General features: G+C 72.8%; 56 protein-coding genes and 2 pseudogenes (1 of these 58 cut by a window edge). 25 read left to right on the top strand and 33 right to left on the bottom strand.

Annotation, left to right across the window (positions count from 1 at the left end; all coding sequences use genetic code 11):
• Positions 1-223 precede the first annotated feature (223 nt).
• Positions 224-1,015, bottom strand: coding sequence for an ABC transporter ATP-binding protein (locus ACFE7W_RS17390; RefSeq protein WP_375426087.1), 792 nt, complete (start codon positions 1,013-1,015; stop codon positions 224-226).
• The gene (locus ACFE7W_RS17395; RefSeq protein ID WP_375426088.1) at positions 1,012-2,313 is read right to left on the bottom strand and encodes an amidohydrolase family protein; all 1,302 of its coding nucleotides are present in this window, start codon (positions 2,311-2,313) and stop codon (positions 1,012-1,014) included. Before ACFE7W_RS17395 ends, ACFE7W_RS17390 begins: the two co-directional genes overlap by 4 nt.
• A 186-nt stretch (positions 2,314-2,499) precedes the next feature.
• Here ACFE7W_RS17395 and ACFE7W_RS17400 point away from each other — a divergent pair, with 186 nt between their 5' ends.
• Positions 2,500-3,135, top strand: coding sequence for a helix-turn-helix domain-containing protein (locus ACFE7W_RS17400; protein ID WP_375426089.1), 636 nt, complete (start codon positions 2,500-2,502; stop codon positions 3,133-3,135).
• Positions 3,135-4,142: a PDR/VanB family oxidoreductase gene (locus tag ACFE7W_RS17405; RefSeq protein WP_375426090.1), complete on the top strand. Its 1,008-nt coding sequence runs from the start codon at positions 3,135-3,137 to the stop codon at positions 4,140-4,142. The genes ACFE7W_RS17400 and ACFE7W_RS17405 overlap by 1 nt, the downstream gene beginning before the upstream one ends.
• A gap of 69 nt (positions 4,143-4,211) precedes the next feature.
• Here the strand turns inward: ACFE7W_RS17405 and ACFE7W_RS17410 are convergent, their stop codons facing one another.
• A complete protein-coding gene (locus ACFE7W_RS17410) occupies positions 4,212-5,507 on the bottom strand; it encodes an amidohydrolase family protein (RefSeq protein ID WP_375426091.1) in 1,296 nt (431 codons plus the stop codon).
• 29 nt (positions 5,508-5,536) lie between these two features.
• Positions 5,537-8,560, bottom strand: a complete 3,024-nt coding sequence (locus tag ACFE7W_RS17415) for a fibronectin type III domain-containing protein (protein WP_375426092.1) — start codon at positions 8,558-8,560, stop codon at positions 5,537-5,539.
• Between the two features lie 144 nt (positions 8,561-8,704).
• Here ACFE7W_RS17415 and ACFE7W_RS17420 point away from each other — a divergent pair, with 144 nt between their 5' ends.
• The 12 genes from ACFE7W_RS17420 (at position 8,705) to ACFE7W_RS17475 (ending at position 18,833) form a co-directional block, all read left to right on the top strand.
• Positions 8,705-9,562, top strand: a complete 858-nt coding sequence (locus tag ACFE7W_RS17420) for an ABC transporter ATP-binding protein (protein ID WP_375426093.1) — start codon at positions 8,705-8,707, stop codon at positions 9,560-9,562.
• Positions 9,559-10,281 carry an ABC transporter permease gene (locus ACFE7W_RS17425; RefSeq protein ID WP_375426094.1) on the top strand — a complete coding sequence of 241 codons (723 nt, stop codon included), beginning with the start codon at positions 9,559-9,561 and terminating at the stop codon, positions 10,279-10,281. The genes ACFE7W_RS17420 and ACFE7W_RS17425 overlap by 4 nt, the downstream gene beginning before the upstream one ends.
• On the top strand, positions 10,278-11,036 hold the full coding sequence (locus ACFE7W_RS17430) for an ABC transporter permease (RefSeq protein ID WP_375426095.1): 759 nt from the start codon (positions 10,278-10,280) through the stop codon (positions 11,034-11,036). Before ACFE7W_RS17425 ends, ACFE7W_RS17430 begins: the two co-directional genes overlap by 4 nt.
• 16 nt (positions 11,037-11,052) lie before the next feature.
• Positions 11,053-11,994, top strand: a complete 942-nt coding sequence (locus ACFE7W_RS17435; RefSeq protein WP_375426096.1) for an ABC transporter substrate-binding protein — start codon at positions 11,053-11,055, stop codon at positions 11,992-11,994.
• 81 nt (positions 11,995-12,075) lie between these two features.
• Positions 12,076-12,960, top strand: a complete 885-nt coding sequence (locus tag ACFE7W_RS17440; RefSeq protein WP_375426097.1) for an aldo/keto reductase — start codon at positions 12,076-12,078, stop codon at positions 12,958-12,960.
• A 12-nt stretch (positions 12,961-12,972) separates the two neighbouring features.
• Positions 12,973-14,346: an MFS transporter gene (locus ACFE7W_RS17445; RefSeq protein WP_375426098.1), complete on the top strand. Its 1,374-nt coding sequence runs from the start codon at positions 12,973-12,975 to the stop codon at positions 14,344-14,346.
• 49 nt (positions 14,347-14,395) lie between these two features.
• Positions 14,396-14,593, top strand: coding sequence for a ribbon-helix-helix protein, CopG family (locus ACFE7W_RS17450; RefSeq protein ID WP_375426147.1), 198 nt, complete (start codon positions 14,396-14,398; stop codon positions 14,591-14,593).
• The gene (locus tag ACFE7W_RS17455; protein WP_375426099.1) at positions 14,590-14,973 is read left to right on the top strand and encodes a type II toxin-antitoxin system death-on-curing family toxin; all 384 of its coding nucleotides are present in this window, start codon (positions 14,590-14,592) and stop codon (positions 14,971-14,973) included. The genes ACFE7W_RS17450 and ACFE7W_RS17455 overlap by 4 nt, the downstream gene beginning before the upstream one ends.
• Positions 14,974-15,067: 94 nt before the next feature.
• Entirely contained in the window at positions 15,068-15,808 is a 741-nt protein-coding gene (locus tag ACFE7W_RS17460; RefSeq protein ID WP_375426100.1) for an ANTAR domain-containing protein, read from the top strand.
• 80 nt (positions 15,809-15,888) lie between these two features.
• Positions 15,889-16,611: a hypothetical protein gene (locus ACFE7W_RS17465; protein ID WP_375426101.1), complete on the top strand. Its 723-nt coding sequence runs from the start codon at positions 15,889-15,891 to the stop codon at positions 16,609-16,611.
• 88 nt (positions 16,612-16,699) lie between these two features.
• Positions 16,700-17,524 (top strand): cyclase family protein, encoded by an 825-nt coding sequence (locus ACFE7W_RS17470; RefSeq protein WP_375426102.1) that lies wholly within the window; start codon positions 16,700-16,702, stop codon positions 17,522-17,524.
• Between the two features lie 58 nt (positions 17,525-17,582).
• Positions 17,583-18,833 (top strand): MFS transporter, encoded by a 1,251-nt coding sequence (locus ACFE7W_RS17475; RefSeq protein WP_375426103.1) that lies wholly within the window; start codon positions 17,583-17,585, stop codon positions 18,831-18,833.
• A gap of 83 nt (positions 18,834-18,916) precedes the next feature.
• Here ACFE7W_RS17475 and ACFE7W_RS17480 read toward each other — a convergent pair whose 3' ends face one another.
• The 6 genes from ACFE7W_RS17480 to ACFE7W_RS17505 form a co-directional block, all read right to left on the bottom strand.
• Positions 18,917-19,303, bottom strand: coding sequence for a MauE/DoxX family redox-associated membrane protein (locus ACFE7W_RS17480; protein WP_375426104.1), 387 nt, complete (start codon positions 19,301-19,303; stop codon positions 18,917-18,919).
• A gap of 14 nt (positions 19,304-19,317) precedes the next feature.
• Entirely contained in the window at positions 19,318-19,788 is a 471-nt protein-coding gene (locus tag ACFE7W_RS17485) for a GNAT family N-acetyltransferase (RefSeq protein WP_375426105.1), read from the bottom strand.
• On the bottom strand, positions 19,785-21,311 hold the full coding sequence (locus ACFE7W_RS17490) for a hypothetical protein (protein ID WP_375426106.1): 1,527 nt from the start codon (positions 21,309-21,311) through the stop codon (positions 19,785-19,787). The genes ACFE7W_RS17485 and ACFE7W_RS17490 overlap by 4 nt, the downstream gene beginning before the upstream one ends.
• A gap of 33 nt (positions 21,312-21,344) precedes the next feature.
• Entirely contained in the window at positions 21,345-22,061 is a 717-nt protein-coding gene (locus ACFE7W_RS17495; RefSeq protein ID WP_375426107.1) for an esterase/lipase family protein, read from the bottom strand.
• 10 nt (positions 22,062-22,071) lie between these two features.
• A complete protein-coding gene (locus ACFE7W_RS17500; RefSeq protein WP_375426108.1) occupies positions 22,072-22,899 on the bottom strand; it encodes an NlpC/P60 family protein in 828 nt (275 codons plus the stop codon).
• A gap of 254 nt (positions 22,900-23,153) precedes the next feature.
• A complete protein-coding gene (locus ACFE7W_RS17505; RefSeq protein ID WP_375426109.1) occupies positions 23,154-23,966 on the bottom strand; it encodes an SDR family NAD(P)-dependent oxidoreductase in 813 nt (270 codons plus the stop codon).
• Between the two features lie 106 nt (positions 23,967-24,072).
• Here ACFE7W_RS17505 and ACFE7W_RS17510 point away from each other — a divergent pair, with 106 nt between their 5' ends.
• Entirely contained in the window at positions 24,073-24,921 is an 849-nt protein-coding gene (locus tag ACFE7W_RS17510; protein ID WP_375426110.1) for an SMP-30/gluconolactonase/LRE family protein, read from the top strand.
• Between the two features lie 19 nt (positions 24,922-24,940).
• On the opposite strand, the gene ACFE7W_RS17515 is transcribed toward ACFE7W_RS17510, so the two are convergent.
• Positions 24,941-25,921 (bottom strand): NAD-dependent epimerase/dehydratase family protein, encoded by a 981-nt coding sequence (locus tag ACFE7W_RS17515; protein WP_375426111.1) that lies wholly within the window; start codon positions 25,919-25,921, stop codon positions 24,941-24,943.
• A gap of 29 nt (positions 25,922-25,950) precedes the next feature.
• Between ACFE7W_RS17515 and ACFE7W_RS17520 the strand changes: the two genes are divergently transcribed.
• Both ACFE7W_RS17520 and ACFE7W_RS17525 read left to right on the top strand, forming a co-directional pair.
• Positions 25,951-27,330, top strand: coding sequence for a hypothetical protein (locus ACFE7W_RS17520; RefSeq protein ID WP_375426112.1), 1,380 nt, complete (start codon positions 25,951-25,953; stop codon positions 27,328-27,330).
• Between the two features lie 63 nt (positions 27,331-27,393).
• Positions 27,394-28,614 carry an MFS transporter gene (locus tag ACFE7W_RS17525; RefSeq protein WP_375426113.1) on the top strand — a complete coding sequence of 407 codons (1,221 nt, stop codon included), beginning with the start codon at positions 27,394-27,396 and terminating at the stop codon, positions 28,612-28,614.
• On the opposite strand, the gene ACFE7W_RS17530 is transcribed toward ACFE7W_RS17525, so the two are convergent.
• The 3 genes from ACFE7W_RS17530 to ACFE7W_RS17540 form a co-directional block, all read right to left on the bottom strand.
• Complete coding sequence (locus ACFE7W_RS17530) at positions 28,601-28,888, bottom strand: hypothetical protein (protein ID WP_375426114.1); 288 nt, start codon at positions 28,886-28,888, stop codon at positions 28,601-28,603. The two genes, ACFE7W_RS17525 and ACFE7W_RS17530, sit on opposite strands and share 14 nt — an antisense overlap.
• Complete coding sequence (locus tag ACFE7W_RS17535) at positions 28,889-29,458, bottom strand: NAD-dependent epimerase/dehydratase family protein (protein ID WP_375426115.1); 570 nt, start codon at positions 29,456-29,458, stop codon at positions 28,889-28,891. It lies immediately after the preceding gene.
• A 109-nt stretch (positions 29,459-29,567) separates the two neighbouring features.
• A complete protein-coding gene (locus ACFE7W_RS17540; protein WP_375426116.1) occupies positions 29,568-29,957 on the bottom strand; it encodes a VOC family protein in 390 nt (129 codons plus the stop codon).
• A 90-nt stretch (positions 29,958-30,047) separates the two neighbouring features.
• Here ACFE7W_RS17540 and ACFE7W_RS17545 point away from each other — a divergent pair, with 90 nt between their 5' ends.
• A complete protein-coding gene (locus ACFE7W_RS17545) occupies positions 30,048-30,518 on the top strand; it encodes a MarR family winged helix-turn-helix transcriptional regulator (protein WP_375426117.1) in 471 nt (156 codons plus the stop codon).
• Positions 30,519-30,541: 23 nt separating this feature from the next.
• Here ACFE7W_RS17545 and ACFE7W_RS17550 read toward each other — a convergent pair whose 3' ends face one another.
• From ACFE7W_RS17550 to ACFE7W_RS17565, 4 genes are read right to left on the bottom strand one after another with little or no spacing between them, the layout of a single operon-like run.
• Positions 30,542-30,997: a hypothetical protein gene (locus ACFE7W_RS17550; RefSeq protein ID WP_375426118.1), complete on the bottom strand. Its 456-nt coding sequence runs from the start codon at positions 30,995-30,997 to the stop codon at positions 30,542-30,544.
• Positions 30,994-32,244 carry a molybdopterin-dependent oxidoreductase gene (locus ACFE7W_RS17555; RefSeq protein WP_375426119.1) on the bottom strand — a complete coding sequence of 417 codons (1,251 nt, stop codon included), beginning with the start codon at positions 32,242-32,244 and terminating at the stop codon, positions 30,994-30,996. Before ACFE7W_RS17555 ends, ACFE7W_RS17550 begins: the two co-directional genes overlap by 4 nt.
• Before the next feature lie 47 nt (positions 32,245-32,291).
• A complete protein-coding gene (locus ACFE7W_RS17560) occupies positions 32,292-33,527 on the bottom strand; it encodes a sensor histidine kinase (protein ID WP_375426120.1) in 1,236 nt (411 codons plus the stop codon).
• Positions 33,487-34,215: a response regulator transcription factor gene (locus ACFE7W_RS17565; RefSeq protein ID WP_375426121.1), complete on the bottom strand. Its 729-nt coding sequence runs from the start codon at positions 34,213-34,215 to the stop codon at positions 33,487-33,489. The genes ACFE7W_RS17560 and ACFE7W_RS17565 overlap by 41 nt, the downstream gene beginning before the upstream one ends.
• 101 nt (positions 34,216-34,316) lie before the next feature.
• Here ACFE7W_RS17565 and ACFE7W_RS17570 point away from each other — a divergent pair, with 101 nt between their 5' ends.
• Both ACFE7W_RS17570 and ACFE7W_RS17575 read left to right on the top strand, forming a co-directional pair.
• The gene (locus ACFE7W_RS17570; protein ID WP_375426122.1) at positions 34,317-34,988 is read left to right on the top strand and encodes a glycosyltransferase family 2 protein; all 672 of its coding nucleotides are present in this window, start codon (positions 34,317-34,319) and stop codon (positions 34,986-34,988) included.
• A 140-nt stretch (positions 34,989-35,128) separates the two neighbouring features.
• Positions 35,129-36,052: pseudogene (locus tag ACFE7W_RS17575) on the top strand (DUF2064 domain-containing protein); the annotation flags it as partial.
• A 291-nt stretch (positions 36,053-36,343) separates the two neighbouring features.
• On the opposite strand, the gene xylB reads toward ACFE7W_RS17575, so the two are convergent.
• From xylB to ACFE7W_RS17605, 6 genes are read right to left on the bottom strand one after another with little or no spacing between them, the layout of a single operon-like run.
• Entirely contained in the window at positions 36,344-37,831 is a 1,488-nt protein-coding gene (gene xylB, locus ACFE7W_RS17580; protein ID WP_375426123.1) for a xylulokinase, read from the bottom strand.
• Positions 37,828-38,433: a glucose-6-phosphate isomerase family protein gene (locus ACFE7W_RS17585; RefSeq protein ID WP_375426124.1), complete on the bottom strand. Its 606-nt coding sequence runs from the start codon at positions 38,431-38,433 to the stop codon at positions 37,828-37,830. Before ACFE7W_RS17585 ends, xylB begins: the two co-directional genes overlap by 4 nt.
• Positions 38,430-39,410 (bottom strand): phosphotriesterase, encoded by a 981-nt coding sequence (locus ACFE7W_RS17590; RefSeq protein ID WP_375426125.1) that lies wholly within the window; start codon positions 39,408-39,410, stop codon positions 38,430-38,432. The genes ACFE7W_RS17585 and ACFE7W_RS17590 overlap by 4 nt, the downstream gene beginning before the upstream one ends.
• A 10-nt stretch (positions 39,411-39,420) precedes the next feature.
• Positions 39,421-40,347 (bottom strand): hypothetical protein, encoded by a 927-nt coding sequence (locus ACFE7W_RS17595; RefSeq protein ID WP_375426126.1) that lies wholly within the window; start codon positions 40,345-40,347, stop codon positions 39,421-39,423.
• Complete coding sequence (locus tag ACFE7W_RS17600; RefSeq protein WP_375426127.1) at positions 40,344-40,997, bottom strand: bifunctional 4-hydroxy-2-oxoglutarate aldolase/2-dehydro-3-deoxy-phosphogluconate aldolase; 654 nt, start codon at positions 40,995-40,997, stop codon at positions 40,344-40,346. The genes ACFE7W_RS17595 and ACFE7W_RS17600 overlap by 4 nt, the downstream gene beginning before the upstream one ends.
• A complete protein-coding gene (locus ACFE7W_RS17605) occupies positions 40,994-41,977 on the bottom strand; it encodes an NAD(P)-dependent oxidoreductase (protein ID WP_375426128.1) in 984 nt (327 codons plus the stop codon). The genes ACFE7W_RS17600 and ACFE7W_RS17605 overlap by 4 nt, the downstream gene beginning before the upstream one ends.
• Positions 41,978-42,028: 51 nt before the next feature.
• Between ACFE7W_RS17605 and ACFE7W_RS17610 the strand changes: the two genes are divergently transcribed.
• Complete coding sequence (locus ACFE7W_RS17610) at positions 42,029-42,820, top strand: GntR family transcriptional regulator (RefSeq protein ID WP_375426129.1); 792 nt, start codon at positions 42,029-42,031, stop codon at positions 42,818-42,820.
• Between the two features lie 61 nt (positions 42,821-42,881).
• On the opposite strand, the gene ACFE7W_RS17615 is transcribed toward ACFE7W_RS17610, so the two are convergent.
• The 8 genes from ACFE7W_RS17615 to ACFE7W_RS17650 form a co-directional block, all read right to left on the bottom strand.
• Complete coding sequence (locus ACFE7W_RS17615; protein WP_375426130.1) at positions 42,882-43,907, bottom strand: zinc-dependent alcohol dehydrogenase family protein; 1,026 nt, start codon at positions 43,905-43,907, stop codon at positions 42,882-42,884.
• 28 nt (positions 43,908-43,935) lie between these two features.
• Positions 43,936-44,658, bottom strand: coding sequence for an SDR family oxidoreductase (locus ACFE7W_RS17620; protein ID WP_375426131.1), 723 nt, complete (start codon positions 44,656-44,658; stop codon positions 43,936-43,938).
• On the bottom strand, positions 44,655-44,879 hold the full coding sequence (locus ACFE7W_RS17625; protein WP_375426132.1) for a hypothetical protein: 225 nt from the start codon (positions 44,877-44,879) through the stop codon (positions 44,655-44,657). The genes ACFE7W_RS17620 and ACFE7W_RS17625 overlap by 4 nt, the downstream gene beginning before the upstream one ends.
• Before the next feature lie 117 nt (positions 44,880-44,996).
• The gene (locus ACFE7W_RS17630; RefSeq protein ID WP_375426133.1) at positions 44,997-46,214 is read right to left on the bottom strand and encodes a Gfo/Idh/MocA family protein; all 1,218 of its coding nucleotides are present in this window, start codon (positions 46,212-46,214) and stop codon (positions 44,997-44,999) included.
• 191 nt (positions 46,215-46,405) lie between these two features.
• Positions 46,406-47,185, bottom strand: coding sequence for an FAD:protein FMN transferase (locus ACFE7W_RS17635; protein ID WP_375426134.1), 780 nt, complete (start codon positions 47,183-47,185; stop codon positions 46,406-46,408).
• The gene (locus ACFE7W_RS17640; RefSeq protein WP_375426135.1) at positions 47,185-47,601 is read right to left on the bottom strand and encodes an FMN-binding protein; all 417 of its coding nucleotides are present in this window, start codon (positions 47,599-47,601) and stop codon (positions 47,185-47,187) included. Before ACFE7W_RS17640 ends, ACFE7W_RS17635 begins: the two co-directional genes overlap by 1 nt.
• On the bottom strand, positions 47,598-49,052 hold the full coding sequence (locus ACFE7W_RS17645) for a ferric reductase-like transmembrane domain-containing protein (RefSeq protein ID WP_375426136.1): 1,455 nt from the start codon (positions 49,050-49,052) through the stop codon (positions 47,598-47,600). Before ACFE7W_RS17645 ends, ACFE7W_RS17640 begins: the two co-directional genes overlap by 4 nt.
• 115 nt (positions 49,053-49,167) lie before the next feature.
• Positions 49,168-49,902, bottom strand: coding sequence for an SDR family NAD(P)-dependent oxidoreductase (locus ACFE7W_RS17650; protein WP_375426137.1), 735 nt, complete (start codon positions 49,900-49,902; stop codon positions 49,168-49,170).
• A gap of 129 nt (positions 49,903-50,031) precedes the next feature.
• Between ACFE7W_RS17650 and ACFE7W_RS17655 the strand changes: the two genes are divergently transcribed.
• The 4 genes and pseudogenes from ACFE7W_RS17655 to ACFE7W_RS17670 all read left to right on the top strand — a co-directional run bounded on the left by ACFE7W_RS17655 (position 50,032) and on the right by ACFE7W_RS17670 (position 53,843).
• Entirely contained in the window at positions 50,032-50,931 is a 900-nt protein-coding gene (locus tag ACFE7W_RS17655) for a sugar phosphate isomerase/epimerase family protein (protein WP_375426138.1), read from the top strand.
• Between the two features lie 191 nt (positions 50,932-51,122).
• Positions 51,123-51,788 (top strand): annotated as a pseudogene (locus ACFE7W_RS17660) (DUF969 domain-containing protein); the annotation flags it as partial.
• A gap of 40 nt (positions 51,789-51,828) precedes the next feature.
• Positions 51,829-52,803: a DUF979 domain-containing protein gene (locus ACFE7W_RS17665; protein ID WP_375426139.1), complete on the top strand. Its 975-nt coding sequence runs from the start codon at positions 51,829-51,831 to the stop codon at positions 52,801-52,803.
• Positions 52,800-53,843, top strand: a complete 1,044-nt coding sequence (locus ACFE7W_RS17670) for a DUF2891 family protein (protein WP_375426140.1) — start codon at positions 52,800-52,802, stop codon at positions 53,841-53,843. Before ACFE7W_RS17665 ends, ACFE7W_RS17670 begins: the two co-directional genes overlap by 4 nt.
• A 423-nt stretch (positions 53,844-54,266) precedes the next feature.
• On the opposite strand, the gene ACFE7W_RS17675 is transcribed toward ACFE7W_RS17670, so the two are convergent.
• Positions 54,267-55,873 carry the 3' portion of a hypothetical protein gene (locus ACFE7W_RS17675; protein ID WP_375426141.1) on the bottom strand. It continues 448 nt past the right edge of the window, so the window shows 1,607 of its 2,055 coding nt (coding positions 449-2,055); its start codon lies off the right edge, out of view; it ends in the stop codon at positions 54,267-54,269.

Below are 55,873 nucleotides of genomic sequence, written 5' to 3' on the forward strand. Positions count from 1 at the left end.
AACCGCGACGAACGACCGAGATGCGGCGAAGCCCAGGACCCCGGAGCGCGGAGCGCGACCAGGAAGCTCGGTCATGGGCGAAGCCTCTCGGGAGTGAGGAGGGGTTCCGGACGATGCGCGGACCTGGCACGACGCCGAACCCTGTCGTCCGGAACCGCGACGAACGACCGAGATGCGGCGAAGCCCAGGACCCCGGAGCGCGGAGCGGGGCTACCGAACTTGCTCACGAGTGGGCTCCGCGTAGCGCGTGCGACACCTGGCCGCTGAGGGCCGCGAACTCCGGGGTGAAGCGGAAGTCCGGATCCCGCGGGTAGGCCTGGTCGACCTCGAAGCTGTCGACGATCCGGCCGGGCCGGCCGCTCATCACCACCACCCGGGTGGAGAGGTAGACGGCCTCGGCCACGGAGTGGGTGATGAACAGGCCGGCGAAGCGGCGCTCGCCGAAGATGCGGAGGAGCTCGTCCCCCAGACGTTCGCGGGTGATCTCGTCCAGGGCCCCGAACGGCTCGTCGAAGAGGAACAGCTCGGGGTCCAGGGTGAGCGAGCGGGCCAGCGACGTCCGCATCTTCATCCCGCCGGAGAGCTGGCGTGGCAGGTCACCCTCGAACCCGGTCAGCCCGACGAGGTCGATGGCCGCCTTGGCCTTCGCCGCCCGATCGCGCCGCGGCTCCTTGGCCAGCTCGGCGAGCAGCTCGACGTTGGCCTGGACGGTCCGCCACGGCAGCAGCGTCGCGTCCTGGAACACGTAGCCGATCCGGCCGGTCCCCAGCGTGACCGAGCCCTCGCTCGCGGTCTCCAGCCCCGACGCGATCCGCAGCAGGGTGCTCTTGCCGCAGCCGCTCGGCCCGACCACGGTGACGAACTCGCCGCGGCGGACGGTGAGGTCGACGCCGGAGAGCGCCACCGTCCCGTTCGGGAACTGCATGGCCACGCCGCGGAAGTCGGCCAACGGTTCCTCGGCTGCCGGGGCCGACCCCGCGTCGGAGGGGACGGCAGGTGTGGTGGGTGCGGTCACCGGAGGGCCTCCACGGGGGTCGGTTCGGACGAGGACGCCTCGAACGAGGACGGGGCGAACGAGGACGGGGCGAACGAGGACGGGGCGAGCTCGAGGGAGGTGGTGGTGCGCGCGACCAGTCGGCCGGCCCGGAACACCAGCCGGTCGGCGGGGGCATCGGCGACGACCTCGGCGAGGTCGGCGCCACGCACCGCCAGCAGGTCGGCGGCCGCACCCGCGGTCGGCCCGGCGAGCGGCAGCCGCATCACCTCACGGGCCCCGGAGCTGACGGCGGCGTAGGCCTCCGCCACGGTCAGGTGGCCGGCGACGACGAGCAGCATGGCCGTCTCGAGCGCGTCGCCACGGCCGAGCGGGTTGAACGGGTCGCGCACGTTGTCCGCACCGGCGGCGAAGCGGACGCCCGCGTCGACCAGCTCGCGGACGGGGGTGAGCCCGCGTGGCGTCGAGGTCGGGTGCTGCCAGCCCTGCAGGTAGAGGTTGGTGATCGGGTTGGCGATCACCCCGACGTCGCTGGCCAGGACCTCGGCGATGATCCGTTGGCGTTCGGAGGTCTCCAGCGTCCCGAGCCGGCAGCAGTGCCCGGCCGAGACGTTGCTGCTCCAGCCGCGGACGGCCAGGGCGAAGGCGTCGAGGGTGACGGGGCCGTCCAGGGACTCGTCCACGTGCAGGTCCACCCCGACCCCACGGCGCTCGGCGATCGCGAGCAGCCGGGCCAGGTCGGCGTGGGGTTCCAGCGCCAGGTGGGGGGCGCCGCCGACCAGGTCGACCCCGGCATCCAGCGCGGCCTCGATCGACGCGTCGGGGACCTCCGGCCCGGCCAGGGCCACCAGCTCGAGGTCGACCAGCGGGGCCAGCTCGTCGCGGACCCGGACCAGGGCGCGGGTGTTCAGGGTGGGGTCGTCGCCGCGGCGGATGTCCACGTGGGTGCGGATGGCGGTGGTGCCCCTCGCGAGCATGGCCAGGGCCTGCGCCCGCGCCCGCTCCGCGACGTCGTCCTCGCTCATCACGGCCGCGTAGCCCACCCAGGAGGTGATGGCGGTGACCAGGTCGCCCATCGGCGGCCTGATGGCCGTCCACGAGCGGGCCTTGTCGAGGTGCGCGTGCGGGTCGGCCGCGGCCGGCAGCAGCACGTAGCCCGCGAGGTCCAGCTCACCCGCGCCCAGGGCCGCCCTCGGGTCGCCGACAGGCTGCGCCGGCCGGACGGCCAGCACGGTACCGCCGGCGAGGTCGACGTCCACCCGGGAGCCGTCGGCCAGCGTCGCGTCGCGGAGCGACGACACCTGGGCGGGTAGCGCCACCGTCCCCCCGTCTTGAGGCTGGTTGGGCTGGTCGAGCGGAGTGGTCGGACGACCCGCTCCTGCAGGGTGCTGCTGGCTATTGACTCTGTCAATATCCCCTCACCGTAGGGGGGATGTGTTCCGGTCGTGTTGCCGCGGCGTCTCCCGGTCGTAACGCCGGAAGTACCGCCTAGAGTCAGGGTTCTGATGGCGACACCCACCACCACCGACGACGCGCGCATCGGCCAGTACGTGCGCCGGCTGAGGCACGCCCGAAGCCTGACGCTGACCCAGCTCGCGGGCCTGTCCGACCTGTCGCAGCCCTTCCTGTCCCAGCTCGAACGCGGCCAGGCCCGGCCCAGCATGGCTTCGCTGGGCCGCATCGCCCGGGCGTTGGGCAGCAGCCAGCTGGAGATCCTCTCCGGCGCCGCGTCGCTGACGGCCGAGCCGACCGTGCCGGTCCCCGGCCTCGTCCGCGCGGACGAGGGCGACCAGGGGCCCTACGGGCTGGGGACGGCCCGGCTGCTCGTCAGCGGCGACCGGCCCTTCTACCCGATGCTCGTGGAGTCCTCGAACGTCGACGCCGGCGGGTACCACCGCCACGCCGAGGACGAGTTCCTGCACGTCCTGGGCGGCCGCTGCCGGGTGGACCTCGACGACCAGGGAACCCATGAGCTCGGCCCGGGAGACTCGCTGTACTACGCCGGCGGCACCTCGCACCGGTGGTCCTCCCCCGACGGGGCGGCGTACCGGGTCTTCGTGGTCAAGCAGCACCTCACGGTCACCGGATCGGCTCCCGAGCTGGGCCCGGACGACCCGTCGCCGCGGACCGAGGCGACCTGATGGCCGGCATGTTCAGCGACGTCGAGCGGGAGTGCGTGGTCACGGCCTGCACGCCGGTGGCCGAGGACGTCGTGCTGCTCGAGCTCGTCCCCGCCAACGGCCGCGACCTGCCGCCCTGGGAGCCCGGCTCGCACATCGACCTGCTGCTACCCCGCGCCGGAGGCGCACCCGGTGAGCCCGGCACCGAGAGGCTCCCGCTGGAGCGGCAGTACTCCCTCTGCGGCGACCCGGCCGACCGCTCGCGCTACCGGGTCGCGGTGCTGCGCGAGGTCGACGGCCGGGGCGGCTCGGCCGCGGTGCACACCGACCTGTCGCCCGGAGCCGCGTTGCGGATCCGCGGCCCGCGCAACCACTTCGCCTTCGAGCCGCCGGCCGGCGTCCCGGTGGTGTTCGTGGCCGGCGGCATCGGGATCACGCCCTTCCTGTCGATGACGGCGGCCGCCGCGGCCGACGGTCACGACCTGACGCTGCTCTACGCCGGCCGGGCGCGACGCCGGATGGCCTTCGTCGACGAGCTGGTGCAGCGCTACGGCGAGCGGGTCCGGGTGCACGTCAGTGACGAGCAGACCCGGCTGGACGTCGCGCTCACTGTCGCCGGCCTGCCGGCCGAGGCCCACGTGTACGCCTGCGGGCCCGTCGGGCTGATCAGCGCCGTCGAGCAAGCCTGGGGCGACCGGCCCAGCGCGCAGCTGCACGTCGAGCACTTCGAGGCGATCGAGTTCGGACCGCCCGTCTGGCCGGAGCCGTTCGAGGTCGAGCTGGCCCTGACCGGGGTGACGGTCGAGGTGCCGCTGGACCGCAGCATCCTGGACGTGGTCGAGGAGCAGGGCGTCCTGGTGGTCTCGTCCTGCCGCAAGGGCACCTGCGGCACCTGCGAAGCGCCGGTGCTGGAGGGCGAGATCGAGCACCGCGACTCCGTGCTCTCCCCCGACGAGCAGGAGGCGGCCGACACGATGATGATCTGCGTCTCCCGCGCCGCCGGCCCCCGCCTGGTCCTCGACCTCTGACCAAAGAGGGGTCCCGAGCCGGTGGAAGGGCAAGCCCCCGCGCCCTTCCATCAGCTCGCAAGGTTTCGCTCAGCGGCCGACGCGGGCGTGCAGGTCGGCGGCGACCGACCGCTCGTCGGCGGTGACCAGGCGTCCGTCTCGGACAACGACCCGGCCGGCCACGACGACGTGTCGGGGACGCCGCCCGGGTGCGGCCCAGACCAGCCCCGCCACCGGGTCGGCCACGCCGGCGTCGGCGACCCCCGAGACGTCCCAGACGCAGACGTCGGCGGCCGCACCCGGCCGCAGGTGGCCCAGCTCGGGTCGGCCCAGCCCGGTCGCCGAACCCGTGGTCGCCATCTCGAGCACGTCCCGGGCCGCGAGCGAGCCCCCGGCCAGCGGGGCGACCTGCAGGGCCAGCCGGGCGTCGGCCAGCAGGTGGCCCGCGTCGTTGCTGCCGCCACCGCTGGTCCCCAGCCCGACGGCGACGCCCGCCGCCCGCAGTGCCGCGACAGGGGCCACCCCCCACCCCATCGGCAGGTCGCAGCCGGGCGCGTGGGTGGCGCTCACCCCCGCCGCCGCGATCCGTGCGATCTCGGCCGGCGTCACGTCGCAGAGGTGGGCCAGCGTCACGTCCTCAGCCAGCCACCCCCACTCCTCGAGCAGCTCCAGCGGGCGGCGGGCGTAGCGTTCCGCCGCCACGGCGACGTCGACCTGCTCGTTGCTCTGGGTCCGCCGGCGCAGACTGAAGCGGGCCGCCACCTCACCGAGCAGGCGGAAGGTGGCTTCGGAGTCGCTGTGCACGCCGGCCGGACCGACGGCCAGCTGCAGCATCCCGTCGGCGCTGACCCCGCCCGGGCGCCCGGGCACCAGGTTCTCCGCGATGGCCGTCGCGGACGCCGCGGCGGTCTCCGGGTCGTCGCGGGCGGTCCCCCGGACGAAGACCAGCCGCGAACCGAGCGCGCGGGCCGCGTCGGCGGCGGCCCGGGCCAGGGCGACCGTGTCCGCATCGGCCGGCCAGGTCAGGTGGTGGTCGGCCACGGTGGTGACGCCGCAGAGCAACGCCTCCGCCAGGCCGGCGCGGGCCGCGAGCCAGCAGAGCTCGGGATCCACCCCGGCCGCGGTGTAGGCGGCGGCCATCGCCGGCAGCCACGCGGCCATCGGTACCCCCCGCGTGCCGGGCAGCGTCCGGAAGGCGGTCTGCAGCAGGTGGTGGTGCGCGTTGACCAGACCGGCCGTGACCACGCAGCCCGACACGTCCAGGACCTCGGCGCCGGGCGCCGGCCCGACGACGACCTGTCCGCCGTCGAGGTGGACGGGCCCGGTGGTCACCGTGGCGGCGTCGACCAGGACGGCTTCCGCGCCGACCAGCGACAGCGCCGGCACGGACCCTGGACCTGCCGCAGAGCCCGCCGTCACGAGGTGGTCCAGATCGCCGCCTGGCTCACCGGGGTGGCCTCTCCCGTGCTGACCACCGCCTGGACGCTCAGGGTGTAGGCCTGCCCGACGGCCAGGCTGGTCATGGTGAAGGTGCGGGTGCCGGCGGACACCACCGTCGTGTACGCGCCCACCCCGACGCTGTCGGTGCCGTCGCGGGACACACGGTAGCCGGTGACGGTCTTGCCGCCGCCGATGATGGGCACGTTCCAGGTGAGCGTCGCCTGGCCGGACGCCGGCTGCCGGACCGAGACCGAGGAGGGCGCGGAGACCGTGCTGAACGAGCTCGGCACGACCTCGGCGCTCACCGGGGCTCCCGCCCCGGCGGCGGTGACCGCCTGCACGGTCAGGCGGTAGGTGCGGCCCGGGACCAGCGAGGTCAGGGTGTTCGTCTGCGTAGTCGCAGACAGCACCGTGCTGTACGGCCCGACGCCCTTCTCGTCCGTGCCGTCGCGGGAGACCCGGTAACCCGTGACCGCCGGAGAGCCGCCCGCGGGCGGCGACCAGCTGATGCTGGCCCGACCCGGGTCGGTGGGCCGGACGGACACCGTGGTGGGCGCGGTCACCAGGCCCGGACCGAGCACCGTCACCCGGACCGACGCGGCCACGCCGGCGCCCTGGGCGTTCACCGCCGCCACCGTCAACGTGTAGATCCTGCCCGGGACCAGCCGGGTCAGCGTGAAGCTGCGCGCGGTCGCGGCGACCGTGGTCGCGTACGCACCCTCACCCGCGCTGTCCACGCCGTCGCGGGTGACCCGGTAGCCGCTCACGGCGGACTTGCCCGGCGCGGTCGGTGGGGACCAGCTGAGAGTTGCCGACGCGGTGGCGCCCTGCCGGGCCGTGACCGCCGTGGGCACCGACGGTGCGGGGGCGAGGTAGCCCGTGAGGGTCGAGGCGGACGCCGGCGTGACGTAGCTGTGCGTGGCCGTCCCGTGGTCGGACCACCACTCGAAGCCGTAGGGGCGGCCGCCCAGGTTCTGGGCGGGCACCATGACCTGGAGCCCGTAGCCCTGCCACGACGTGACCGTGGTCGGACCCGTTACCGACACGCCGTTCACGGTCACCTTCGCACCCGTCGGCGAGCTGGCGAGGGTGACCGGCACCTTCACCGGGTTGAAGGTCCGGCTGACCGTCGTGGTCACCCCGGCGGAGTCGGTGGCGCTGAGCCGGATCTCCAGGTAGCTGCTGGCCGCCGCGTCCAGGTCCTCCGGCGCCGGCCCGGCGAGGGGGATGTCGTTGCCGCTGACCGGCCCCAGGCAGGGGTGCGTGTGGGTCTGGTGGTGGCGCAGCACCGTCCAGCTCAACGCGGACGCGGGCAAGGCGCCGTCCTCGGCGTCGGTCGCCGTCCCGCTCAGGGTGTACGCCCCGCCCACCACGAACTGCTGGCCGGACGTCGGCGTGCTGATCCTCACCGCCGGGGCCCGGTCGCCGGGATGGACCACTACCGACGCCGACGAGGACGCGCCCGCGGCGTCCCGCACCGTCAGGATCGCGGTGAAAGCCCCGGCCCTGGCGTAGGTGTGGGTGGTCGTCGCGCCTGTCGTCGTGGTCCCGGCGGTCCCGTCGCCGAAGGCCCAGCTGTAGCTGAGGGAGCCGCCGTCCGCGTCGGTCGAGGTCGAGCCGTTCAGCGTGACCGTCAGCGGGAGGGCGCCCGAGGTCGGCGAGGCGGTGACCCGGGCGACCGGAGCCCGGTTGGCCGTTCCGGTGGCCGCCAGCCTGCGCACCTCGCCGCCGCCGGCGTAGCTGGTGTAGTAGAGCGACTGGCCGGCGCCGTCCCCTCCGCCGGCCACGTCGGGAGCGAAGGTCATCGCCACGGCGCTGCTCGAGCCGAGGCCGCTGACCAGCGTGGTCCGCACCCCGCCCGGGCTGAGCGCGAAGATCGTGCCACAGACGTAGTCGCTGAACAGGTACGAGCCGTTGTAGGCGGCCGGCCAGACGCCGGTCGGCACGTAGGCCCCGCCGGTGATCGAGCCGCAGGAGACCCCGCCCACCGTGGTCGAGTGCGGGTAGTCATAGACCGGGTCAGTCAGACCGGCGGGCGTCGGGGAGCCGCAGCTGGACTCGGAGTCGGTCCTCTGGCAGTGCCCCTCGCGGGTGTTCCAGCCGTAGTCGGCTCCGCGGGCGCCCTGGTCGATCTCCTCCCAGACGTTCTGGCCGACGTCGTCGATCCGGAAGGTGGTACCCGTCGCGTTGGGGTCGAACGCGAACCGGAACGGGTTGCGCAGGCCCACCGCGTAGGCCTCCTGACAGGTCGTGCCGGCGGCGGCCGGACCGGTGTTACAGCGGGCGGTGCCCGTGCCGGTGAACGGGTTGTCGGTCGGGATACCGCCGCTGGTCGTGATCCGCAGCACCTTGCCGTTGAGGACGTTGCGGTCGCGGCTCGTGTCGTTGTCCCCGCCGCAACCGCTGCCGCCGGCGTGGGTGGCGTCGCCGTGGTAGTCACAGCCGCCGTCGCCGGTGGTGACGTAGAGGTAGCCGTCGTGGCCGACGTGCAGGTCGCCGGCGTTGTGGTAGCCAGCGGTGGAGTAGATGCCGTCCAGCAGCCGCACCTCGCTGGCCGGGTCGATCACGTCGCCGGTCATGGTGAACCGGGACACCCGGTTGCGCGGCGCGCCGGCCGGGTTCGGGCCGCTGCCGGCCACCGGACAGGTCGCGTCGCTGCCCCTGGCGGTGTAGAAGACGTAGACGGTGCGACTGGTCGGGTCCGGGTCCGCGGCCACCCCCAGCACCCCGCGTTCGGAGTTGGTGCAGTTCTTCCCGGCCAGGTCGAGGGCCGGCGTCGCCAGCAGCACACCGTTCTTGACCACCCGGATCTGACCACCCTGGGACGCCACGAGCAGCCGTCCGTCCGGGGTGGCCGCCAGGGCCGTCGGGGACGGGACGGAGGCGACCTGTGAGTCGGTGAACCCGACCGGCACCGCCGCGGCGACCGCCGGCCGCGAGCCGGCGGTCAGTGCCGTGGTCAGCAGCAGGAGCGCGAGCAACGGGCGAAGCGGACTCACGCGAGGTCCCATCGGTGGTGGCTTTCGACCCCTCCACGATGACCGCAGGATGCTTGCCCGTCGAGATAGTCGGGAACGTGCCTGTGCTCGACCGCGAGGGCCCGGCTACTCTGTGGAATCCCTGAGGCCGGATGAGGTAAGTCCATGATCGAGTTCCGTTCGGTGACCAAGAGTTTTCCTGACGGCACGGTAGCCGTGGAGAACTTCAGCTTCACCCTGCCCTCCCGCCAGACCACGGTCCTCGTCGGGTCGTCCGGCTGCGGCAAGACCACCCTGCTGCGGATGATCAACCGGATGATCGACCCCACCTCGGGGACGATCACGATCGACGGCGAGGACATCGCCGGCCGCGACAAGGTGGCCCTGCGGCGCAGCATCGGCTACGTGCTGCAGTCCTCCGGGCTGCTGCCGCACCGCAAGGTGGTGGACAACGTGGCCACCGTGCCCGTCCTGAACGGCGTCCCCAAGGCCAAGGCGCGCACCCAGGCGCTGGAGCTGCTGGACCTCGTCGGGCTCGACCGGGCCATGGCCGAGCGCTACCCGCGGCAGCTCTCGGGTGGCCAGCAGCAACGCGTCGGCGTGGCCCGGGCCCTGGCCAGCGACCCGAACATCCTCCTGATGGACGAGCCGTTCGGTGCCGTCGACCCGATCGTCCGCACCGACCTGCAGGTGGAGCTGAACCGGCTGCAACGCGAGCTGGGCAAGACGATCGTCTTCGTCACCCACGACATCGAGGAGGCGTTCACCCTCGCCGACCAGGTGATCATCTTCCGCAAGGGCGGCGTCATCGCCCAGGCCGGCTCGCCGGCGGAGATCCTGGCCCACCCGGCGGACGACTTCGTGGCCACCTTCATCGGCGCCGACAAGGGCAAGCGCGACCTGCACCTGCAGCAGCGCCCCGGCGACGACGGCCTGACGCTGGTGGTGGACGGTGACGGCCGTCCGGTCGGCCTGCTCGGCGACGCCGGAGCCACCGCCCCAGCCGAAACCTCCGTGTCATGAGCTGGACGACGGAGAACCTCGACCTGATCGGTCAGCTGACCCTCAACCATGTCCGGCTGGCGGTCATCCCGATCGTGGTCAGCTTCGTGCTCTCGATCCCGCTGGGCTGGCTGGCCAACCGCAACCGGGCCCTGCGCGCGGTGGTGATCACCGGCGGCAGCCTGTTGTTCACGATCCCTTCGCTGCCGCTGTTCGTGATCTTGCCCTTGATCATCCCGACGCGGGTGCTCGACGAGACCAACCTGGTGGTGGCACTGAGCATCTACGGTGTCGCGATCATGGCCCGCTCGGCCGCCGACGCCCTGGCCTCGGTGCCCGACCCCACGCTCGACGCGTCGACCGCCATCGGCTTCTCCCCGCTGGCCCGCTTCTTCCGGGTCGAGCTGCCCCTGGCCGGGCCGGTGCTGCTGGCCGGTATCCGGGTGGTGTCGGTGAGCACCATCGCCCTGGTCTCGGTCGGGGTGATCATCGGCTCGGCCAACCTGGGCTACCTGTTCCAGAACGGCAAGCAGCGCGGCATCCTCGAGGAGGTCGTCGTCGGGATCGTGGTCAGCCTGCTGCTGGCCCTGTTCTTCGACCTGCTGATCCTGGGGATCGGCCGGCTGCTGATGCCCTGGCGCGAGGACCCGCGGGCCGGTCGCCGAGGGGACTCCCGGTCGGCTCGGCAGCCCGTGCGCCGCCCCGACGAGGCTCCGGCACTGAGCGGGAGCGCGCGGTGAACCTGCTCCTGAGCGCCCTGCGCTGGCTCTTCGACCCGACCAACTGGGCGGCGGGCAGCCAGAGCCCGCTGCCGATCCAGGACCGGCTGGTCGAGCACCTGGCCTACACCGCCATCGCCGTGGTCATCGCCGCCCTGATCGCGCTGCCGCTGGGCTGCTACATCGGCCACACCGGGCGCGGCCGGCAGTTCGTGATCGGCTTCACCGGTTCGATGCGGGCGCTGCCGACGCTGGGACTGCTCTTCTTCCTGCTGATGGTGTTCGGCTACTTCCTGTCCTACGACACCGCGCCGCTGGTCGGGGCCACCATCGCCTTCGTGATCCTGGCCATCCCGTCGATGCTGGCGGGGGCGTACTCGGGGCTGGAGTCGGTCGACCGCCAGACCATCGACGCGGCCCGGGCCAACGGCATGACCGAGTGGCAGATCCTCACTGCTGTGGAGATCCCGCTGGGGCTGCCGTTGATCATCGGCGGCATCCGGGCCGCCGTGCTGCAGGTCATCGCCACCGTGACCATCGCCTCCTACGCCGGGCTCGGCGGCCTCGGCCGGATCATCACCAGCGGCATCGGGCTGAACGACTACGATCTGATCCTGGGTGGGGCCCTCCTGGTCACTGCCCTGGCCCTCCTGGTCGACGGAGCCTTCGCTCTGCTGCAGCGGGCCACGGCCACGAAAGGTCTGACGGACAGCAAGGCGGCCGGACGCCGCACAGCCAGTCGGTCGCCACGGCCGCGAGCGCGTCAAGACGCGTAACACGAAAGGGACCCCTATGTTCTCCTCCTCACTCCTGCGCTCGGCGCGGCTGCTGCTCGTGGTCGGCCTGGCCGGCTCGCTCGCCGCCTGCGGCTCCAGCAACCCGACCGCCGCGCCCCCCGCCTCCTCCGCGCCCGCGGGCAAGATCGTCATCGGCTCCTTCGCCTTTCCCGAGAGCGAGATCCTCGGCAACATCTACGCCCAGGCCCTGGAGGCCAAGGGCATCCAGGTCCAGACCAAGTTCAACATCGGGCCCCGCCAGCAGACCATCCCCGCCCTCAAGGACGGGTCGATCAACCTGATTCCGGAGTACAACGGGAACCTGCTGGCCTTCTACGACACGAAGTACACGGCGCGGACCACCGCCGACGTGGACGCCGCCCTGGTCGACAAGGTGGCCGTCGACAAGCTGCGGGTGCTCAAGTCGGCGCCCGCGGAGGACAAGGACGCCTACGTCGTCACCCGCAAGACCGCGGACGCGAAGGGCCTGGCCGCGATCGGCGACCTGTCCAAGCTGGTGCCCTTCAAGCTGGGCGCCAACCCCCAGTTCGGCGAGCTCGGCTACGGCATCCCCGGCCTGAAGAGCGTCTACAAGGTCGGCGCCAACGCCAAGGACGTCACCTTCGTCCCGATCGAGGACTTCGGCGGCCCGGACACCGTCAAGGCACTGGTGGACGACTCCGTCCAGGTGGCCGACATCTACACCACCTCCCCGGCGATCAAGACCGACGACCTGGTCGTCCTGCAGGACCCGGAGAACATGATCAGCTCGCAGAACATCGTGCCCCTGGTGGCCGACTCGGTCTACACCGACCAGCTCGGGACGACGCTGGACGCCGTGTCGGCCGCGCTGACCACCGACGACCTGATCGCCCTGAGGGACCGGGTCGAGGGCAAGGAGAAGGCCTCGGCCGAGACCGCCGCCAAAGAGTGGCTGTCCTCCAAGGGCCTCATCTGAGCCCGGCACCCGGTTGGGTATCGGCAGGGCGGGGTAGCAGGGTGAGCGGTGACACACGGCAACGACGCTGAGGACGGTTCGATGGGCGCGCAGAGCAAGGGAACGGACGAGTCGGTCCGGACGGACCAGACCGAGGTCGGCCAGATCGAGATCGCGCCGGGGGTGCAGCTCGCCCAGATCGGGCTGGGGGTGTTCCAGGTCCCGCCGGACGAGGCGCAGCGCGTCGTCGAGGACGCACTCGAGCTGGGCTACCGGCACATCGACACCGCAGCCGCGTACGTGAACGAGACCGGGGTGGGGGCTGCGATCAAGGCGAGCGGCCTCGCACGGGAGGAGGTGTTCGTCACCTCCAAGCTGCGCAACGGCGACCAGGGCTACGACTCCACGTCCCGGGCGTACGCCGACACCTGCGGTCGGCTGGGCCTCGACCGGCTGGACCTCTACCTGATCCACTGGCCCTACCCCTCGGCCGGGTTGTTCGTGGACAGCTGGCGGGCGCTGGAGAAGCTGGCGGCCGACGGCAGCGTCCGTTCGGTCGGGGTCTCCAACTTCCTGCCCGAGCACCTGGACGCGATCGCCGCCGCAAGCGAGCTGCGTCCCGCGGTCAACCAGGTCGAGCTGCACCCGACCTTCCAGCAGACGCCCGTGCTCGCCGCCACCCGGGCGGCCGGTGCGGCGGTCGAGGCGTACTCCCCGCTCGGCCAGGGGGCCGACCTGGACTCCGCGCCAGTGCTCGCCGCGGCCCGGGTGCACGAGGCGACCCCCGCCCAGGTGGTGCTGGCCTGGCACCTGCAGCAGGGCCACATCGTCATCCCGAAGACGGCCCGGCGCGAGCGGATGGTGGAGAACCTGGCCGCCGCTTCGCTCCGGCTGTCGGAGGGGGAGCTGGCCGACATCAGCGGTCTCGACTCCGAGGCTCGCATCGGTGGCGACCCGGCCACGTTCGCCCTGACCCAGATCCGCTGAGACCGGGACGACATGAGCACGTCGACGTCCGGCCCCGCCGTCCCCTCGGCGGAGGCCGCAGCGCCCACCACCCGGCAGGTCCGTACGGTCGTGCTGGCCGCGTCCTTCGGCAACCTGGTGGAGTGGTTCGACTTCACCACCTACGGGCTGTTGGCTGCGGTCATCGCCAAGCACTTCTTCACGGCCCAGGGTTCGAGCGGCGGCAGCACCCCGCTGTTGCTCGCCTTCGCCACGTTCGGGGCCGGCTTCCTCGCCCGGCCGCTCGGCGGTCTGGTCATCGGCCTGTTCGGGGACCGGCGGGGCCGTAAGCCCGCCCTGCTGCTCTCCATCGCCCTGATGGGGTTCTCGACGTTCGTGGTGGCGATCCTGCCCGACCAGGCCGCGATCGGGGTGGCCGCGCCGACCCTGCTCGTTCTCGCCCGGCTGCTGCAGGGGCTGGCGGCGGGGGGTGAGTGGGGCGGGGCTGCGTCCTTCCTGGTCGAGTGGGCGCCGACCGGGCGCCGGGGTCTGCTCGGCAGCGTGCACACGGCCACGATCTTCGTCGGCACGCTGGTCGGCTCGCTGGTGATCGCGGCGTTGACGGCCGGCCTCGGCGCCGACCGGATGGGCGACTGGGGCTGGCGGATCCCGTTCGCGATCGGTGGCCTGCTGGCCCTGATCGCCATCCCCGTCCGGCTCAAGGCCGAGGAGACGCCGATCTTCCGCGCCGAGGCCGAGCAGGGCCTCCGCACGCTCGCCGACCTCGAGCCGAGCGAGGTCGCCTCCTCGATGCCGACCACCCGCGGCGCGCTCACCCGGCGGCTCGCGTTCACGTTCTGTCTGGTCGGGATGCAGTCGGCCGCCGTCTACACCTACACCAGCTACTTCCCCACCTTCGTCACCAAGTACACGACGAACCACGGTCAGGCCGTCGGCTCCGGGGCGGCACTGTTCTCGAACGCGTTGGCCAGTGTCGTGGTGATCGCGGTGGTGCTGCTCTCGGGCCACCTCTCGGACCGGATCGGACGCAAGCCCGCCATGCTGGTCAGCTGCGTCCTGGTGCTGGTGCTGTCCTACCCGCTGATCCGGTTGGCCGCGGCCGCGGACAGCCTGGTCGTCACCGTCCTGGTGCAGTGCGTGCTTGCCGCGTCCGTCGCGCTGTTCCTCGGCTGCCTGCCCGTGGTCCTGGTCGAGCTCTTCCCCGCCCGCGTCCGCGTCGCCGGGCTCAGCACGTCCTACAACATCGCCTCGGCCGTCTTCGGCGGCTTCGCCCCCCTGATCGCCGCCGCCCTCGTCGCCGGCACCGCCCAGCCGGCGAACGCCTCCCTCTGGGCGGTGTTCGCGGCGCTGGTGTCCACCGCCGCGGTGCTGTTCTTCCGCGAGACCCGCGGCGTGGACCTAGCCTGACAATCCGTTCGCTCACTGGTATCAGCGGTGATACCGTCACGGTGTGACCATGACGCTGCGCCTGACCGACGACGAAACCGCGGCCCTGCGCCGCCGGGCGGAGCAGGAGTCACGGTCGATGCAGGAGGTCGCACGCCAGGCAGTCCGCGAGTACGTCGAGAACCACAGCCGGTCCGAACTGCTCGACGCCGTGCTCGACACCGAGTTGCCGCGTTACGCCGAGGCCCTGGAGCGGCTCGGTCAGTGATCTACCTGACCCTGGCCGAACTGCTGCACGTGGCCGAGCGGGTTCTGGGACCTGACGTCGGTGTCCGCGACCACGGCCTGCTCGAGTCGGCGCTGGCTCGGCCGCAGACCACCGTTTTCGGTAGGGATGCCTATCCGACACTGCCCGAGAAGGCAGCCGCGCTGCTGCACTCGGTCGCCCGTAACCACGCACTGGTGGACGGCAACAAGCGGCTGGCCCTCGCCGCCACCCTGGCGTTCCTCGGTATGAACGGCTACCGGCTGACCCTCAGCAACGACGAGGCGTACGAGCTGGTCATGGCCGTCGCCATCGGCACACTCGACGAAGTCGCCGCGATCAGCGACCAGCTCTCCACCGCGGTGGAGCCACGCTCGAGCTGACGCGAAACGGTTGACTTCTCCCGCGCCACGCCCGACGCTCAGAGACCAGGACGGCCGACCACCGGTCGGAACCGGGGACGCGGACGGGGGCGGGATGGCGGACGAGGTCACGGGTGGGACGAGGGCGACGATCGACGTGGCGGCCGCGGTGCTCGACTACGTCCGCGGGGCCGAGCAGCTGGAGGGAACGACGCAGATCGCGCGCTACACCGTCGACCACGTCCGTGACGTCACGGGCGCGGAGTGGGCCGAGCTGGTCACCACCAGTCGCGGCGGTGCCGTCGAGGTCCTCGCGACCGCCGACCGCGAGGTCACCGACGAGCTGATGCAGGCCAGGCTGGAGACGGCCAACCCTCCCCCACCCGACGCCGCGCTGGCGACGCAGACGGTCGTGGTCGAGGACCTGTCGGCCGGATCGCCCTGGGGCGACTTCGGGTCGGTCGCGGTCGAGCGGACGCCGGTCCGGTCGGCCGTACTCCCCTACTTCACGGTGGCGGGTGGGCCGGCGGCGGTCCTCCCGGTGTACGACCGGCGGCCCGGGTACTTCTCCGCCGACCGGCAGCGCTACGTCCGGCTGCTCGCCGAGCTGTCGGCCCTCGCCCTCAGCCGGGTCGCCGCCGGTCGCGAGGCGGGACAGCTGGCCGCCGGCCTGCGCAGCCGCGGCGAGATCGGTACGGCGGTCGGACTGCTGATGGCGACCCTCGGGGTCGAGGCGGACGCGGCGTTCGACCTGCTCCGCGTCACCTCCCAGCGCCGCAACCGCAAGCTCGTCGACCTGGCGCGCGAGGTCGTCGCCACCGGAGCGCTCCCGGGCACCTCGCCCAGCGCCGGTTGATCCGGGCGCTGCGGGAACTGGCTACCGTCGGGGGTCGTGTCCTCCGGGCGGGTCAGGCAGGACGGGCTGACACTGTGGCCGTGGCTGACGCGGACCCGCTCGAGGAGGAACGAACGCGGCGACGGACGGCCCCGGGGGAGAACCGGCTGCCGCCAGCCGTCGCGGTGGTGGTGGCGGCGGTGGCCTACGCGTTGCTGCCCGAGCAGCTGCTGTTCGCTCCCCGGTTGGCGATCCCCATCGTCGAGGCGGCCCTGCTCGTCGCGCTGGTCGCCTCCAACCCGCGTCGGATGGTCCGCCGGACCCGATGGTCGCGGGCCGTCTCGATGGCCCTCGCCGGGCTCGTGATCGCCACCAACCTCGCCGCGCTCGGGATGCTCGTCGCCTCGCTGGCCAAGCCGGAGTCCGGCGGGTCGTCGCTGCTCGTCGCGGCCATCCAGGTCTGGCTGACCAACGTGATCGGCTTCGGACTCCTGTACTGGGAGCTCGACCGGGGCGGGCCGGTCGCCCGCCGCGAGCTGCGGCGCGACGAGCTGCCGCCGGCGGACTGGCGCTTCTCCCAGGACGAGAACGGGGACAACGTGACCGAGGTCGCGGCCTCCTCGAGCGAACACGGCGGCTGGATCCCGACCCTGGTCGACTACCTCTACCTGTCGACGACGAACTCCAGCGCCTTCAGCCCCACCGACACCATGCCGCTCAGCACCCGGGCCAAGATGCTGATGGCCGTCCAGGCCACGGCGGCACTGTTCATCACCCTGCTGATCGTCGCCCGCGCCGTCGGGTCGCTGGCCGGCGGCGGTTGAGACGTTCTGGTGACGCCGACCTCAGAGGAAGGCTATGTTCTCACCTGGACGTCGAGCGTCGTCGCCGCTGCCAGGGAGGGTGCTACGGATGCCGCCGTCGGACAACAAGCCCCGGGTGGTGGACCTGACCCTGCTGCTGGCCGAGGAACTGCCGTGCTGGTGGTCCACCCACATGCCGTTCCAGCAGAAGACGTTCTCCTACTTCGACGAGCGTGGCGACGCGGCGCGGCACGTGGTGAGCCGCAGCGGTGCCTACCAGACCCGCTGGCTGCTGGTCGACGAGCACACCGGCACCCACTGCGACGCCCCGGCGCACTTCTTCCCCGAGCCGGAGACCGGGCTGGAGGGGGCGGCCGAGATCGGCCGGGTGACCGTCGAGCAGCTGCCGCTGGACCAGCTCATGGGCCCAGCCGTGGTCATCGACGTGCCGCCGGACCTGCCGGGCGCAGGCCCGGGGGTCAGCCCGATCATCGGCCCGGAGCTGGTGACCGGTTTCGAGGCCGCCCACGGGCCGGTCGAGGCCGGTGACGTGGTGCTGTTCCGCAGCGGCTGGGACCGCCACTACGTCCGCGGCGAGGGCGGCTCGGCGTACTGCTACGACCCGCTGGTACTCAGGTCGGCGCCCGGCTGGCCCGCGCCCGAGCCGCCGGTGATGCGGCTGCTGGTCGAGCGGGGCGTGCGCTGCGTGGGCACCGACTCACCCAGCATGGGCTCCAGCCACGACGGGGCGCCGGTGCACCGCGAGGGTCTCGGCGCGGGCGTCGTCTTCGTGGAGGCCCTCGGCCGGCTCGACCAGCTGCCCCCACGCGGTGCCTTCTTCGTCTTCGCCCCACTCAACCTGGCCCGCGGTACCGGGGCCCCCGGTCGGGCCCTGGCCTGGCTGCCTACCGAGGAGGACTCCCACGACCACTGAGACCCCGGCGACGGCGCGCACCACGCCCGACCGCCGCTACCTGACGTACCTGATCATCGTGGCCGTCGCGGGCTGGGCCCTGGCCAGCTACGACAGCAACCTGCTCGTCCTCACCCTGCCGGACATCCAGAAGGACCTGCAGCTCTCCGACGGCAAGGTCGGCCTGCTGGGCTTCATCGTCTTCAGCGCCGAGTTCGTGATCGCCCTGTTCATCGGCTACGGGATGGACCAGAAGGGCCGCAAGTGGATGTGGATGTTCTGCCTGGCGATGGCAGCGGTCTTCACCGGGCTGACCTTCTTCGTCCAGAACTACTGGCAGCTCGCCCTGGTCCGTTCGCTCGCCTCCGCCTTCGCCCAGGCGGAGCTGGCCGTCTCCATCACCCTGGTCAACGAGCAGGTACCGGCCAAGCGCAGGGGCCTGCTCTACAGCGTCGTCCAGGGTGGCTACCCCCTCGGGGTGTTCCTGGCCTCCGGGGTCTACCTCCTGGTGGCCTCGCACGGCTGGCGGTCGGTCTTCCTCTGGGGCGTGGTGCCGCTGGCCGTGGTGGCGATCGGCCGCAGCAAGATCCGCGAGTCCGAGCGCTTCACCCACCTCAAGGCCATGCGCGTGGCCGTCGCCGCCCACGACACCGCCCGGGTCGCCCAGCTGGAGGATCAGTACCCCGTCGACGTCGAGGACCTCGAGCGCGGCTCCATCCGCGGCCTCTTCGCCACGCCAGGACCGGTCCGCAACACCCTCGTCCGGCTCAGCGTCGTCTGGCTGCTCTACGCCTCGGCCTTCGTGGCCGTGAACATCTACATCACGGTGTGGCTCACGAAGGAGAAGGGGTGGACCGAGACGCAGGTAGCCACGCTGCTGCTGGTCTCGGGCGGCATCGGCTACCTCTTCTACCTGCTCGGGGGCCTGCTGGGGGAGCGGTTCGGACGGCGCAACGTCCTGGTGGTCACCGGGCTGCTCGTCGGTCCGCTGAACCTGATCCTGCTGCTGACCACCAATCACGCGGCCATCGCGGTGATCTACTTCCTCGCCTTCCAGGCCACGAACGGGACGTGGTCCGGCGCCGGCTACTCCTACCAGGCCGAGAGCTTCCCGACCCGGGTGCGCGGACTGGCCATCGGCTGGATGAGCTCGATGTTCGTCGGCGGCCTGATGATCGGCAGCCTGCTCTGGACCCTGCTGGTCGCAAGCTCGAGCTTCACCGTCGCCTGGGTCGTGATCGGGGTGGTCATCGGCTTCGCCCAGGGCGTCAGCACCCTGCTGCTGCCGAACATCAAGCCCGGGCAGGAGCTGGAGGCCATCGCCCAGTAGCGCGCGGATCGACTGTGCGCTGACGCAGGTTTGCCAGGCCCGTTGGCCCGCTTCAGCGCACAGTCGAACCAATGGCGGTCCGTTCAGGACCTCCTGCTGTGGTCCGCGGGGCGCGCGACCCGCCACGCCCACCACACCAGCGGCACCTGCAGGGGCAGCCGGAGCGCGGTGACCAGCCGGGCGCGTGGTGATCGGGCGACCTGGGCCATGTAGAGGTTGCCGGGGAACACGCCGACGAACAGCGCCGCCGTGGCGAGGCCGCCGGTCCGGCGCGTGCGCGGCCAGGCCAGCAGCGCGGCGCAGGCCAGCTCGGCGACGCCGGAGCCGAGCGCCCAGGCCCGCTTGGTGCCGGGCAGCCAGGGCGGCAGGGCCGCGTCGAAGGTGTGCGGCCGCACCAGGTGCACCGTGCCGGTGAAGGTCAGCAGGCCGCTCAGGCCGAGGGCGGTCGGGTCGTACGCGTGGGTCCTCACCTGACCAGGGTCTCTCAGTTGCGTGCCGGCGCCGGCGGCGGCCCGAAGCGGGGCCTCGTCAGCGGCCAGTCCGCGGCGATCCAGCGGGGCACCAGGGCGTCGAGAGCGGCCTCGACCTCGGTGCCGACATACTCCTCGCGCACCCACCACGAGATCTCCGCGTCGAAGCCGGCGACCTCAGCGGGGTCGACGTAGACGCAGCCGATCAGCTCGGTCTCGTCGGCGTCGAAGACCGCGTAGTTGAAGGACTCGTGGGTCTCAACCTCCTCGGCGTGCCGCTGCAGGTCCTCGCGGTCCTGCTCACGGGTCATCGTCGCGGGCGGCCAGCCCCACGCGTCGCCGTAGACCGACCAGAGCCGCTCGCGCGAGCCCATCACCGCCAGCATGTCCAGGTCGACGTCCGCCGCGCGGATCGGTCGCAGATGGTGCCGCGGGGTCAGCTCGACGTGGACTGGGTGCTGCCAGTCGTCGGGGAGCCAGCTCACGAACCGATGGTGGCACGGTCGGGCTCGAGCTGCGAGCGGAGCTCCTCGACCAACCGGGCCCGGACGGCCTCCCGCTCGCGGTACTCCGCCTGCTGCTCCGCGGCCGCCCTGGTCGCCTCGTCGACGAGCTGGTCGATCCGCTGGTGGTCCGTCGCGATCGCCCGGAGTGCCGCCACCCGGTTGCGCCACGCCACGACCGCCGCGACGGCTCCGGCCACCGCGCCGAGCAGGAACAGGACGACGAGGGCGGTCGGCCAGCCGAGCGCCAGACCGACCAGGGCGAGGAGCAGCAGCACCCCGCCGACCAAGGCCGGCACCAGCGGTCGGGAGGTGGCGCGGGGGTTCGCCTGGACCACCCGGGACCGCACCTTCGCGAGCAGGGCGGCGTCCGGGCCGTCAGGACCCACGACGACGCTGCCGAAGGGGAGCGAGCGACGGATGCCCTCAGGCTGCGGGGACGGCTGGGCCGCCGCCGCCGCGACCGCCTGGGCCAGCCCCGGGCGCAGCCAGCCGAGCAGGACGGCGCGCCGGCCGGGATCGGTCGTGGTCTCGAACTCGGTTCGCACCACCGACCGCACCGCCACCGGATCCGGAGCCAGCGCCAGCCCGACCCTCGGGTGCTCGATCTTGCGACGCAGCTCGCCCGCCCGCTGGACCAGGTCGCGCTCGGGGTCGGACCCAGCGGTGACCACGGCGATCGCGACCGCCTGGAGCTCCGAACGGGGGTCCGCCGCCGGGGCGCCGGCCTCGGGGGCGTCGGCCGCCGGCGAGCTGAGCGGCATCAACACCCGGCCCTGCAGCAGGTCCGCGACCCACTGCAGCTGCGCCGTGCTGTCCTGGTCGGCGTGCTCGACCACCCACCGCTGCCAGTCCTTCGCGTCGCCCGTTGCGAGCGTCCCTCGCCACGCCTCGCCGACCGCGTCGATCAGCACCGTCCCCCCGGGCTCCGGTTCGGGGTAGACGCCCGCGAGGACCGCACGCCACAGGGCGACCTGCGCCGGGGTGAGGGTGCCGTCGCCGACCAGCAGGTCGGGCACCCGGGCGGCCACCAGGGCGCCGCGGTCGAGGGCGCCGAGGAGGACGACGATGAAGAGGTCGGTGTCGTGGGAGAGGGAGCGGGCCTGCTCCTCGGCCTCGGTGTCGGCTCGGCCCTCGACCAGGGCGATGACGGCGTTCGTCGCGTACGGCAGCCAGTAGCCCTCGGCCTCGGGCGCGATCCGGGCGGGACGGCCACCGGCCGCGAGGGCCTGCAGGGTCGCGACCACCTTGCGGCGGATGGTGGCCTCCGCGCCGTAAGCCGCCAGCTGCTCGCGGACGTCACCCAGCTCGACGTAGGCGTCGAAGGCCGCCGACAGCGCGCTCAGCCGGCTGTCGAGCGAGCCCTCCAGCGAGGCGAGCTGGCTGCTGAGCCGGCTGTTGGTCGCCCGGGCGGAAGCCGCCTGCGCCGACAGCTGGTCGACCTCCGAGGCCAGCATCTTGTCCCGGCCGTAGTCGCTCGCGAAGAGCCAGTTCCAGTCCGTCATGCCCGACATCATCACCTGTCCCGGGGCCGCGTCTCAGCCGTTCGGACGAGAGAGCACCTCGTCGATGGTCGCCAGCGTCACCGGGTCGACCAACGGCCGGAAGTGGCCGACCGTCCGCAGCACCACGTTCTCGGCCCCGTCCAGGTGTCCGGTCTCGGGGATGTGCGGGTCGAAGGCGCTGTACAGCGAGGTGATCGAGGCGTTGGCCGCGGCCTGCGCGGCGAGCTCGCGGATCACCCGTCCTCGGGGCGCGAAGACGTGGACGGCCGGCAGCGGCAGGTAGGTGGCCCACCACGAACCGTTGAAGGGGGAGTTGACCGCGACCAGGCGCCGGACCCGACGCCGGGTCGCGGCGTCGGCCAGGGCGTACTTGACGATCAGGCCGCCCTTGCTGTGGGCGATGACGGTGACGTCGCTCAGGTCGAGCCGCTCCAGGTACGCACCGACGACACCGGCCGCCTCCGCGATGGTGCCGGTGTTCCAACCGAGCCCGTCCAGCACGTGCACCGGGTGCCCGGCCCGGTAGAGACGGACCCCGACGGGCTGCAGGAACCGCCAGTTCTCGTACACCCCGGGCACCAGCAGGACCGGTGGGCCCGGCTCGGCCACGGGTGGCGTCAGCAGGTCCTCCGGCGTACCCCTCGCCACTACCGCGCGAGCCAGCCAGGCCGCCACGTAGCCGTAGTCGGTGAGCCAGCCCCACGCCTTCTGCCTCCGCGTGAGCGTCGGCGCCCGGGCCTGGTCGGACACGTGCCGAGGCTCAGACGGGGCGGACGGCGCCCGCGTAGGGCATGTAGCTCATCTTGATGTACTGCACGTTCTTGCCCGGCCGCGGCGCGTGGATGACCATCCCGTTGCCGACGTACATGGCCACGTGGCTGGGGCGAGCACCGTAGAAGAACACCAGGTCGCCCGCGCGCAGCTGGGACTTGGCGATCCGGTGGCCCTGGGCGTACTGCTGCTGGGAGGTCCGGGGCATCGACACCCCGACCGAGCGCCAGGCCGTGAGGACCAGGCCGGAGCAGTCGTAGCTGCTGGGGCCGGTGGCGCCGTAGCGGTAGGGCTTGCCCAGCTGCGACTCGGCGAAGGCGAGGGCCTGGCGACCCTTGGCGGCGCTGGTGGTGGGATAGCTGCCGGAACCGCCGTTCTCCGAGCCGCCGCTGCCGGAGCTGCTGCCGTCCGAGCCTGCCGCGCTGGCCAGGTAGGTGGCGGAGACCCAGCGCAGGTGCCCGCGGTAGCTCGTCTGGGCGAAGCCGTGGCTGAGGCGTCCGGTGAGGGTGATCCTGCTGCCGACGCGAAGGCTGCCGACGACCTTGCGCTCGGCGCCCGGGCCGCTCCGCACGTTGACCGTCTCGGTCACCAGCTTGGTGCCGCCGGTGCTGATCGTGGTGGGGGCGGCGGGCAGGCTGCGTCCCGTCCGGTTGAGGTACTTCGACGCCACGGCGGCCGAGGACCCGCCCAGGTCGACCTTGACCCAGCCGGCCTTCGCCTTGCCGACGACACTGATCCGCTGCCCGCGGGACAGCTCGCCGAGGATGCGGTGGTTGGTCCCCGCGCCCGAGCGGATGTTGACCGTGGTGGTCGCCACCGCGGGAGGTACCGCAAAGGCGCTACCTCCCGAGATCGCGAGGACCACCACACCGGAGACGGCGGCCCCGCACGACGACCGAATAACACGCTTGGAATTCACCACTGTATTCCCATCAACATCACTAATCACTGCAGTCACAGTGGTCACAAAGTAGCGATATCGAATCGTGATAGCAAGGAATTCGCGGGGACGGAATGAGGCTCAGTAATTCCATCAAGGTAATTACCTGAATGTTATTTGGCCGGCCAGGGTCAGATGATGACTGAGGAGTCGCCGCTCTCGGCGTAGTCGTACGCGACCCGGGGCACCTGGGTGGCGAGCTTGCCGCCGCTCACGTCGATCAGGGTGCCGGTGATGTAGGCGGCCTGCTCCGAGGCGAGAAAGCAGATCAGGTTCCCGATGTCGGCGCTGCTGCCCCAGCGGCGCAGGGTCAGCGTGTCGAGCAGCCGGTCCTGCTCGGCCCGCGCGCGTTCGGTGAAGCCGTTGAGTGTGGTCGGCACCATGCCCGGGGCATAGGAGTTGACGGTGATGCCCCACGGGCCCAGCTCCCCGGCCAGCGCGCGGCTGAAGTGGGCGACCGCGGCCTTGGCCGACGCGTACGCCGAGTGGGCCACGCTGGGCACGATCGCGGCGAAGGACGAGGCGTTGATGATCCGGCCCGAACGCTGCGCCTTCATGGTGGGGATGACCGCGCGCGAGGCGAGGAACGTGCCGGTGACGTTGACGTCGTAGCAGCGCCGCCAGGCCTCCTCGCTCAGCAGGTCGACCGGGCTGGTGGCGGTGATGCCGGCGTTGTTGACCAGGATGTCGATGCGGCCGAAGGCGTCCAGCGTCTGCTGGACGGCCGCGTCGAGCTGCTCGGCCGAGGTGACGTCAGCACGCAGCTGCAATGACGGCGGCGTGTCCGAAGCCAGCTGCTCGGTCACGTCCGCCAGGTCGGACTCGTTCACGTCCAGCGCGACCGTCCGGACGCCCTCGGCGGCTAACCGCTGGACCAGGTCGCGTCCGATCCCCCGTCCGCCGCCCGTGACGATGGCCACCTTGCCCTCGAGGTCGATGTGCATGCGAGCCAGTCCACCACCCTCGTTAGCCTCGGATGGTCGGGGGGGCGGACGCTCCCTGAGGACGAGGACCTGGTGACGAAGAGAACCAGGCGACGAGGAGGACGACGTGACGGCAGCAGAGCGGGCGACCGACGTGGTGACCTACCACGGGGAGGGCGCGATCTGGTTCGACGGCGGGCTCCGGCTCGTGGACATGCTGGCCGGAGCGGTGCTGACCCTGGACGAGGCCACGGGCACCGTGACCCGGACCGAGGTCGGCTCACCGGTCGCGGCGTGCGTCCGGCCGCGGGTCTCGGGCGGCTTCGTGGTGGCGACCGAGCGCGAGTTCGTCCTCTTCGGTGCTGACGGCGCTCGGGAGTGGGCGTCGCCGGCGCTCTGGAGCGAGCACACGCGCTTCAACGAAGGCAGCTGCGACCCGCTCGGGCGCTTCCTGTGCGGCTCGATGTCCTACGACGGCGACGAGGGCGCGGGCACCATGTGGCGGCTCGAGCCGGACCGCACCGTGACCCGGCTGTTCGGCGACGTCACGGTCTCGAACGGGCTCGGCTTCAGCGCCGACGGGCTGCGCGCCTTCTACGTCGACACCCCGACCCGACGGGTCGACACCTTCGACGTGGTCGACGGCCAGCTGCGCGACCGGCGGCCGTTCGCCCGGGTGCCCGAGGGCCCCGGCAGTCCGGACGGCCTGACCGTCGACGCGGACGGCGGGGTCTGGGTGGCCCTCTACCGCGGCTCGGCCGTGCACCACTACGACGCCGACGGCGCGCTGACCGACGTGGTCGAGGTCGACGCCACCCAGGTCACCTCGTGCACCCTCGGCGGGCCCGACCTGAGCACCCTCTACATCACCACCTCGCGGGAGGGTCTGGCCGAGAAGGAGCAGCCTGCCGCCGGCTCCATCTTCCGGGCCGACGTCGGCGGCCGCGGCCTGGCGACGCTGCCCTGCACCCTGTGACTCTCGTGCCCTGAGCCTGTCAGGGCGCGGCTAGCTCGGCCAGGCTGCTCAGCGGACGCACGGCCCGCCAACCGAGCACCCGCTCGGCCGCGCGGCAGTCGGCGGTGATGTGGCGGACGTCGCCGAGACGGTACTGAGCCGTCACCACCGGCGGCGGCCCGCCGAGCAGCCGGCTCATCTCCGCCGCCATGCCGCCGATGGTCGTCACGTCCGGCGAGCCGACGTTGAGCGGGGTCACCCCGGGTGGGAGCTCGACGGCCAGCGCCGCGGCCACCGCCCCGGCCACGTCCGCCACGTGCACGAAGTTGCGGCGCTGCCGGCCGTCCTCGTAGACCCGCGGGGCCTCGCCCCGGGCGAGGGTGCTGGCGAAGAGGGAGGCCACGCCGGCGTACGGGGTGTCCCGCGGCATCCCCGGTCCGTAGACGTTGTGGAACCGCAGGGCCGCGACGGCGCCACCCGTCTCGCGGCACCACGCGGCGGCGAGGTGCTCGCCGTGCACCTTGGTCGCGGCGTAGACGTTGCGCGGGTCGAGCGCCGCGTCCTCGGGCACCAGCCCGGGCACCAGATCCGCACCGCAGCGCGGGCACAGGGGGTCGAAGCGGCCGGCGTCCAGGTCGGCCGGCTGCCGCGGTGGGGGTGAGATGGGCCCATGCTGCGGGCAGGCGTACGCGCCCTCGCCGTAGACCACCATCGAGGACGCGAACACCACCCGCGGCATCCGGGCAGCCGCCGCAGCCCGCAGCACCACGGCCGTCCCCAGGTCGTTCTGCCGGACGTAGTCGTCGATGTCGTCGATGTCCTGGCCCAGCCCGACCTTGGCGGCCAGGTGCACCAGCCCGTCGGCCCCCTCGAGCGCGGCGGCCACCCGGGCTTGGTCGATGACGTCGTCGCGGACGTCCGCGGCCACGTCGAAGACCACCGGCTCGTCACCCTGCTCGGCCAGCTTCGCGACCACGTGCCGTCCGATGAAGCCCGCCCCGCCGGTCACCAGCACCCTCATCGACGGCTCACGTGGACGAGGATAGGGAGGTGGCCACGCTGTCGGACGACCCGGGCCAGACGTGGCGCCACGGCGACCCGCTGGCCCTGGCCGGGGCGCTGGCCCTGATCGCCGTCGCGGCCGTGGTCGGTCGGGTGCTCCTGGACCGGGGCGAGCCGATCGTGCTGCCCACGCCGCCGCTGCTCGCCGCCTGGCACCCGCACGTCGGGGCCGGCACATCGCTGGCGCTGCTCTGCGTCCTCGTCGGGGTCCGGCTGCAACGGGCGGCCGCCCGGCTGCCGTGGCGTCGGCTGCTGCTCAGCGGCTGGCTGCTCGCCCTGTCCTGGCTGTGCTCGCTGGCCCTGGTCGACGGCTTCCGCCGCGGCTGGACGGCGATCCTGCTCGACCCCAACGAGTACCTGCACGACCTCCCGCGGATCCACGACCCGGCGACCTTCCTGCGGACGTTCACCCACTACATCGCCTTCGGCGACGGAGTCACGGGCGACCAGGTCTGGACCACCCACGTGGCCGGGCACCCGCCACTCGCCACGCTGGTCTTCTGGACGCTGGACCGGGTCGGCCTCGGTGGCGGCTTCTGGGCGGGGGCGACCTGCATCCTGGTGGCCTCGACGGCCGCGGTGGCGATGCCGGTGACCCTGCGCGAGCTCGGCGCTCCGGACGGGGCACGACGGCTCATCCCCTTCGCAGCGCTGTTCCCCGGGGCGGTCTGGATGGGGGTGTCCGCGGACGGCCTGTTCGCCGGGGTCGCGGCCAGCGGGCTGTCGCTGGTCTGCCTCGGCGCAGCCCGCCGCCGGTTCACCGTCGCGCTGGCCGGCGGGGTGCTGCTGGGAGCCGCGGTGTTCCTCAGCTACGGCCTGGTCCTGTTCGGTCTGGTGGTGCTGGCCGCGTTCGGGCTGACCGTCCGCCGGCACGGCTGGCGCGCCGTGCTCACGCCCTGGCTGGTCGCCGCCGGGGGTGCGGCCGCCGTCGCCGTCGCCCACCTGGCGCTCGGCTTCAACTGGTTCACGGGGCTGTCAGTGCTGCGCGTCCGCTACTACCAGGGCATCGCCTCCCAGCGGCCGTTCTCCTACTTCGTCTACGCCAACCCGGCCGCCTGGCTGGTGGCGAGCTCGCCCCTGCTCGCCGTGGGTGCGGTCCGCGCGGTCGCCGTGCTGACGGGGGGACGACGCCCGCCCTGGAGCCAGGACCGGGTGGTGGCGGTCCTCGCGCTGGCCGGCGTCGCGGCCGCGGCGGGCGCGGACGCCTCCGCCCTCTCGAAGGCCGAGACCGAACGGATCTGGCTCAGCTTCGGGGTGGCCGCCTACGCCGGGCTGGCGCTGCTGCGTGGCCGGGCCGCGACCTGGGCCCTCGTCGGTGCGGCCGGGTGGGCCCTGGCCGTCAACCACCTGCTCTACACCGGCTGGTAGCCCGAACCGCTGACGGGTTAGCACTCTCTATGGCAGAGTGCTAACTCAGAGAGGAGCGGGTGGATGACCACGTTGACGCTCGGCGCCTCGTACCGGCGGTTGTGGTCGGCCACGCTGCTGTCGAACCTGGGGGACGGCATCCGGGCGGCGGCGTTCCCGCTGCTCGCGGTGACCCTGACCCGCGACCCGGTACTCATCGCCGCGGTGGCCGTCGCCACCCAGCTCCCCGGTCTCCTCCTGGGACTGCCGGCGGGCTCGCTGGCCGACCGGTTCGACCGCCGACGGATCGTGGTCGCCGCCGACGCCGTCCGCCTCGTCGTCCTGCTCGGGCTGGTCGGCCTGATCGCCGGCGGCGGGACGACGATGGGCATCCTGCTCGCCGTGGTCTTCGTGTCCGGGGCCACCGACGTCGTCCGCAACACGGCCGCCAGCACCTTCGTGCCGTCGCTGGTGGCCCTCGACCAGCTGGACCGGGCCAACGGGCGGCTGGTCGTCGCCGAGATCGCCGGCAACGAGTTCGTCGGACCGCCGCTGGGCGGCTACCTGTTCGGCGTGGCCCTCGTCCTGCCCTTCGCGGTCAACGGCGGCACGCTGGCCATCGCGGTCGCCCTGGTCGTCAGCATCCCCGCCACCCTGACGAGCGCCGCGACCGGACCGCGGCCCACCCGTCAGCAGTCCCAGATCCGGGTGGGCCTGCACTGGCTGCGTCAGCACCGCAGCTTCTGGCCGGTGCCCGCGACCAGCGCCGCCCTGGCCATGACCGACAGCGCGTGGTTCACGCTGCTCGTGCTCTACCTCGAGGAGGTCCTCCACCTGAGCTCGGCCTGGTACGGGATCCTGCTCGCCGTCGGCGCCGTCGGAGGCCTGGGTGGCGGGATCCTCGCCGCCACGCTCACCCGGAGGGTCGGGGCCAAGAGCACCACCTTGATCTGCCTGGTCCTCGCTGCCCTCGGGCAGCTGGCCCTGGGCACCACCAGCTCCGTGGTCGCCACGACCGCCGTCCTCGGCACCAGCAGCATGGCCTTCGCGATCTGGACGGTGCAGGCGCGCACGATCATCCAGCGCGCCGTGCCCTCGGCCCTGCTGGGACGGGTGATCAGCGTCAACCGCGTCATCATCACCGCGGGCTCGCTCCTCGGGGCGGGGCTCGGTGGCGTCGTCGCGAGCCACCTCGGGCTGCACGCCCCGTTCCTGCTGGGCCTGCCCGTCCTGGTCGTCGCCGGGGTCCTCGTCGCGGCCAGCCGCACGGCCTTCGCCGCGGTCCGTCCCCTCAGCGAGGGCTGAGCGCGTCCCGCCACGAGTAGCTGGGCGTCCACCCGAACAGCGCCTGCATCCTGGCGCAGTCGAAGGCGGACCGGGAGTCGTCGTGGTCGGCGTCGAACCGGTCGTAGCCGTCGTAATACCGCGCCATCAGCTCGCGGAGGCCGCGCTGGGCCCGGGTGTCGGCGGCCGCGATCAGGCACACCTCATGACCGGTGCTCGAACCCTCGAGGGCGGCACGGTAGGCGGTGCCGACGTCGCGGGCGTCGATGTAGCTCCAGAAGTTCGAGCTGCTCATCTACAGGTCGTCCCACTCGGCCCGGAACCGTTCGTAGCCGTCCGGGTCGATGACGTTGTTGATCCGCAGCCCCACCCAGGCGGTGCCGGGGTGGGCGAGGACGAGGGAGTCGACGATCACCTCGCTGAGGTACTTGCTGAGCGCGTACGCGTTGGGCGAGGGGCGGCGCTCGCTCTCGTCGAAGGGGATCCGGTCCGGCACGACCCCGTCGGTCAGCAGTCCGGTCGCCATCTCGCTGGAGGCGTAGACGACCCGGCCGACCCCCAGGTCACCCGCGGCCTGCAGCACGTTGTGGGCGCTGACCACGTTGTTCCCGAAGACGTCGATCCGGGCCTGACCGGTGGGCGACGGGTTGGCTGCGAGGTGGGCGATCCCGTCGGGGCGGATCTGGGCGAGGACGTCGTAGACCTGGCCCGCACTGGTCAGGTCGGCCCGGCAGAACTCTCCCGGCAGCTCCAGGTCGGGACGGGCCGTGAGGTCGACGTTGACGACGTCGTGCCCGGCCGCTGCCAGGTCACGCACGACCCAACGCCCGGCCCGGCCGTTGCCCCCGGTGACGACCACCTTCATGTGCGTGCCCCATCCCTCGTCTGCGCCAGAACTCCACCACGAGCCTGACATGAGGTTCCCGAGCAGCACACGAAGGGCCCCCTCGGTCCCAGGTGCATCACCCCGGGGGTTACCAGGCCGACGGACTGGACAGCTCGACCAGACAGCCGTTGAGGTCGCGGAGGTAGCCCAGCGTCTGCCCCCAGGGCTTCTCCACGAGTGGCACCTCGGCGACGGCCCCGGCGGCCACCGCCCGCTCATAGGCAGCGGCCACGTCGTCGGCCACGAACGCCAGCTGCGAAGCCGCCGCCTGCTCCGAGCTGCGGTTCGCGCGGACCGACACCCCGGTGGCCACCGCCGCTCGCTCGTCGGCGAACTGCAGAGTCGTCTCACCGGTGCTCATCATCGCGAACTGCTGGGTGTCGTCCATCATCTGCACGGTGAGCCCGAAGGCCCGCTCGTAAAATGCCACCGTCGCCGGCACGTCCTGGACCCAGATCATGACGCCGTCAAGCCTCATCGTTCTCCTCCTCGGACCGGTGCCGGTTGCGCTGGGGTGACTACCGTACTTCGGCACTTACAATGTATCAAGCGGTTGATAGGAGACTTCGTGGCTGGACCCGACTGGGCGACCGCCGACCGGCTGATCTACCAGCTGCAGCGGTGCTTCGCCGCCGTTGAAGGCCGCAAGGCCGAGCTCCTGGCGGAGGTCGAGCTGCTGCCCTCGCACTACGCGCTGATGATGAACGTGCGCGCCCACCCCGGCATCATCGGGTCGGAACTGGCACGGCTGCTCGGCGTCACCCCGCAGAACGTCACCGGTCTCGTCGCCAAGCTGCTCGCGCGCCAGCTGCTGGAGCGTCGTCCTCACGAGCGGCACCCGAACCTCCTCGAGCTGCGCCTCACCGACCAGGGCACGACGCTGCTCAAGCGGGCCGACACGCTCGTGGCCGCCCTCGAGGAGCAGGCCGTGACCAGCCTCGGGACGGTACAGACCCGCGCCCTGAAGTCGAACCTCGAGCAGCTCCGGGCGGCAGTCGCCGAGCACCCCACGCAGAGCCAGGTCCCGGCCGCCCGCTGACCGGGGTTCCCCGGATCCCGGGGTCAGGTGGCTCGACGCCTCGGAACCCGGCGGCCCAGCACCAACAGGACACCGACCGCGAGGGCCAGAGCCACCAGTCCCACGACCAGACCGACCAGCGGGTCGGCCGCGAGGACCGTGGAGTTCTGCCGCACCCCCCGCGCTCCGACGAGCGCCCCGGTGATCAGCAGCACGCAGAAGCCGCCGATCAGGGCGGCCCGGCCCACCGCACGGGTCCGGGGCGCGGCGTGCCGCAGCGCCAACCAGCCGAGGACCACCTCGAGCGGGGCGAGCACGGCGTCGTGCAGCACGATCCCGAGCACGAACCAGCGCGCCACCGGCCACAGCTGGCCGAGCGGGTAGCGGCTGACCAGGGCGTACACCCCGTACAGCCCTGCGAGCACCCCGAGCGTGCCGAGCAGCAGCCGCAGCGATAGCGGGACGCCGTCCGAGGCGGGGACGGACGGTTCGGCGGTCACGGCAGCAGCCCGTCGATCCGCTGCACCCACTTGGTCTGCAGCACCCCCGGTCGGTTCGGCGCGATGATCCGGGCCGGGTAGCCGTGGTCGACCTCGAGCACCTCACCGTTGAGCCGGGTGGCCAGCAGGGTGTCCTCGTGGTCGGCGAAGGCCGGCGGCAGGGTCGAGACGCTGTAGCTCGAGCCCTGCTCCAGCGAGGTCACCCGGGCCGCCCAGCCGCCGGCGCCGCCGACCAGGGCCAGCAGGTCGCGGACCCGGACACCCGTCCAGCTGGCCATCACGCTCCAGCCCTCGACGCAGGCGATGGGCAGCCGGACGGTGGTGGCCGGCAGGGCGAGGAGGTCGGCCAGCGTGAGCGTCCGGACCGCCCCGGTGGGTCCGGTCAGGGTGAGCGTCCAGGTGGTGTCGGCGTCGGCGACGAGGCTGGTGACCTTGGCCATCGCCGCGGTCTTGTTGATCGGCACCCCCTGCCGGTTGGCCTGGCCTGGCTGCCGCGGCGCCAGCAGCGCCAGCCGGCTCAGCGGGGTGAACGACTGGCCCACGGTGAGCAGGCCGAGCACCCCGCTGACGGTGAGGACGCCGCGCACGAAGGTCCGGCGCTCCACCTCTGCTCCCCGAGCTCGTCGAAGGGTGAAGACGGGCCCGTCGACAGGCTCAGGGATCGGGGAGACCGGCTCCGGGAGCAGGGATGCCTCGGCCTGTCCGGCCCGGGTGAGGTGGCGCCGGATGATGGGCAGCTTGACCGCCACGTGCACCAGCAGCGCTCCGGCCATCACCCAGGCCAAGGCGTAGTGGACGGGCACGAAGAGAAAGCCGAAGACGTACCACTGGTTGATGTTCAACAGTCCGGTGGACAGCTCGAAGAAGGCCGCGCCCACCAGGACGCCGATCGAGGCCCGTTCGAGCATCACCGGCAGCCCGTCCAGGCTGGGCCTGGGCAGCACCGGGCGGACGAAGAGCCGCGGGTAGGCCGCGAACACCTTGCCCAGCAGCAGCGGGATCGCGGCGATGCCGCTGGCCACGTGCAGGCCCTGGGTCAGCCGGTAGCCCCAGCTCGGCCAGGGCACCAGCCCGATGCCGGTCGCGCTCTGGGCGTTGTGGCTGATCAGTCCGGTCACGAAGCAGATCGCGATGGCGATCCCGAGCCAGCGTCCGATCCGCGCCACGACGGCGGTGTCGTGGACCGGCGAGCCGAAGTCGTCCGGACGCGGTCCACGCAGCCGGAGGAGCGTGCCGAGGAGACTCACAGGTCTGACCCTAGGGAGATCGCGCTCCGGCGTCTGCGCCTGGACGCTTACCGATCGCGAACGGCACGCCCGCCCTGACGGTCGGCGTCCGGGGCGTCGGGTGGGGGCAGCTGCACCTCGAAGCGGCAGCCGCCGTCGACGTTGCGGACCCTGATCGAGCCGGCGTGGGACTCCACCACGCTGCGGGTGATGGCCAGCCCCAGGCCCGCGCCGCCGTCGTCGCCGCTGCGGGACGGCGTCCCGCGCCAGCCGGTGTCGAAGACCCGGCCGAGGTGGGCGGCGGGGATGCCGCCGCAGCCGTCGACCACGGCCACCTGGACGTGGCCGTCCACCGAGCGGGCTGCCTCCAGCCGGACGACAAGGCCGGGCTCGGTGTGCCGGACGGCGTTGGCCACCAGGTTGGCCAGCGCCCGGGCCAGGTCGTCGGAGGACCCCAGCACGGCCAGCCGGTCCTCAGCGGGTAGGTCGACCTCGAGCCGGACCGCCGCGGCCGCGGCGGTCGGCGCCAGCTCGGAGGCCACGTCGGCGAGCAGCTCGGTCAGCGACACCAACGCGGCCGCCCGCGCGGGCTGGGCGCCCTGGACGCGGGACAACGCGAACAGGTCGTCGACCAGGCCCGACATCCGCCCGACCGTCGTCCGCAGGTGGGACAGCGCCCGCGGGACGTCGGCGATCATCCCGTCCTCGAGCGCCTCGGCCAGCGCCCGCAGCCCCGACAGCGGCGTCCTCAGGTCGTGGGACATGAACGCGACCAGCTCGCGACGCGCGTCCTCGGCGGCACGCTCGCGGGCCCGCGAGACGGCGAGGGTCTGGCGGGTCTCGGCCAGCTCCTCGATCAGCTGGGTCAGCTCGTGCGGACCGGCGTCCTCACGCGACGGGTTCGCGGCCGGCGCCGCGGTCGCGACCCGACCCTTCGCCGCACTGTCGGCCACCAGCTGGCTGAGACCCCGCCCGACCGCCCGCGACGCCGCCGTGATCCGCCGCGTCACCCACCAGGCGCCGCCGACGGCGAGGATCAACGAGGTGGCCAGCCCGATCAGGATCACGCCCGCGTCGTGCGGGGAGAGGAACATGTAGCCGACGTTCACCAGCGCGGCGGTGACCACCGCCAGCACCGGCAGCAGGGTGGCGACCATCAGCAGGAAGCGGGTCGAGCGGCGCCGCCCCGTGTGCAGCAGCGCCGCGCCGACGAGTCCGACGGCCAGGCAGCTGGCCAGGCTCAGGCCGACGATGACGACCAGGTCACCCATCTCCAGCCCCCGGCTCGTCCGTCCCGAGCTCATCGACCCGGGCCATCCGGTAGCCGGCTCGCCCGACCGTCCGCACCAGGTCGGGTGAGGAAGGGTCGCGCTCGATCTTCTCCCGCAGCCGCCGGACGTGGACCGTCACCGTGGACGTGTCGCCGAAGTCCCAGCCCCAGACCCGGCGCAGCAGCTCGGTCTTGCTGAAGGTCTGGCCGCGGTGCTGGGCCAGGAAGGCGACCAGGTCGAGCTCGCGCATGGTCAGCGGCACGAGCCGGGTGCCGTCCCACAGCTCCCGGGCGGCGAGATCCAGGGTCAGCCGGCCGAGGTGGACCGACGGCAGCGGGTCCGTCGTGGCCAGCCGTTCGCTGCGCCGGAGCAGCGCCTCGACCCGGAGCACCATCTCCCGCGGCGAGAACGGCTTGACCACGTAGTCGTCGGCGCCGGTCTCGAAGCCGACCAGCCGGTCCTCTTCCTCACCGGCCGCGGAGAGGACGATCACCGGCGCGCTACCGCCGTCGCGCCGGTGCCGGCGCAACAGCTCCAGGCCGGAGAGGCCGGGCAGCATCAGGTCCAGCACCACCAGGTCCGGCCGCGCCCGCGGCCACGCGAGCGCCGCCTCGCTGCCGTCGGCACACCACTCCACGTCGTGGCCTGCCCGGCGCAGGTAGGCCAGCAGCACCTCGGCGATCACGTGGTCGTCCTCCACGACCAGGATCCGGGCAGCCACGCCTGCACTCTAGGACGGCCGGACCGGGCCGGGCACCAGCCGTAAGCGAACCGAAAGCGACCCCCGCGCCCTCGCCGGCTCGCGCTGGTTACGGTCGACGGGTGAGCGAGGACCTGGCCGGAGCGCCGTGCGACGTGGTGCTGCCCTGCCTGGACGAGGCCGAGGCGCTGCCGTGGGTGCTGGGCCGGCTGCCGGAGGGCTACCGCGCACTGGTGGTGGACAACGGGTCTCGCGACGGCTCGCCGGAGATCGCGACCCGACTGGGCGCCACCGTGGTCCGGGCGAGCCAGCGGGGGTACGGGGCCGCCTGCCACGCCGGGCTGCTGGCGGCCACGGCGCCGCTCGTGGCGGTGATGGACGCCGACGCCAGCCTCGACCCGCAGCAGCTCCCGACGCTGCTGGCTCCCCTGCGCGCCGGGACGGCGGACCTGGTCGTGGGCGCCCGACGGCTGGTCAGCCGCGACGCCCAGCCGTGGTCGCTGCGGCTGGCCAACGTCGAGGTCGCCCGTCGGGTCCGACGACGGACGGGGGTGGACCTCCGCGATGTCGGCCCGATGCGAGCCGCGCTCCGGCTGCCGCTGCTGGCTCTGGGCCTGGAGGACCGCCGCTCCGGCTACCCCGTCGAGACGGTGGTCCGCGCCGCCGACGCCGGCTGGCGGGTCCTGGGCCAGGAGGTCGACTACCTCCCCCGCCGCGGCCGCTCCAAGGTGACGGGCACGCCGCTGGGGGCCTGGAGGGCCGTGCGGGACATGAGTGCGGTGCTGGCGCGGTGACGCCCGGCGATCGTGCCGACACCGTGGTGGTGCTGGCCAAGGAACCGCGTCCCGGGCGGGCGAAGACCCGGCTGCAGGCCCGCTTCTCCCCCGACGAAGCCGCCCAGCTGGCCGCAGCCGCGCTGCGCGACACCCTCGACGTGGTCCGCGGCGCCGACGTCGGCCGTCGGGTGCTGGCCTTCGACGGCGACCCGACCGGCTGGGCCGACGGCTTCCAGGTCGTCCCCCAGGCCGAGGGCGGCCTGGCCGACCGGCTGGACGCCGCCTTCACCGCGGTCTGGGCCGGGCCGGCCGAGCGGGCGCTGCTGGTGGGGATGGACACCCCACAGCTGCACAGCCGCGAGCTCGAGGTCGACTGGGGCGGCGCCGACGCCCTGCTCGGACTGGCCGAGGACGGCGGGTACTGGGCGATCGGGCTGCGTCGGGGCGCGGCGTCCGGGGTCTTCGAGGGGGTGCCGATGTCCACCGACCGCACCGGCTCGGCCCAGCTGGCCCGACTGTTCGACCTCGGACTGCAGGTCCGGCTGCTGCCGCCGAAGCGGGACGTCGACCTGCCCGAGGACGCGGAGGCGGTGGCCACCCGCTACCCCGACCTGCGGTTCTCCCGCCGCTGGGCCGCACTGGTGGGGGCCGAAGCCGAGCAGAGCTGCGACCGGCTGTTCGACACGGTGTACGCGGGTGCGGCGCGGGTCACCAGCGCCACCACAGGCTCGGAGGAGTCGGCGCTGGTGCTGGACGTGGGCCGCTGGTCGGCCGAAGCCGACCGGGTGGACGAGATGGTGGTCTCCCGGTGCGAGGCGCCCGTGATCGATCTGGGCTGCGGTCCCGGCCGGATGGTCCAGGCCCTGACCCGCTCGGGTCGCTCGGCGCTGGGCGTCGACATGTCGCAGGGGGCCGTCGAAGCCACCCGGACCCGCGGTGTCCCGGCGCTGCGTCGCCTGGTCAGCGAGCCGATGCCGGCCGAGGGCCGGTGGGGCACGGCGCTGCTGATGGACGGCAACCTGGGCATCGGCGGTGACGTGTCGGCCCTGCTGCAGCGCTGTCGCGACCTGGTGGGGCCGGGCGGGCTCGTGATCTGCGAGGTCGACCCCGACCCCGACCGGGACGAGGTCGCCCAGGTCGTCCTGCAAAGCCCCGACGCCGCCTCGGCCCCGATGCCCTGGTCCCGGGTCGGCGCCGCCGCCCTGGCCCGGGTCGCCGCCGCGCTCGACCTGGTGCTGCACGAGGAGTGGGTGGCCGAGGGTCGTGCCTTCGTCGCCCTGAGAAACTCAGGCCAGTTCGCTGACACCATCCCGCCCACGCGGGCGGCCCAGGCCACGAGCCCAACTGGACTGAGTTTTTCAGGGGCCGGCCGGTCAGAGCCTGTCGAACCAGGGTTCCAGCCGCCGGTAGGCCTCGAGGAAGAGAGCGTGCTCGGGCCCGTAGCGCTCGTGCCGGGCCAGGTCGGGATGCTGGGTGGTCAGCTCGGAGGAGAAGCGGCCGGCCACCGCGAAGTCCTCGAAGATGCCGACCCCCACGCCACCCACGATCGCCGCGCCGACGGCGGTGGCCTCGTCCACCAAGTCCCGCCGGGTGACCGGAACGCCCCAGACGTCGGCGAAGATCTGCAGCAGCAGCGCTGAGTTGGCCGCCCCGCCGATCGCGTCGACCGCCGTGATGGCGATCCCGTTCTGCACGAAGGCCAGCAGGCCGGTGTAGAGGTTGAACGCCACCCCCTCCAGCACCGCGCGGGTGAGGTGCGCCGGCCCGTGGTGGCGGCCCAGCCCGGCGAAGACGGCCCGGGCCGCCGGGTTCCAGTAGGGCGAGCGTTCGCCGAGCAGGTGCGGCAGGAAGTAGAGCCCGTCCTCGCTGGCCTGGACGTCGGCCGCCTCGGCGAGCAGCCGACGGTACCGGTCCCCCTGCCCGGGCGCCAGCGTCTCCACCACCCACTCCAGCGAGGCCCCACCCGCCTGCATCGTCGCCGTCGGCACGTAGCGTCCGGGGACGACGTGGTTGAAGGTCATGCTGCGCATCTGCGGGTCGTGCAGCGGGGCGTCGGCGGCGACCGAGACCCAGGAGGACGAGCCCAGGTAGGCGTACGCCCCCGACTCGGGGGCGATGATGCCCGCGCCGAGGGCGCCCATCGGGCCGTCGCCGCCGCCCATCACCACCGGGGTGCCGGCCCGGAGACCGGAGGCGCCCGCCGCCTCCGCGGTGACGGTGCCGATCACCGCGGTCGAGGCCACCACGTCCGGGAACAGCGACCGGGGCAGGGCCGCAGCCTCCAGCAGCTCGGCCGACCAGTCCCCCGCCGCCTGGTCGTAGGCGTTGGTGCTGGACGCGTCGGACGGGTCGGTGGCCAGCACGCCGGTCAGCCGGTAGGCCACGAAGTCCTTGGCCAACAGCACCCGCTGCGCCCGGGAGAACGCCTCCGGCTCGTGTTCGCGGACCCACACGATCTTGCTCAACGAGTAGGTGGGATTGAGCCGGTGCCCGGTGATCGCGTAGCCGCGCTCCATCCCGACCCGCTCCACCAGCGTCGCCGTCTCGGCCACGGACCGCGTGTCGGCCCAGATGATCGCGGGCCGGACGGGGCTGCCGGCCCCGTCGAGCAGCACAGCCCCCATCATCTGGCCGGAGAACGAGACGACCTCGACCTCACCGGCGTCGGTGGCGGACTGCTCGAGCAGGCTGCGGGTGGCGGCGCAGACGGCGGTCCACCACGCCTCCGCGTCCTGCTCGGCCTTGCCGCGCGGCCCGAAGTCCGTCGCGTAGGGACAGGTGACGGCGGCCAGCAGCTTCCCCTCGAGGCTGACCAGCGTGGCCTTGTCCCCCGTGGTGCCGAGGTCGTGGGAGATGATCATGCCGGGAGGACCGTGTAGCCGAGATGATCGTGGTTGGGTTGGACGGCCCAGCCGTCGCCGTCCCTCACCACCAGGGAAGCCATCCCGCCCGCCCGTTCGATGATCGCGTAGTCCTGGCCGGCGTCGGCGGCGTAGCAGAACAAGGTGGAGAGGCGCTCGGTACCGACGTTGGCGCTGCGGTGCACCCAGCCGCCGGGGACGTAGACGGCCTGGCCCGGGTTGATCTCCACCACCTGGCTGTTTCCGCCCAGGTCGTCCAAGATCATCACGCCTCGGCCGGCCAGCCCGACGTACAGCTCGGAGCGGTCGGCGATCGCGTGCAGGTGGCCACGCGTCATCGCGTACTCCTCCCCCACCGTGCCGGGTTCGAGGACGCTGATGCCGGTGATCAACCCGCCCGGACCGTCCTCGGTCTGGCTGCTCTCGACCCAGTAGACGGGACGGCCGTCGTCGGCGGCCAGCGCCCGCCGGTACGCGTCGGCGTCGCGGTACAGCCCCTCCAGGTCGGCCAGGAACCTCTCGTAGCGGCCGTTGCTGCCGCCCAGCCGCCCCACCTCGGGCCGCAGGGTCAGCGCGACCGGGGGTACCGGTGGTGCCGTCATCGTCGTCCTCCCTCGTGCGCGTCGTCCCCGGCGAGCCACCGGGCGGGGTTGGTGACCAGGAGCGCCTCGACCAGCTCGGGGGACGCGTCGCGCGCCAGCCGCGGCAGGACCCGCTCGCCCAGGTAGGCCAGGCCGGGCAGGCCGCCGTACGCGCGGTACCGGCTCCGGCGCGCGACGTCCCCGCCCAGCAGAATCCGCGTCGCCGCCCCGTCCCCGGCGGCCCGCAGCAGGCATTCCAGCAGCACGCTGTCGGGCCAACGCTGGGTACGGGCCCACCCGTCGTAGCCGAGGTAGCAGCCGAGGTCCGCCAGCTCGGCGTGCAGGCCCGGGTCCGGCAGCCGGTCCACGTGGGCCAGGGCCACGGCCGAGGCGGGCACGCCGTGCCCGGCCAGCAGCTCGAGCACCTCGAAGGCCGCGCTGCCGTGCTCGAGGTGCACCATGACGGCCGCGGACGTCTGGTGCCAGGTAGCCGCGACGGCCGCCAGGACCCGTCGCTCGAACGCGCTGATGCTCCAGTGGCCGATGCCGGCCTTGACCACCCCGGCCCGGACCGGCCCACCCTCGGGGCTGCGAGCCGGAGGCCCGGACGCCGGACCGTCCGACTCCGGCATGCCCTCGACGACGTCGCGGCGAAAGCGCTCGGCCAGCTGGACCTCGGTCAGGTCGAGCAGCCAGTGCCCGCTCCCGTAGTGCGGCTCCCGGTGCGCTCCGGTGGTGGCGACGACGCGCAGCCCGGTGGCGGCGCTGATCCGGGCCAGCGCGGCGGAGCGCCGGCCCAGCCCGGTGGGGGTGGCGTCCACCACCGCCGTGAAGCCCGACCCGGCCAGCGAGGCCGCCTCGGCCCGGCTCGCGTCCTCGTCGTCGAGCTCCTCGCCGGGCAGCAGCGGGCTGACCTGGAAGAGGTGCTCGTGGTAGTTCGTGTGGCCCAGGTCGGACGGGTCGAGGTCGCCGAGGACGGTGCGGACGGGGCCGGGCATCAGGTCGTGGTCACCGGAACCGGGCGGCAATCCGGCCGAGCTCATCCACCGTGGCCGCCGGCATCGCCACGTCGAACACCTCGGCCACCGCCTGCGTCCAGCCGTGCACGAAGTAGCGCCACCCGTCCACGACACTCAGGCTGCGGGACTCCTGCTGGGCGAGCGCCTGGTGCCAGAACTCCAGGGAGCCGCGGTAGTTGAACTCCCAGACCACGCCCTGCTCCGGGAACACCGCCGCCTCGGAGAGCGGTGAGCCCCGGCGGTCCTTGCCCATCCCGGTGGCGTTGACCACCAGGCTTCCCGGCGGCAGCGCGGCCAGCAGCCGGTCGGCGTCGTCCGGACCGGCGGTGAGCTCGTAGCGAAACCGACCCGGGGGCAGCCCGGCCCGCTCGTGCACGGCACGGGCGTGGTCGAGAGCGGCCCGGTCGAGTGCGGTGCAGACGATCACGGCCGGTGCGTCGGCGCGACCCCCCAGCTGGTGGCTGAGCGCCGTCCCGGCCCCGCCCGAGCCGAGGACGAGCGCGGCCCCGCCCGTCCGGCCGAAGTGGTCGGGGGCCACGAACTCCTCCAGGGCCAGCCGGGCGGTGACGGGGTCCTTGGCGCTGCCGACCAGCCGGTCGTCACGCTTCGCGATGCAGGAGATCTCGCCGAACGTGGTGGCCAGCTCGTCGAGCTCGTCGAAGAGATCAGCCGCGGCGGCGTGGACGGCCACCTTGTGCGTGGTGACCAGGGCGCCCCAGTGCCGGGGGTCGTCGCGGATCATCTCGACCACGGCCCGGTACGCCGCCGGCGGGGAGTCCAGCGGCAGGTCGTGCCCCACCAGGGTCCGGGTGGGCAGCCCGAGAGCGTCGGCCCACTCGGGGAACACCCGTCGTATCGACGAGCCGGCGGTCCTCACCCCGACGAAGCCCATCACGGAGTCCGCGCCTGGCGTCATGCCGCAGGCCCCCGAGCTGCCCGGACCGCCGCGGAGAACTGCCGGGCCGTCGCGGTGATCGTCTCCCAGTCCCCGGCAGCCATGGCCGCGGACGAGCAGAGCTCGCTGCCGGCGCCGACCGCGACCGCTCCCGCGGCCAGCCACTCGGCCAGGTTGTCGGCGTTCACGCCGCCGGTGGGGACGAAGGGGACGTCGGGGAACGGGCCACGCAGCGAGCGCAGGAACGCCGGACCGCCGAGCGAGGCGGGGAACAGCTTGACCACGTGCACGCCGGCGTCGACCGCGACCATCACCTCGCTGGGGGTCAGCGCGCCGGACAGCACGGTCACTCCGGTGCCGAGCATCGCCGCCGCGAGCTCGGGCCGGGTGCCGGGGCTGACCAGGAACTGGGCACCGGCGTCGACCGACTCCCTCGCGTGCGCGGACGTGAGCACCGTGCCGGCACCCAGGTAGACCTCGTTGCCGTGCCGCCGGCGGAGCTCCGCGATGACCTCGGCCGCGTCCGGTGTGCTGTAGGTGATCTCGATCCCCCGGACGCCGCCGGCCAGCAGGGCCTCGGTCGCGCCGAGCGCGGCTGCCGCGGACGGGGCCCGCAGCACCGCGACCACCGTGGCGCGCCGGAGGTCGGCGAGCGGGTCGGTGCTGCTCACGCGGCTCCTCCAGGAGTCGGTATGAGGTTGGCGGGTCGTTCGCCGCGCAGTTGGGCGAGGACGGCGTCGACCGCCCCGCGGCCCATCGCGTCGACCGCCTGGACGGTCTGGGCTCCGGCGTGCGGGGTGAACAGGGTCCGGTCCGCCAGGTCCTCGGCGAGCAGCGGCGACGTCGCGCCGGCCTCGGTGGCCAGCACGTCCGTGGCGTAGGTCCGGAGTCGGCCGCTGCGCAGGGCCGCCGCGACCGCGTCCTCGTCGACCAGACCGGCACGCGCGGTGTTGACCAGGACCGCGCCGGGCCGCACCACGTCCAGCAGACGAGCGTCGACCAGCACGTCCTCACCCGGCGCGTGCAGCGTGAGCAGGTCGCTGCGACCCACCAGCTCGTCGAGGCCCACGGGCGTGATCCCCAGCGCGATCGCCTGGTCCTCGTCCACCCAGGGATCGTGCCCGAGCAGCTGGCAGCCGAAGCCGGCCAGCCGGGCGGCGACCGCACGACCGATCCGGCCGAGGCCCACGATCCCCACGGTGAGGCTGCCCAGCTCGCGGGTGCGCTGCACCGTCCAGCGGCCCGCCCGGACGCCCCGGTCGCCGGGGGCGACGTCGCGGAGAGCCGCCAGCAGCAGGGCGACGGTGTGGTCGGCGACCGCACCGGTGTTGGCACCCGGGGTGTTGGTGACCAGGATCCCGCGCGCGCCGGCCGCGGTCAGGTCGACGGCGTCCGTCCCCACCCCGTAGCGGGCCACGATCTCCAGCTGTGGAGCGGCGTCCAGGTGCTCGGCCGTGACCGGTCCGGTGCCGGCGACCCAGGCCCGGGCCTCGGCCAGCAACGGCCGCAGGGTCTCCAGGTCGTGACCCGAGGGTCCGGTGACCACCCGACAGCCGGCCTCGGCCAGCTCGCCGGTCAGGTCGAGGTCGCCCGAGGAGAACGACCGGCTGGTGGCCAGCACGACCGACGTCGACGTCTGGGGGCTCGGCACCCGCAAAAGGTAGTCCTGTACGTACAGGACGTCAACGATTACGCTCAGGCCATGTCTGCAGCGATCGACCGCTCGTCGCCGTTGCCCTTCTACCACCAGCTCAAGCAGATCCTGCTGGCCGACCTGCGTGAGCGCCAGCTGGCCCCGGGCGACCGGCTGCCCGGCGACCACGACCTCTGCGCCGCCTACGACGTGTCCCGGACGGTCGTCCGGCAGGCCCTCGCCGAGCTCGAGACCGAGGGCGTGATCGAGCGGGTCAAGGGCCGGGGCACCTTCGTCGCGCCGGAGAAGACGCCCGAGCACCTCGTCCAGTCCCTCACCGGTCTGTACGAGGACGTGGCGGCCCGCGGCTCCCACCTGCGGAGCGAGGTGCGCCGGCTCGAGCAGGTGCCCGCCGACGAACAGATCGCGGCCCAGCTGGGACTGCCGCCCGGCGCGCCGGTGGTGGTGCTGGAACGGCTGCGCCTCGTCGACGACGAGCCATGGGTGCTGGCCACCACCTACCTGCCCGCCGACCTGGCGCCCGGGCTGCTCACCGCCGACCTGGCCGACCAGTCGCTCTACGCCCTGCTCGAGCACCGCTACGGCGTCGTCCTCACCCACGGGCGGCGTGGGGTCGAGGCGGCGGTGGCCTCCGACGACCTGGCCAGCGCCCTCGCCATCCCGCCCGGCGCGCCCGTCCTGGTGCTGCGCAGCACCTCCTACGGGAACGCCTCCGACGGGGCGCCACGGCCGGTGGAGGTCTTCGTCGCCTACCACCGCGGCGACCGCAGCCGCTTCGAGGTCGTGCTGCAGCGCCACGCCGACCCACTCGTCGAGCCGCTGATGCGGGTCTTGACCTGAACGACGCAGGATTGGGGTAGACGACGACCGCGACTACCCGGCCTCTGTTCACCCACTGAGCTCAGGGGACCAGCACCACCTTCACCACGCTGCTGTCGGCCACGGCCGCGAGCGCGTCGGCGTACTGCTCCAGCCCGAACCGGCGGGTGATCAGGCCCTCAGAACTGACCCGGCCGGTCCGCAGCGCGCTGAGCGCCCGGTCGAAGGAGAACTGCTGGGCGAAGGAGCCTTTCACCGTCAGCTCCCGCCGAAAGATGTCGTAGGGCGAGACGGGCCACTGCGTCGCCTCCGGCGTCATGCCGTAGACGAAGACGGTGCCGCCGGTCCGCGTGAGCCCGAGGGTGGGGGCGAGCACGGCCGGTGCACCCGTCGCGTCGATCACCACGTCGAAGCCGTCCGGGGCCAGCTCACGCAACCGGGCCTCGGCTGCGGCCGGGTCGGCGCGGTCCAGCTGGACGGTCTCGTCCGCGCCCCGCGCCCGGGCCAGCTCGAGCTTCGCCGGGGTGGGTGCGGCCACGACGAGCCGGCCGGCTCCGGAGCGGGCCAGCAGCGAGGTGAGGATCAGCCCGGTCGGGCCGGCGCCGAACAGCAGCACGTCCGAGCCGGGCGACAGGTCGAGCATGTCGAGCCCGTGCACCACGCAGGCCACGGGCTCGGAGAGGACGGCGACCTCCGGCTCGAGGTCGTCCACGAGAAAGCAGCGGTCGGCGTCGGTGACCACCTGCTCGGCGAAGCCTCCCGGGGCGTTCACCCCTTGGGCCACCAGGTGGCGGCAGTACGCCGGACGCGCCCGCCGGCACTCCACGCAACGGCCGCAGGAGGCGGTGTTGTCGACGACGACGCGGTGGCCGAGCAGGCCGGGACCGACCCCCTCACCCAGGGCCACCACCTCGCCGACGAACTCATGGCCGGGCGTCAACGGGTAGGTCGGGCCGAACTCGCCCGCGTGCAGGTGCAGGTCCGTGCCGCAGACCCCTGCGACCAGCACCCGCAGCCGGACCTCACCCGGCCCGGGCTCGGGTACCGGCAGCTCCCGGACGGAGAACTGCCCCGGACGGTCGTAGACCACCGCGCGCATCGTGCTCATCGGGCTCCTCCGTAGGTGGCGTCCTCCCTCAGGCGAGGGAGTAGCCGCCGTCCATCAACAGCTCGGCGCCCACGCAGAACGCGGCCTCGTCCCCGAGCAGCCAGGCGGCCGCCGCGGCGACCTCGTCAGGCTCGGCGAACCGGCGGACCGGGGTCGCGGCCTTCCAGAGCTCGTGCAGGTCGTGCTTGCTGCCCAGCAGCGGCGTGTCCACGTAGCCCGGAGAGAGGGCGTTCACCCTGACCCCGCGGGGCGCCCACTCGTACGCCAGCGACTTGGTCATCGCGACGAGACCGCCCTTGGAGGTGTTGTAGGCCACCTGCTGCTGGGGCACGTTGACGACGTGCCCGCCCGACATGGACGCGACCGTGACGATCCGACCGGCGCCCTGCTCGAGCATCACCCGGCCCACGGCCTGGCAGGTCAGGAAGACCCCGGTCAGGTTGACCCCGAGGGTCCGCGACCAGACCTCCAGGCTCATCTGCTCCGCCGGCGTCGGCTCTTCCGACAACCCGGCCGCGGCGACGAGCCCGTCGATCCGGCCGGACGCCGCCACCACCTGCTGCACCGCCTCCTCGACCGCGGAGGGCTCGAGCACGTCGACGGGCACGAAGGTGCCGACGGGTGCGTCCGGTCGGCGCCGGTCCAGGGAGAAGACCGTGGCGCCCCGCTCGGCGAGCCATCCGGCGGTGGCCTGGCCCACTCCGCCCGCGGCTCCGGTGACCACGACGACGGCGCCCTCGACCCAGGTCACCGGGCCACCGCCCCGGTCGACCTACCCTCGACCGACATGGTCACCGGCTGCCCGCCGGCGATCGACCCACCGACGGCCAGAGAGATCGGGTGGTCCGCACCGGCCTCGGCCAGCGGGTTGCGCTCAGACGCCGCCGGCACCTGGCGGGCGAGCCGGGCGACGAACTCCGACCTCCAGCCGGTGCCGATCGGTCCGAGACGGACGGGGGTCGAGGTAGCCACATCGCTCCTGGGGTGCCTGCGCCGGGCTAGCATCCTGTCATTACAGGTTTCACCCTGTCAATGACGGTCCCTCGACCCTGAGCCTGTCGAACGGTGTCCCTTCCGACCTCGGAGCGCTCACCAGGCCGGGTTGACCGCGCCGTCGCCGAAGTCGGGAACGGGCAGGCGAGCGCCGCCTTGACGCGCCGATTCCCAAGCCACCACACCGGGCAGCGTGAAGCGAGCGGCCTTCCAGGCGCTGACGGGGGGTGGGGTCCCAGTGGTGACGGCGCGGACGAAGTCGTCGGCGAGGAAGTGGTGGCTGCCCTCGTGCCCGTTGTGGGCGCCTTCGAACTCCTTCGGCAGCCGCGAGCGGTCCTGGACCGGTGCGGTGCCGGAGGCGAAGCTCTGCATCAGGGCCGGGTCGACATCCCCGAAGTCCTCGGGGAGCTGCCCGCCGTGGGTCACGAAGAGAGCGCTGACGTCGCGGGTCTCGCCCTTGGCGTAGTCCTCGCCCGCGGTCTTCACGCTCAACGTAGCCCCGTGACCGGACTGCTCGAAGACCTGCTCGGTGCCGTAGAAGCGGAACCGAGACTCGTGCCCCTTCCAGTAGCCGAGCCGGCGGAACTCGTTGGTGCGCAGGGCGCTGCCGTCGGCGAGCTCGAACAGCGCGGTCATGTTGGAGAAGTCGTTGCCCCACCGGGAGACCTCCCGATCGAAGACGCCGTCCCCGCGGTCGTCGGGGATGCCGATGCAGCTGACGGAGGTCGCAAAGGTCGGCAGCGCCCCGAGCACCCCACCGATCGCGTGGGTCGGGTACAGCATCGGCGGGTAGCTGGCCGTGGGCTTCCAGTCCTCGCCGCCGCTGTACTGGTAAGCGGCGTAGAAGCCGTTCTCCATGTCGTGGAGGTAGTCGCCCTCGGAGTAGAAGACCCGGCCGAAGGCACCGTCGGCGATCTGGCTGCGGGCCCAGACCACAGCGGGGTTGTAGTAGCTGGTCTCCCCCATCATGTAGATCAGGCCGGTCTGCTCGACCTGCCGCACGATCGCCTCGATCTCCTCGACGCTGATCGCCATCGGGACCGCGGAGTACACGTTCTTACCGGCGTCGAGGGCCTGCAGGACGAGCGGACCGTGGCTCCAGCGCTGGGTCATCACCGCGACCGAGTCGACGTCGGAGGCCAGCAGCTCCTCGACGGAGGCGAAGCTGCCTGCGAGCTGGTGCCGCTCCACGTGCTCGGCCGCGCGCTCGGGTACGAGGTCGGTGACGTACACCTCCTCGACGTCGGGGTGCAGCTGCCACAGGGCGAGGAAGCTCCGGGCGAACTGTCCGGTGCCGATGACGCCGATCTTCATGATGCGAGCCCTCATTGTCGTGGTGGTTCGTGGGCGAGCGGGTTCACCCGGGGTCCATCCTCGCCCCGCCCCGGAGATCACCGGACAGCAGCCCGCACCGAGCTGGTCATCGTCGGCATGTGAGCAGCACCGGCGGTGGCTGACCCGGCGCGCTGGCCGCGCTGCCGGAGCCCGCGGCGACGTCCCGCCGGTCAGGAGGCGGCGGCCTCCACCAGCGTCGTGGTGCCGTCCGCCCAGACCACCAGGCCACGCCGCCCGGTACGGGTACCCAGCCAGCGGGCGGCGTCCAGGCCGTGCGCGTACGCGGCGGTGGCGTCGATGTCGGCCCAGGTCAGCGAGGGTGCCAGCACGGTGACCGAGGCGACGCCGGTCGGGGCCCGGCCGGTGCGCGCGTCGACGAGGTGACCACCGCGCCGGCTGGTGCCCGAGGTGGCGACGGCACCGTTGGTCACCGGGACCACGGCGACGAGCCGGTCCGGGTCGAGCGGGTTCTCGATCCCGACCCGCCACGGGGCGCCGTCGACGGTGCGGAGCCGGCAGGTCAGGTCCCCGCCGGCCGAGAGCGAGTAGTCGGTGTCGGGCAGCTGGTCGAGCTGCGTCGCGGCGCGCTCCACCGCCCACCCCTTGACCACACCCGTAGGGTCCAGCGCGAGACGGCCGTCTGCGTCCGGTCGCCGGACCGCGAAGGCGCCGTCGGACTCTCGCTCCGCCTGGTCACCCAGGGCGAGCACCTCGGCCACCTCGGGCGGGCACGCGTCCAGGGAGACGTCACCGCGACCGAGCCGGCTGACCCACGAGTCGGACCGGTAGGTGCTGAACACCCGGTCGACCTCAGCCAGCTCGGCCACCACGCGGTCCCACGCCTGCCGCCCCTCGGCGGTCGCGGCGTGCCGTCCGCGCAGGGCCAGGCTGACGGGCATGCCCATCGTCTGCACGACGAACCGCGCCACCCGGTCGGCCACCTGGCTCATCAGAAGCCGGCGCTGTCGAGTGCGGCCTGCAGCGACTCCAGGTAGCCCTGGCTGGTGACCGTGGCTCCGCTGACCATGTCGATGTCGGCGCTGGAGGCGTCCTTGGTCTCCGAGATCAGGGTGGGCAGGGCCTGCTCGTTGATCTCGACATCGCGCTGGTTGCCGTCCGGCTGCTGCACCACGGTGACCTCGGTGATCGTGTGTCCGCTGGTGGTGATCTGGACCTGGACGGGACCCCACCGGGTCTGGGCCACTGAGCCGAGGGTGGTCTTGGTCGTCAGCGCAGTGCCGCCGGCCGTGCTGCCCGAGCTGGCGACGGTCTGGGCGTCGGAGGTGTCGTTGGTCGAGGTGTGGTAGCCGAAGAGCAGCACCACCACCGTCACCGTGCTGGCGAACCAGAGCACGATCCGCCTCATCGCGCCACCACGCCCACCGGGGACGGCGCGGTCGCGCCGCTGCCGAAGCTCTCCACGTGGATGTGGTCCCGCGGCGTCCCAGCCTCCTCGGCCAGGCGCTGGACGGTCATCGCCCAGGCGTCCGGGCCGCAGACGAAGACGTCGCGATCCGCCAGGTCGGGCACCCAGAAGCGCAGGGCGGCCGCGTCGCTCACCTCGGCCGGCACCCGGTCGCCCAGCCAGGACCCGGGGTCGCGGCGCCGTCCCGGCAGCGGGACCACCTGCAGCCCACGGTCGGCGGCCAGCCGGGAGAACTCGTCGGCGAAAAGCGGCTGGCCGGCGTAGCGGTGCAGCAGCACAGCCTCACCCGGTGCGTACTCCAGGCCCTCGGCCAGGGCCCGGAGCGGCGTGATCCCCACGCCGGCGCCGATCAGGGCGACGCGGCGACGCGACCGGGCGCGCGGGCTCAGCCGGCCGTAGGGGCCTTCGACGACGACGCGGGTGCCGGGCGCCAGGGCCACCAGCCGGGCGCTGCCGTCGCCGACCGCCTTGGCCGTGATCCGCAGCGAGTGGCCGTCAGGCGCCGCCGAGAGCGAGTACGGGTTTCCGCGGGACCAGCCCGTTCCCGCGAGGAACCGCAGGTGGACGAATTGTCCGGCTTCGACCGGCAGCCGGTCGAGCGACCGACCGCCCAGCCAGACCGAGACCACGCCGTCACCCTCGGGAACCACAGCGGTGACCCGCAGCCGGTGACGCAGCGTCCGCAGCACCGGCAGGCCGACCCGCCAGACCACGACCGCCACCGCCGTGGCGATCCAGAGTGTCCACCAGAAGACCGTGCGGGCCGGTGAGAGCAGGAACTCCTGGCCCGCCCACAGCTGGTGCGGCAACGCGAGACCCGCACCGAGGTAGCCGTAGAGGTGGATCAGGTGCCATGACTCGTACCGCAGCTTGCGCCGAGCGGCGCGGATGCTCGTGAACACCACCATCACCAGGCAGACGAAGCCGGCGACCGAGAGCAGGACGCCGCCGTAGTCCTTGACGAGGTGCCAGGCGGTGGCCGGGGTGGCCGACAGCCGACCCTCCGCGTAGCCCCAGATGATCGTCACGAGGTGCAGCAGGAGGAGGTCGAAGGAGGTGAAGCCGACGATGCGGTGCAGCTGAGCGAGCCGGTCGGCGCCGAAGGCGTGCTCGAGGAACGGGAGCCGGGCCATCATCAGCACCTGGACCAGCATCAGCACCGAGGCCAGCAGGCCCGACAGCCGACCGACCGACATGAGGCCGGACGCCCAGCCGGCGAGGTCACCGATGCCGCCGTCGACGTCCCACCAGTAGGTGACCAGCAGCAGACTGCCCCAGAGCCCGAGCAGGCCCGCCAGCCGCACCGCCGCGTCCAGCCGGGCGCGACGGTCGTCGACGGCGGGCAGCGGTAGTGCCGCGCCGACCGCCCGCGAGGTCAGTGGTGTGGTCAAGGCGTCCCCTAGGTCGTTCCGCCGAGGAGCCTCGGCCGAGATCGATCATGCCCGTCCGGACTTGTGCTGGACCTTGGTCGACCTGTGCGTTAGCTGTGACTGCTCCGGCTCTGCGTCAGGCGGGGGTCTCGGTCAGCTCGGGCTGCTCCAGGCCGTGCGGGATGTCGATCCGCTCCTCGCCCGTGACCAGCATCCGCAGCACGATCCGGCCGACGTAGCCGGCGCTGTGGGCCACCATCCCGGGCCGCGGTGTGCGACCGTCACGGAACGCCCCGCCGGCGAACTCCGTCGCGGTGATCGAGGGCAGCAGGAGCGACACCGCGACGCCGGTGTCCTGGAGCTCGCGGCGGGAGACCGCGCTGATCATGTTCACCGCCGACTTGGTGGAGGCGTAGGCGCCGACTCCGGGCGCCACCATCGTGGTCGTGCCCGAGCTGATGTTGACGATCCGGCCGGCGCCGCTGGCCTGCAGCGCCGGCAGCGCGGCCTGGGTCATCCCCACCAGGCTGACGACGTTGAGGTCGAGCACCCGACGGAACTCCTCGAGCTCCACCTGGTCGAGCGGACCCTGCAGGCTGACGCCGGCGTTGTTGACCAGACCGTCGACCTGGCCGTGCCGGGCCAGCGCCGCCTCGACCAGCGCCGCACGCTGGCCGGCGTCGGTCACATCAGTGGGTACGGCGAGCGCGCCATCGAGGTCGGCGCTCAGCTGCTGCAGCCGGTCCCCCCGTCGCGCGGCGAGCACCGGCAGCGCCCCCGCCTCGTGCAGTGCCCGCGCCGTCGCCTCACCGATGCCCGACGATGCGCCGGTGACGATGACGACCTTGCCCGAAGGGTTCCACCTGTCCATGTCCACGACCTTAGACGCGGCCCCGAGAGCACGAGCCTCGACCGAGGTCGCCGTCCGCGCCTCGGAGTATCTTGACCCTCGGCTGCGACCGGTCGGTCGTCACCGCAGGCGCGAGCAGGGAGGAGCCCGGTGGCCGAGCTCGGGGTGATGACCACGGAGTTCAGCGGATCCCTCGGCCAGGTGCTGGACGCGGTCGTCGACCACGGCTTCCGAACCGTCCAGCTGCAGCTCGGCTCGGCCGTCCCGGGAGTCCGCGTCACCGACGCGCTGCTGCGGGGGCTCGACGTGCTCGGCGACGCGCTGACCCCGCAGCTCGTGGAGGGGAGCCGGGCCGCCCTCGACGAGCGGGGCCTCCGGGTCGCGGCGGTGGACGGCACCTACAACATGGCCCACCCCGACCCGGAGCGGCGCCGGCGGAACCTCCAGCACCTGCTGCGCCTGATCGAGCTCGCTCCGGCGCTGGGGACAGACGTGGTCACGCTGTGCTCCGGCACCCGGGCCGACATCATGTGGGAGCACCATCCGGACAGCCGGACCGCGACCGCCTGGGACGACCTGGCCGCTCAGCTGCGGGTGGCCGTCCCGGTCGCCGAGCGGGCCGGCGTCCGGCTGGCCTTCGAGCCCGAACACAACAACGTGATCGACACCGCCGCCCGAGCCCGGGCTCTGATCGACCAGCTGGGCAGCCCCGCGCTCGGGGTGGTGATGGACCCCGCCAACCTCTTCCACCGCGGCGATCTGGAACGGCAGGCCGAGCACCTGAGGGACGCCTTCGCCCTGCTCGGGCCCGACATCGTCCTGGCCCACGCCAAGGACCTCGACCACGACGGCGACGCCGGCGGGCGGGCCGCGGGATGCGGGCTGCTCGACTACCGCCTGTTCCTGGCCGAGCTGGCCGGTTGCGGCTTCGACGGCGCGGTCGTGCTGCACCAGCTCTCAGAGCTGCACCTGGCCGGGGCCGGGGTCGACCGGATCGGCGAAGCCACCGCCCACCTCCAGCGGAACGCTCCCGTCGGCTACCTGCCCTGACCCCGCAAGGCGCGGCCAGTCGCGCGCCGAGGGTGGCCAGATCGCGCCCGCACGTCCGGCTCGGAAGGGGCACAGTCCATCGGGTGTCGGCCAGCCTCGACGGGGTCGAGGGCAGGGGCTTCCCCTACGCTCCGCACCCCATGGGCCAGGGGCGAAGCGGGACGCCTCGGGGCGACTGCGAGGCTGACCCCATGTGGGTGCTGCTCGCCGTCGCCATCGTGGTCGTGGGGTTCGCCCTCAAGATCAACTCGATGCTGGTCGTCACCGTCTCCGGAATCGCCGCCGGACTCATCTCCGGCCTGTCCCCGCTGGAGATCATCAACGCCTTCGGGACCGGGTTCGCCGGCTCGCGCTCGGTCACGGTGTTCATCGTCGTGCTGCCGGTGATCGGCCTGATCGAACGCTACGGGCTGCAGGACCAGGCCCGTCGGCTGATCGAGAAGCTGCGCGGGCTGACCGCCGGCCGGCTGCTGGCGGTCTACCTGCTGATCCGACAGGTGACTGCGGCCCTCGGCCTGACCGCCATCGGCGGACCGGCGCAGGCCGTCCGGCCGGTGGTCGCCCCCATGGCCGAGGCGGCGGCCGAGCGGGTGCACGGCCAGCTCTCGGACCCGACGCGGGAGAAGGTGCGCTCCTACGCGGCGTCCGCGGACACCGTCGGGCTGTTCTTCGGGGAGGACATCTTCGTGGCCGTCGGCTCGATCCTGCTGATCACCGGCTTCGTCGACGCGACGTACGGGCTCAAGCTCGACGCCCTGCAGATCGCGGTCTGGGCCATCCCCAGCGCCGTCTGCGCCCTGGCGATCCACGGCTTCCGGATGCTGCGGCTCGACCGCACCCTCGCCCGGCTGCCTGCCGCCGACCTCGAGGAGCCGCTTCGATGAGCGGGGGCGACCGATGATCAAGGTCGAGTGGTTCTACTGGCTGGTGGGGTTGTTCTTCGCGATCGTCGCGGTGCTGCGGCTGACCGACCGGGGCGCTCCGAAGAGGGTCGGCAGCGCCGTCTTCTGGGGCCTGCTCGCCTTCACCTTCGGCTACGGCACCTTCGTGGTGGCCAAGACCGGGCCCGCGTGGGTCGAGGGGGTGGCCGTGCTCGCGCTCGCCGTCCTGGCCGCCGTCGGCTTTCCGGGCCGCGGCAGTGACCAGACGACCACACCCGTCGAGCGCAAGCAGCTGGCGGACCACTTCAGGAACCGGCTCTTCATCCCCGCCCTCGTGATCCCTCTGGTCGCAGTGATCTTCGGGGCGGTGCTGAGCAAGATCAACACCGGCGGCCAACCCCTGCTGCAGACCGGCTCGGCCACGATCATCGGGCTCGGCGTCGCCGCCCTGGTCGCCTTTGCGGTCAGCCTGGTCCTGCTCCGGGTCCCAAGCCCGATCACCCCGCTGCGGGAAGGTGACCGGCTGCTCGGCCACATCGGCTGGGCCGCGATCCTGCCCCAGTTCCTGGCCACGCTGGGCCTGCTGTTCACCGCGTCCGGCGTCGGTACCGCGGTCCAGCGGATCACCAACGCCGTGCTGCCCAAGGGAATCCTGCTGCTCGCGGTGATCATCTACTGCCTCGGGATGGCGCTGTTCACGATCATCATGGGCAACGCGTTCGCGGCCTTTCCCGTCATGACGGCCGCAGTCGGGTGGCCGGTCCTGGTGCAGCAGTACGACGGGACGCCAGCCGTCGTCTTCGCGCTCGGCATGCTGGCCGGATTCTGCGGCACGCTGGTGACGCCGATGGCCGCCAACTTCAACCTGGTGCCGGCCGCCCTGCTCGAGCTGAAGGACACCTACGGCCCGATCAAGGCCCAGATCCCCACCGCCATCCCGTTGTGGGTCGGCAACGTGGCGATCCTCTACCTCTTCGCGTTCCCCCGATGAGTGAGGTCCCGGTGACGACTCCGCCGAGGTCCGACTGGCGCACGACTCGGGCCCCGCGTTGGGCCGAGACCGTGCTGCGGGTGCTGGGCACGACCTACCCCTACGGCGCGGCGCACGTCACGCTCCGTGCCGAGGACACCGACGCCGATCCCGTCCGGTTGCACCCCGCGTTCCACGGGAGCTTCGACTGGCACTCCTCGGCCCATATGCAGTGGTCGGCGGTCCGGCTGCTCACCCTCGCCCCCGACGGGCTGAGCGACGACCTCGCGGCCCGGCTCGCGGCCGTCCTCGACGACCGGCTGACCCCCGGGCACGGGCAGGTCGAGGCGGCGTACCTGCGGGCGCGGCCCTCCTACGAGCGGCCGTACGGCTGGGCCTGGGCGGCGACGCTGGCCGCCGCCACCCAGGACTGCCCGCACCACCGTGCCCCCGCCTGGAGCGCCGCGCTCGAACCGGTCGCCGACGCGGTGGCCGACCTGCTGCTGGACTGGCTGCCGCGGCTGGCCTATCCCGTCCGCCACGGCGTGCACAGCAACACCGCCTTCGCGGCGGCGCTGGCGCACGAGGCGTTCGGCCGGATGGGCCGCGCCGACGTGGTCGCGGCAGTCGCTGAGCACGCGCGGCGCTGGTTCGCCGCGGACCGCGACTACCCGGCTCACTGGGAGCCCAGCGGCAACGACTTCCTCTCACCCGCCCTCTGCGAGGCGGACCTGATGAGCCGGGTGCTGACCCCGGCCGAGCTCGCCGACTGGCTGCCCGCGTTCCTCCCCGGCCTGGGGCAGGCGGGCGACCGGTTGCTGGAGGTTCCCGAGGTACGGGACCGGACGGACGGCCAGCTCGTCCACCTCTTCGGCCTCGGACTGTCGCGCGCCTGGCAGCTGCGGCGGCTCGCCCCCCACCTGGCCGCTCCCGAACAGCAGCGGGTCGCGACCGCCACCACGGCCCAGGTCGAGGTCGTCGAGCGCGAGATCGTCACCGGGGACTTCATGTCCACCCACTGGCTCGTGTCCTTCGCCCTGCTCGCCGCGTCCGGTTCGTGAGGGGCGGCTCGCGCACGAGCGGTTCGTCAGGTGACTCGGCTGAGCGGCTCGACCACGACGAGCGGGGCGGGCAGAGCCGGCGGATCAGGGCCGGCTCTGCCCTTCCTGGCTGGAGTGCGATCCCCCGATCGTCCCAACTCCTCGCTTGACGTTACAACCGAACTTACGGTCGATCCAGCATTCGCATCCCGGTGTCCTGAAGCGGACATGTCCAGAACTGGACATGACGAATGCTGTACTCAGGGGTTTCTCAGGGCGTAGCGTCATCCGCGAGGGGCGAGGGGATGAACCCCCGAGCATTCTCTCGCCTCTCACTCACCCTCGTCCACCGCAGCCTCGTCGCCCATTCCGGCGATGGGGCTTGTGCTGCTCGGACCTCGGTGTTGACCGAGCCCGGAGCCCGGACCCTCGAGACCGGCCGGCTCACAGGGCCGGCGGAGTCAGTCGCAGCGCCGGCGCAGGCCGGGGTCTGCTGTCGGTGAAGGCGTCCGCGGGCGCCTCCGCCCAGATCGCGATCTCCTCGCGCAGCTCGGCCACCCGGGTCCGGGCTGCGGCCAGCCGCCCGTCCGAGACCGGGTACGAGGGCTGCTCGTCCGGCGAGGCCAACGTCTTGTCGTAGAAGGGGGAGGACCCCTCGTACCCGTGCTCGAAGGCCGCAAGCCAGTCGCTCAGGCCGGCCGTGGCCGTGCGCAGGCGGATCCAGCGGTGGTTCTCCCAGCCGCCGCCCTCGGGACCGAACCGCGTCACGAGCTTCTGCGCCGCGCACCGACCGCGGTAGCTCAGCCGCTCGACGACCGCCGGCGGCATCGCCAGGTTCAGCCCGCCCTCACCCGCGCTGCCGTCCTGGTAGACCGTCACCACGCGGTCACGGAACCCGGGCAGCACGAGCGACGCCTCGTCCACCCAGCCGCGCGCCGTCTGCACCAACGACATCCCGAACGACAGCAGCTGCGACAGCGCCCCCTGGTCCTCCCAGTGGGCCGTCCGTCGGTAGTCGCCCACCACCTGGTTGAGCGTGGGCAGATAGCTGTTCTCACACTCGTCCGCCTGCCGCCGCTGGCCCGGGGCGAAGGAGGCGAGATCGATGGCAAAGGTGGGCCGGGTGGGCAGCGGTGAGTCGAAGAACTGCACCGGCAGGTTCGCCGTCAGGCCACCGTCGGAGAACCAGTTGCGGTCGAACTCGGGCTTCGCGGTCAAGGGCTTCGGGTGCCTCTCGACCGTGCCCACGGGGTACTCGGTCAGCCACGCGGCCGCGGCCGTGCGGTAGGCCAGGTTCGCCGCCGTGGTCGGGTCGACGGTGTAGAGCGGGACGGCCGCGATCAGCAGCGGAAAGCTCAGACTCATCCGGGCGGCCACGATGACCGGCAGCTGGTCGGCGAGCGGGAAGGGCCGTTTGGGTAGCGCAGCGGCGAGCAGCAGCTCGCGCTCGCGGCGCTCCGCCGGGTCGGTGGGCAGCGGCGGTGGGTTGTCCACCATGGCCTCGGTGACGGTGAGGCCGAAGAGGTGCCGGAACTCGTCGGGGTCGAAGAAGTAGGTCTCGTCGTTCCAGGGCATCGCCAGCGGTTGCGCCCGGCTGAGGTTGGTGGTCATCACCTTCAGCTCGACGTCGTCGGCCCGGAGGTCGCCGAAGGTCAGGGGCTGGTCCGTCGGCCGGCCGGCGAGCTCCTGCAACCGCTCGTACAACCACGGCGTCAGCGCCAGGTCGCTGTCGTTGCCGCCGCGCCCGGACGAGATGCCGAACCCCACGGCCGGCAGCTGGCGGAGGTCGCTCAGCACCGCGGTGAGGGCGCCGACGAACAGCCCGACCAGGGCGACCGCCAGCCCCAGCACCACCAGCAGCGCCGACGGGACCAGCGAGGGCCAGCCCCAGGTGTCGACCATCCCGACCACCCCCACGGCCGCGATGACCAGGCCGGGCAGGACACCCAGCACGGCCCGCAGCTTCGACCGGGACAGCAGCCCGGTCAGCAACCGCCGGACGGCGCCCACGATCGCCCCGGCCCCCGGGTTGCCGCGCAGCCGGGAGACCT

It is taken from the genome of uncultured Friedmanniella sp. (genome assembly GCF_964244285.1).
GTDB lineage: Bacteria > Actinomycetota > Actinomycetes > Propionibacteriales > Propionibacteriaceae > Microlunatus.

Bases quoted from the DNA above. Each gene is read 5' to 3' on its own strand.
- ACFE7W_RS17590 (WP_375426125.1), bottom strand. From the start codon at position 39,410: ATGCCCGGCCCCGTCCGCACCGTCCTCGGCGACCTCGACCCGTCCGAC.
- ACFE7W_RS17540 (WP_375426116.1), bottom strand. From the start codon at position 29,957: ATGAGGCTTGACGGCGTCATGATCTGGGTCCAGGACGTGCCGGCGACG.
- xylB (WP_375426123.1), bottom strand. From the start codon at position 37,831: ATGATCATCTCCCACGACCTCGGCACCACGGGGGACAAGGCCACGCTG.
- ACFE7W_RS17650 (WP_375426137.1), bottom strand. From the start codon at position 49,902: ATGGACAGGTGGAACCCTTCGGGCAAGGTCGTCATCGTCACCGGCGCA.
- ACFE7W_RS17585 (WP_375426124.1), bottom strand. From the start codon at position 38,433: ATGACGGCACCACCGGTACCCCCGGTCGCGCTGACCCTGCGGCCCGAG.
- ACFE7W_RS17595 (WP_375426126.1), bottom strand. From the start codon at position 40,347: ATGACGCCAGGCGCGGACTCCGTGATGGGCTTCGTCGGGGTGAGGACC.
- ACFE7W_RS17530 (WP_375426114.1), bottom strand. From the start codon at position 28,888: ATGAGCAGCTCGAACTTCTGGAGCTACATCGACGCCCGCGACGTCGGC.
- ACFE7W_RS17560 (WP_375426120.1), bottom strand. From the start codon at position 33,527: ATGAGCTCGGGACGGACGAGCCGGGGGCTGGAGATGGGTGACCTGGTC.
- ACFE7W_RS17615 (WP_375426130.1), bottom strand. From the start codon at position 43,907: ATGAGCACGATGCGCGCGGTGGTCTACGACCGTCCGGGGCAGTTCTCC.
- ACFE7W_RS17435 (WP_375426096.1), top strand. From the start codon at position 11,053: ATGTTCTCCTCCTCACTCCTGCGCTCGGCGCGGCTGCTGCTCGTGGTC.
- ACFE7W_RS17490 (WP_375426106.1), bottom strand. From the start codon at position 21,311: ATGACGGACTGGAACTGGCTCTTCGCGAGCGACTACGGCCGGGACAAG.
- ACFE7W_RS17420 (WP_375426093.1), top strand. From the start codon at position 8,705: ATGATCGAGTTCCGTTCGGTGACCAAGAGTTTTCCTGACGGCACGGTA.
- ACFE7W_RS17670 (WP_375426140.1), top strand. From the start codon at position 52,800: ATGAGTGAGGTCCCGGTGACGACTCCGCCGAGGTCCGACTGGCGCACG.
- ACFE7W_RS17450 (WP_375426147.1), top strand. From the start codon at position 14,396: ATGACGCTGCGCCTGACCGACGACGAAACCGCGGCCCTGCGCCGCCGG.
- ACFE7W_RS17635 (WP_375426134.1), bottom strand. From the start codon at position 47,185: ATGAGCCAGGTGGCCGACCGGGTGGCGCGGTTCGTCGTGCAGACGATG.
- ACFE7W_RS17440 (WP_375426097.1), top strand. From the start codon at position 12,076: ATGGGCGCGCAGAGCAAGGGAACGGACGAGTCGGTCCGGACGGACCAG.
- ACFE7W_RS17535 (WP_375426115.1), bottom strand. From the start codon at position 29,458: ATGAAGGTGGTCGTCACCGGGGGCAACGGCCGGGCCGGGCGTTGGGTC.
- ACFE7W_RS17515 (WP_375426111.1), bottom strand. From the start codon at position 25,921: ATGAGGGTGCTGGTGACCGGCGGGGCGGGCTTCATCGGACGGCACGTG.
- ACFE7W_RS17470 (WP_375426102.1), top strand. From the start codon at position 16,700: ATGCCGCCGTCGGACAACAAGCCCCGGGTGGTGGACCTGACCCTGCTG.
- ACFE7W_RS17630 (WP_375426133.1), bottom strand. From the start codon at position 46,214: ATGAAGATCGGCGTCATCGGCACCGGACAGTTCGCCCGGAGCTTCCTC.
- ACFE7W_RS17425 (WP_375426094.1), top strand. From the start codon at position 9,559: ATGAGCTGGACGACGGAGAACCTCGACCTGATCGGTCAGCTGACCCTC.
- ACFE7W_RS17460 (WP_375426100.1), top strand. From the start codon at position 15,068: ATGGCGGACGAGGTCACGGGTGGGACGAGGGCGACGATCGACGTGGCG.
- ACFE7W_RS17610 (WP_375426129.1), top strand. From the start codon at position 42,029: ATGTCTGCAGCGATCGACCGCTCGTCGCCGTTGCCCTTCTACCACCAG.
- ACFE7W_RS17505 (WP_375426109.1), bottom strand. From the start codon at position 23,966: ATGCACATCGACCTCGAGGGCAAGGTGGCCATCGTCACGGGCGGCGGA.
- ACFE7W_RS17400 (WP_375426089.1), top strand. From the start codon at position 2,500: ATGGCGACACCCACCACCACCGACGACGCGCGCATCGGCCAGTACGTG.
- ACFE7W_RS17665 (WP_375426139.1), top strand. From the start codon at position 51,829: ATGATCAAGGTCGAGTGGTTCTACTGGCTGGTGGGGTTGTTCTTCGCG.
- ACFE7W_RS17640 (WP_375426135.1), bottom strand. From the start codon at position 47,601: ATGAGGCGGATCGTGCTCTGGTTCGCCAGCACGGTGACGGTGGTGGTG.
- ACFE7W_RS17445 (WP_375426098.1), top strand. From the start codon at position 12,973: ATGAGCACGTCGACGTCCGGCCCCGCCGTCCCCTCGGCGGAGGCCGCA.
- ACFE7W_RS17525 (WP_375426113.1), top strand. From the start codon at position 27,394: ATGACCACGTTGACGCTCGGCGCCTCGTACCGGCGGTTGTGGTCGGCC.
- ACFE7W_RS17405 (WP_375426090.1), top strand. From the start codon at position 3,135: ATGGCCGGCATGTTCAGCGACGTCGAGCGGGAGTGCGTGGTCACGGCC.